Source organism: Lentzea albida (assembly GCF_900111005.1).
Classification (GTDB): Bacteria; Actinomycetota; Actinomycetes; order Mycobacteriales; family Pseudonocardiaceae; genus Lentzea; species Lentzea albida.
This window is the reverse complement of sequence record NZ_FOFV01000026.1, coordinates 1-55,048: the sequence shown is the minus strand read 5'-3', so window position 1 is coordinate 55,048 and position 55,048 is coordinate 1. Positions and strand designations below refer to the sequence as shown.

General features: G+C 69.1%; 58 protein-coding genes and 1 tRNA gene (1 of these 59 cut by a window edge). 30 read left to right on the top strand and 29 right to left on the bottom strand.

The genetic code is table 11. The features are described from left to right. The 4 genes in view from BMY74_RS40540 to BMY74_RS40525 are tightly spaced (at most 43 nt apart) and all read right to left on the bottom strand, a layout consistent with a single transcriptional unit that may run on beyond the window. On the bottom strand, positions 1-46 hold the 5' portion of the coding sequence (locus BMY74_RS40540; protein ID WP_089926623.1) for a hypothetical protein. 800 nt of this gene lie to the left of the window's left edge; 46 of the gene's 846 nt are visible here — the first part of the coding sequence; it begins with the start codon at positions 44-46; the stop codon falls past the left edge of the window. Further along, the gene (locus BMY74_RS40535; protein WP_245786662.1) at positions 40-588 is read right to left on the bottom strand and encodes a hypothetical protein; all 549 of its coding nucleotides are present in this window, start codon (positions 586-588) and stop codon (positions 40-42) included. Before BMY74_RS40535 ends, BMY74_RS40540 begins: the two co-directional genes overlap by 7 nt. After that, positions 585-773 (bottom strand): hypothetical protein, encoded by a 189-nt coding sequence (locus BMY74_RS40530; RefSeq protein WP_143091918.1) that lies wholly within the window; start codon positions 771-773, stop codon positions 585-587. The genes BMY74_RS40535 and BMY74_RS40530 overlap by 4 nt, the downstream gene beginning before the upstream one ends. A gap of 43 nt (positions 774-816) precedes the next feature. After that, the gene (locus BMY74_RS40525; protein ID WP_143091917.1) at positions 817-1,458 is read right to left on the bottom strand and encodes a prepilin peptidase; all 642 of its coding nucleotides are present in this window, start codon (positions 1,456-1,458) and stop codon (positions 817-819) included. On the opposite strand from BMY74_RS40525, the gene BMY74_RS40520 reads away from it, so the two are divergent. From BMY74_RS40520 to BMY74_RS40510, 3 genes are all read left to right on the top strand, one after another. Then, positions 1,443-3,950 (top strand): ATP-binding protein, encoded by a 2,508-nt coding sequence (locus BMY74_RS40520; protein ID WP_177230174.1) that lies wholly within the window; start codon positions 1,443-1,445, stop codon positions 3,948-3,950. The genes BMY74_RS40525 and BMY74_RS40520 overlap by 16 nt on opposite strands. Next, complete coding sequence (locus BMY74_RS40515; protein ID WP_089926610.1) at positions 3,950-5,155, top strand: FAD-binding protein; 1,206 nt, start codon at positions 3,950-3,952, stop codon at positions 5,153-5,155. The genes BMY74_RS40520 and BMY74_RS40515 overlap by 1 nt, the downstream gene beginning before the upstream one ends. A 115-nt stretch (positions 5,156-5,270) precedes the next feature. After that, a complete protein-coding gene (locus BMY74_RS40510) occupies positions 5,271-5,642 on the top strand; it encodes a DUF6355 family natural product biosynthesis protein (protein WP_089926607.1) in 372 nt (123 codons plus the stop codon). Between the two features lie 16 nt (positions 5,643-5,658). On the opposite strand, the gene BMY74_RS40505 is transcribed toward BMY74_RS40510, so the two are convergent. Both BMY74_RS40505 and BMY74_RS40500 read right to left on the bottom strand, forming a co-directional pair. Beyond that, the gene (locus BMY74_RS40505) at positions 5,659-6,381 is read right to left on the bottom strand and encodes a helix-turn-helix domain-containing protein (protein WP_177230173.1); all 723 of its coding nucleotides are present in this window, start codon (positions 6,379-6,381) and stop codon (positions 5,659-5,661) included. Further along, positions 6,378-6,731 carry an HC3 family zinc finger protein gene (locus BMY74_RS40500; protein ID WP_089926601.1) on the bottom strand — a complete coding sequence of 118 codons (354 nt, stop codon included), beginning with the start codon at positions 6,729-6,731 and terminating at the stop codon, positions 6,378-6,380. The genes BMY74_RS40505 and BMY74_RS40500 overlap by 4 nt, the downstream gene beginning before the upstream one ends. Before the next feature lie 266 nt (positions 6,732-6,997). Here BMY74_RS40500 and BMY74_RS40495 point away from each other — a divergent pair, with 266 nt between their 5' ends. The 6 genes from BMY74_RS40495 (at position 6,998) to BMY74_RS40470 (ending at position 12,613) form a co-directional block, all read left to right on the top strand. After that, a complete protein-coding gene (locus BMY74_RS40495; protein WP_089926598.1) occupies positions 6,998-8,161 on the top strand; it encodes a helix-turn-helix transcriptional regulator in 1,164 nt (387 codons plus the stop codon). A 12-nt stretch (positions 8,162-8,173) separates the two neighbouring features. Then, the gene (locus BMY74_RS40490) at positions 8,174-8,902 is read left to right on the top strand and encodes a 5-formyltetrahydrofolate cyclo-ligase (RefSeq protein WP_218159919.1); all 729 of its coding nucleotides are present in this window, start codon (positions 8,174-8,176) and stop codon (positions 8,900-8,902) included. A 108-nt stretch (positions 8,903-9,010) separates the two neighbouring features. Continuing rightward, positions 9,011-9,916: a radical SAM/SPASM domain-containing protein gene (locus BMY74_RS40485; RefSeq protein WP_089926590.1), complete on the top strand. Its 906-nt coding sequence runs from the start codon at positions 9,011-9,013 to the stop codon at positions 9,914-9,916. An 18-nt stretch (positions 9,917-9,934) separates the two neighbouring features. Continuing rightward, the gene (locus BMY74_RS40480; RefSeq protein WP_089926587.1) at positions 9,935-10,678 is read left to right on the top strand and encodes an AAA family ATPase; all 744 of its coding nucleotides are present in this window, start codon (positions 9,935-9,937) and stop codon (positions 10,676-10,678) included. A gap of 2 nt (positions 10,679-10,680) precedes the next feature. Continuing rightward, positions 10,681-11,505 carry an aminoglycoside phosphotransferase gene (locus tag BMY74_RS40475; protein WP_089926584.1) on the top strand — a complete coding sequence of 275 codons (825 nt, stop codon included), beginning with the start codon at positions 10,681-10,683 and terminating at the stop codon, positions 11,503-11,505. Between the two features lie 193 nt (positions 11,506-11,698). Beyond that, the gene (locus tag BMY74_RS40470) at positions 11,699-12,613 is read left to right on the top strand and encodes a helix-turn-helix domain-containing protein (protein ID WP_089926581.1); all 915 of its coding nucleotides are present in this window, start codon (positions 11,699-11,701) and stop codon (positions 12,611-12,613) included. A 52-nt stretch (positions 12,614-12,665) separates the two neighbouring features. On the opposite strand, the gene BMY74_RS40465 is transcribed toward BMY74_RS40470, so the two are convergent. From BMY74_RS40465 to BMY74_RS40455, 3 genes are all read right to left on the bottom strand, one after another. After that, complete coding sequence (locus tag BMY74_RS40465; protein ID WP_089926578.1) at positions 12,666-13,679, bottom strand: tyrosine-type recombinase/integrase; 1,014 nt, start codon at positions 13,677-13,679, stop codon at positions 12,666-12,668. Then, positions 13,676-14,140, bottom strand: coding sequence for a hypothetical protein (locus tag BMY74_RS40460; RefSeq protein WP_245786661.1), 465 nt, complete (start codon positions 14,138-14,140; stop codon positions 13,676-13,678). Before BMY74_RS40460 ends, BMY74_RS40465 begins: the two co-directional genes overlap by 4 nt. 96 nt (positions 14,141-14,236) lie before the next feature. Next, positions 14,237-14,319: transfer RNA gene (locus tag BMY74_RS40455), tRNA-Leu, on the bottom strand. Positions 14,320-14,441: 122 nt separating this feature from the next. On the opposite strand from BMY74_RS40455, the gene BMY74_RS40450 reads away from it, so the two are divergent. Beyond that, entirely contained in the window at positions 14,442-15,374 is a 933-nt protein-coding gene (locus tag BMY74_RS40450; RefSeq protein ID WP_089926575.1) for a squalene cyclase, read from the top strand. Here BMY74_RS40450 and BMY74_RS40445 read toward each other — a convergent pair. Genes BMY74_RS40445 through BMY74_RS40430 form a run of 4 tightly spaced genes read right to left on the bottom strand, consistent with a single transcriptional unit; the run spans position 15,371 to position 18,697 of the window. Continuing rightward, positions 15,371-15,976: a response regulator transcription factor gene (locus tag BMY74_RS40445; protein ID WP_089926571.1), complete on the bottom strand. Its 606-nt coding sequence runs from the start codon at positions 15,974-15,976 to the stop codon at positions 15,371-15,373. The genes BMY74_RS40450 and BMY74_RS40445 overlap by 4 nt on opposite strands. After that, positions 15,973-17,112, bottom strand: a complete 1,140-nt coding sequence (locus BMY74_RS46755) for a sensor histidine kinase (protein ID WP_218159918.1) — start codon at positions 17,110-17,112, stop codon at positions 15,973-15,975. The genes BMY74_RS40445 and BMY74_RS46755 overlap by 4 nt, the downstream gene beginning before the upstream one ends. Beyond that, positions 17,109-17,816 carry an ABC transporter permease gene (locus tag BMY74_RS40435; protein WP_089926569.1) on the bottom strand — a complete coding sequence of 236 codons (708 nt, stop codon included), beginning with the start codon at positions 17,814-17,816 and terminating at the stop codon, positions 17,109-17,111. The genes BMY74_RS46755 and BMY74_RS40435 overlap by 4 nt, the downstream gene beginning before the upstream one ends. Continuing rightward, positions 17,813-18,697, bottom strand: a complete 885-nt coding sequence (locus BMY74_RS40430) for an ABC transporter ATP-binding protein (RefSeq protein ID WP_089926566.1) — start codon at positions 18,695-18,697, stop codon at positions 17,813-17,815. The genes BMY74_RS40435 and BMY74_RS40430 overlap by 4 nt, the downstream gene beginning before the upstream one ends. Before the next feature lie 117 nt (positions 18,698-18,814). Between BMY74_RS40430 and BMY74_RS40425 the strand changes: the two genes are divergently transcribed. The 9 genes from BMY74_RS40425 (at position 18,815) to BMY74_RS40385 (ending at position 27,048) form a co-directional block, all read left to right on the top strand. Then, positions 18,815-19,381 (top strand): TetR/AcrR family transcriptional regulator, encoded by a 567-nt coding sequence (locus tag BMY74_RS40425; protein ID WP_089926563.1) that lies wholly within the window; start codon positions 18,815-18,817, stop codon positions 19,379-19,381. Beyond that, positions 19,378-20,040: a GAP family protein gene (locus BMY74_RS40420; RefSeq protein WP_089926818.1), complete on the top strand. Its 663-nt coding sequence runs from the start codon at positions 19,378-19,380 to the stop codon at positions 20,038-20,040. The genes BMY74_RS40425 and BMY74_RS40420 overlap by 4 nt, the downstream gene beginning before the upstream one ends. Before the next feature lie 58 nt (positions 20,041-20,098). After that, positions 20,099-21,244 (top strand): PucR family transcriptional regulator, encoded by a 1,146-nt coding sequence (locus tag BMY74_RS40415; protein ID WP_089926560.1) that lies wholly within the window; start codon positions 20,099-20,101, stop codon positions 21,242-21,244. Positions 21,245-21,388: 144 nt separating this feature from the next. Continuing rightward, on the top strand, positions 21,389-21,982 hold the full coding sequence (locus BMY74_RS40410; RefSeq protein WP_143091916.1) for a DUF6801 domain-containing protein: 594 nt from the start codon (positions 21,389-21,391) through the stop codon (positions 21,980-21,982). A gap of 27 nt (positions 21,983-22,009) precedes the next feature. Beyond that, positions 22,010-22,900 carry a glutaminase gene (locus BMY74_RS40405; RefSeq protein ID WP_089926815.1) on the top strand — a complete coding sequence of 297 codons (891 nt, stop codon included), beginning with the start codon at positions 22,010-22,012 and terminating at the stop codon, positions 22,898-22,900. A 19-nt stretch (positions 22,901-22,919) separates the two neighbouring features. Continuing rightward, a complete protein-coding gene (locus tag BMY74_RS40400) occupies positions 22,920-24,245 on the top strand; it encodes a M20/M25/M40 family metallo-hydrolase (protein ID WP_177230172.1) in 1,326 nt (441 codons plus the stop codon). A 10-nt stretch (positions 24,246-24,255) separates the two neighbouring features. Beyond that, positions 24,256-25,041 carry an SDR family oxidoreductase gene (locus BMY74_RS40395; RefSeq protein ID WP_089926555.1) on the top strand — a complete coding sequence of 262 codons (786 nt, stop codon included), beginning with the start codon at positions 24,256-24,258 and terminating at the stop codon, positions 25,039-25,041. A 64-nt stretch (positions 25,042-25,105) separates the two neighbouring features. Beyond that, a complete protein-coding gene (locus BMY74_RS40390; protein ID WP_089926552.1) occupies positions 25,106-25,939 on the top strand; it encodes an alpha/beta fold hydrolase in 834 nt (277 codons plus the stop codon). Between the two features lie 11 nt (positions 25,940-25,950). Continuing rightward, the gene (locus BMY74_RS40385; protein WP_089926549.1) at positions 25,951-27,048 is read left to right on the top strand and encodes a hypothetical protein; all 1,098 of its coding nucleotides are present in this window, start codon (positions 25,951-25,953) and stop codon (positions 27,046-27,048) included. On the opposite strand, the gene BMY74_RS40380 is transcribed toward BMY74_RS40385, so the two are convergent. From BMY74_RS40380 to BMY74_RS40370, 3 genes are all read right to left on the bottom strand, one after another. Further along, on the bottom strand, positions 27,029-27,472 hold the full coding sequence (locus tag BMY74_RS40380) for a hypothetical protein (RefSeq protein WP_089926546.1): 444 nt from the start codon (positions 27,470-27,472) through the stop codon (positions 27,029-27,031). The two genes, BMY74_RS40385 and BMY74_RS40380, sit on opposite strands and share 20 nt — an antisense overlap. Positions 27,473-27,659: 187 nt before the next feature. Further along, positions 27,660-31,295, bottom strand: coding sequence for an nSTAND1 domain-containing NTPase (locus tag BMY74_RS40375; protein ID WP_089926543.1), 3,636 nt, complete (start codon positions 31,293-31,295; stop codon positions 27,660-27,662). 46 nt (positions 31,296-31,341) lie between these two features. After that, positions 31,342-32,064: a helix-turn-helix domain-containing protein gene (locus tag BMY74_RS40370; RefSeq protein WP_089926540.1), complete on the bottom strand. Its 723-nt coding sequence runs from the start codon at positions 32,062-32,064 to the stop codon at positions 31,342-31,344. A gap of 69 nt (positions 32,065-32,133) precedes the next feature. Here BMY74_RS40370 and BMY74_RS40365 point away from each other — a divergent pair, with 69 nt between their 5' ends. After that, entirely contained in the window at positions 32,134-32,940 is an 807-nt protein-coding gene (locus tag BMY74_RS40365; RefSeq protein WP_342718420.1) for an aldo/keto reductase, read from the top strand. Positions 32,941-33,058: 118 nt separating this feature from the next. Here the strand turns inward: BMY74_RS40365 and BMY74_RS40360 are convergent, their stop codons facing one another. The 3 genes from BMY74_RS40360 to BMY74_RS40350 all read right to left on the bottom strand — a co-directional run bounded on the left by BMY74_RS40360 (position 33,059) and on the right by BMY74_RS40350 (position 35,093). Then, on the bottom strand, positions 33,059-33,271 hold the full coding sequence (locus BMY74_RS40360; RefSeq protein WP_089926537.1) for a DUF5703 family protein: 213 nt from the start codon (positions 33,269-33,271) through the stop codon (positions 33,059-33,061). Further along, on the bottom strand, positions 33,268-33,924 hold the full coding sequence (locus BMY74_RS40355) for a YncE family protein (RefSeq protein ID WP_089926809.1): 657 nt from the start codon (positions 33,922-33,924) through the stop codon (positions 33,268-33,270). Before BMY74_RS40355 ends, BMY74_RS40360 begins: the two co-directional genes overlap by 4 nt. 203 nt (positions 33,925-34,127) lie before the next feature. Further along, the gene (locus BMY74_RS40350; RefSeq protein WP_089926535.1) at positions 34,128-35,093 is read right to left on the bottom strand and encodes an aldo/keto reductase; all 966 of its coding nucleotides are present in this window, start codon (positions 35,091-35,093) and stop codon (positions 34,128-34,130) included. Positions 35,094-35,165: 72 nt separating this feature from the next. On the opposite strand from BMY74_RS40350, the gene BMY74_RS40345 reads away from it, so the two are divergent. The 3 genes from BMY74_RS40345 to BMY74_RS40335 are packed head-to-tail and all read left to right on the top strand — an operon-like array spanning position 35,166 to position 37,742. Continuing rightward, a complete protein-coding gene (locus BMY74_RS40345) occupies positions 35,166-36,215 on the top strand; it encodes an LLM class F420-dependent oxidoreductase (RefSeq protein ID WP_089926532.1) in 1,050 nt (349 codons plus the stop codon). Next, positions 36,212-37,039 (top strand): undecaprenyl-diphosphate phosphatase, encoded by an 828-nt coding sequence (locus BMY74_RS40340; RefSeq protein WP_089926529.1) that lies wholly within the window; start codon positions 36,212-36,214, stop codon positions 37,037-37,039. The genes BMY74_RS40345 and BMY74_RS40340 overlap by 4 nt, the downstream gene beginning before the upstream one ends. 10 nt (positions 37,040-37,049) lie before the next feature. Further along, the gene (locus BMY74_RS40335) at positions 37,050-37,742 is read left to right on the top strand and encodes a histidine phosphatase family protein (RefSeq protein ID WP_177230171.1); all 693 of its coding nucleotides are present in this window, start codon (positions 37,050-37,052) and stop codon (positions 37,740-37,742) included. Here BMY74_RS40335 and BMY74_RS40330 read toward each other — a convergent pair. Together BMY74_RS40330 and BMY74_RS40325 are read right to left on the bottom strand one after the other, a co-directional pair. After that, positions 37,714-38,892: an RNA polymerase sigma factor gene (locus tag BMY74_RS40330; protein ID WP_245786660.1), complete on the bottom strand. Its 1,179-nt coding sequence runs from the start codon at positions 38,890-38,892 to the stop codon at positions 37,714-37,716. The genes BMY74_RS40335 and BMY74_RS40330 overlap by 29 nt on opposite strands. Beyond that, complete coding sequence (locus tag BMY74_RS40325) at positions 38,889-39,263, bottom strand: YciI family protein (RefSeq protein ID WP_089926524.1); 375 nt, start codon at positions 39,261-39,263, stop codon at positions 38,889-38,891. Before BMY74_RS40325 ends, BMY74_RS40330 begins: the two co-directional genes overlap by 4 nt. Positions 39,264-39,370: 107 nt before the next feature. Here BMY74_RS40325 and BMY74_RS40320 point away from each other — a divergent pair, with 107 nt between their 5' ends. Further along, on the top strand, positions 39,371-39,820 hold the full coding sequence (locus tag BMY74_RS40320) for a YybH family protein (RefSeq protein ID WP_089926521.1): 450 nt from the start codon (positions 39,371-39,373) through the stop codon (positions 39,818-39,820). A 552-nt stretch (positions 39,821-40,372) separates the two neighbouring features. Here the strand turns inward: BMY74_RS40320 and BMY74_RS40315 are convergent. The 3 genes from BMY74_RS40315 to BMY74_RS40305 are packed head-to-tail and all read right to left on the bottom strand — an operon-like array spanning position 40,373 to position 42,958. Continuing rightward, positions 40,373-41,491 carry a site-specific integrase gene (locus tag BMY74_RS40315; RefSeq protein ID WP_245786659.1) on the bottom strand — a complete coding sequence of 373 codons (1,119 nt, stop codon included), beginning with the start codon at positions 41,489-41,491 and terminating at the stop codon, positions 40,373-40,375. After that, the gene (locus tag BMY74_RS40310) at positions 41,488-42,534 is read right to left on the bottom strand and encodes a threonine aldolase family protein (RefSeq protein WP_089926518.1); all 1,047 of its coding nucleotides are present in this window, start codon (positions 42,532-42,534) and stop codon (positions 41,488-41,490) included. The genes BMY74_RS40315 and BMY74_RS40310 overlap by 4 nt, the downstream gene beginning before the upstream one ends. 52 nt (positions 42,535-42,586) lie before the next feature. After that, positions 42,587-42,958 carry a DUF4180 domain-containing protein gene (locus BMY74_RS40305; protein ID WP_089926515.1) on the bottom strand — a complete coding sequence of 124 codons (372 nt, stop codon included), beginning with the start codon at positions 42,956-42,958 and terminating at the stop codon, positions 42,587-42,589. A 216-nt stretch (positions 42,959-43,174) separates the two neighbouring features. On the opposite strand from BMY74_RS40305, the gene BMY74_RS40300 reads away from it, so the two are divergent. Then, positions 43,175-43,882, top strand: coding sequence for an alpha/beta hydrolase (locus BMY74_RS40300; protein WP_089926512.1), 708 nt, complete (start codon positions 43,175-43,177; stop codon positions 43,880-43,882). Positions 43,883-43,984: 102 nt separating this feature from the next. After that, positions 43,985-45,013 carry an adenosine deaminase gene (gene add / locus BMY74_RS40295; RefSeq protein WP_089926510.1) on the top strand — a complete coding sequence of 343 codons (1,029 nt, stop codon included), beginning with the start codon at positions 43,985-43,987 and terminating at the stop codon, positions 45,011-45,013. Here the strand turns inward: add and BMY74_RS40290 are convergent. Together BMY74_RS40290 and BMY74_RS40285 are read right to left on the bottom strand one after the other, a co-directional pair. Then, entirely contained in the window at positions 44,929-45,255 is a 327-nt protein-coding gene (locus tag BMY74_RS40290; RefSeq protein WP_089926507.1) for a hypothetical protein, read from the bottom strand. The two genes, add and BMY74_RS40290, sit on opposite strands and share 85 nt — an antisense overlap. Then, complete coding sequence (locus BMY74_RS40285) at positions 45,255-45,815, bottom strand: DUF4240 domain-containing protein (protein WP_177230170.1); 561 nt, start codon at positions 45,813-45,815, stop codon at positions 45,255-45,257. Before BMY74_RS40285 ends, BMY74_RS40290 begins: the two co-directional genes overlap by 1 nt. A 442-nt stretch (positions 45,816-46,257) precedes the next feature. Here BMY74_RS40285 and hrpA point away from each other — a divergent pair, with 442 nt between their 5' ends. Together hrpA and BMY74_RS40275 are read left to right on the top strand one after the other, a co-directional pair. Next, the gene (gene hrpA, locus BMY74_RS40280; protein WP_089926499.1) at positions 46,258-50,124 is read left to right on the top strand and encodes an ATP-dependent RNA helicase HrpA; all 3,867 of its coding nucleotides are present in this window, start codon (positions 46,258-46,260) and stop codon (positions 50,122-50,124) included. Positions 50,125-50,140: 16 nt separating this feature from the next. Beyond that, complete coding sequence (locus BMY74_RS40275) at positions 50,141-50,677, top strand: hypothetical protein (protein WP_143091915.1); 537 nt, start codon at positions 50,141-50,143, stop codon at positions 50,675-50,677. Positions 50,678-50,698: 21 nt separating this feature from the next. Here the strand turns inward: BMY74_RS40275 and BMY74_RS40270 are convergent, their stop codons facing one another. The 3 genes from BMY74_RS40270 to BMY74_RS40260 are packed head-to-tail and all read right to left on the bottom strand — an operon-like array spanning position 50,699 to position 53,475. Beyond that, positions 50,699-51,463, bottom strand: a complete 765-nt coding sequence (locus BMY74_RS40270) for an ATP-binding cassette domain-containing protein (RefSeq protein WP_089926494.1) — start codon at positions 51,461-51,463, stop codon at positions 50,699-50,701. Further along, on the bottom strand, positions 51,460-52,458 hold the full coding sequence (locus tag BMY74_RS40265) for an ABC transporter permease (protein ID WP_089926491.1): 999 nt from the start codon (positions 52,456-52,458) through the stop codon (positions 51,460-51,462). Before BMY74_RS40265 ends, BMY74_RS40270 begins: the two co-directional genes overlap by 4 nt. 3 nt (positions 52,459-52,461) lie before the next feature. Continuing rightward, the gene (locus BMY74_RS40260; RefSeq protein WP_089926487.1) at positions 52,462-53,475 is read right to left on the bottom strand and encodes a sugar ABC transporter substrate-binding protein; all 1,014 of its coding nucleotides are present in this window, start codon (positions 53,473-53,475) and stop codon (positions 52,462-52,464) included. A gap of 136 nt (positions 53,476-53,611) precedes the next feature. Here BMY74_RS40260 and BMY74_RS40255 point away from each other — a divergent pair, with 136 nt between their 5' ends. Together BMY74_RS40255 and BMY74_RS40250 are read left to right on the top strand one after the other, a co-directional pair. After that, the gene (locus BMY74_RS40255; protein WP_089926484.1) at positions 53,612-54,670 is read left to right on the top strand and encodes a LacI family DNA-binding transcriptional regulator; all 1,059 of its coding nucleotides are present in this window, start codon (positions 53,612-53,614) and stop codon (positions 54,668-54,670) included. 178 nt (positions 54,671-54,848) lie between these two features. After that, a partial coding sequence (locus BMY74_RS40250) for a leucine zipper domain-containing protein (RefSeq protein WP_143091927.1) occupies positions 54,849-55,048 on the top strand: 200 nt, incomplete at its 3' end.

Below are 55,048 nucleotides of genomic sequence, written 5' to 3'. Positions count from 1 at the left end.
GCCCAGCCGTCGCGATGGCCACGGCGAAAGCGAGACGAGTCAGCATGATCCGACTCCTTGCACGGCGAACCGCGTCACGCGCCAGCTGCCGTCGGGCTGGGCCTTGACCTCGGCGAAGATGGACCGTCGACCGCCGCCTTGACCGTCAGCGGGCTCGTTGGTCCCCTTGCGGTACTTCAGCCATGTGCTGTCATCACCGCAGTCCCTGATCTTCACGACTGACACAACGCCGTCGGCCCGGTCCACATTGGTCACCTGGGGATCGCTCTTCGGCGATCCCATGGTGACGAGTCCCTTTCGGTTGTCCTCGGCCAGGCTGTTCCTGATGACCACGAGCGCGTCGCCTGTTGCGTGTTCGGCCAGCCCTGGCGCCTCCGCGTTCGACGTTTCGCCCGCCTCCGCCATCTCACGCCACATTGCGAGGTAGGCGTCGATCGCTTTGCGTTCAGGTGGATCGGGCAACGGGGCGATGCTCGTGGTCGTTGACGTCGCGGTGCGCTCGGGAGGTGTCGTGCTGTTGCCTTCGGCGCTGCACGACGTGACGGCGACGACGCCGAGAATCGCGGCGACCCGTGCAGTGGTGGTCATCGTGGCCTCCAGGTCGTTGGTGGGGCCGAGGTGGGCGCCGGGGGAGCAACGACGCCCACCTCGATCGGATCGCCCGACTTCGCGCTGATGTCCGGGCGGAGGTAGGGGACAAGCGACACGAGCACGATCAGCACGAACGTCGCCGTCGCGCGGTGCAGTGCACGTTGTGCCTCGTAGACGATCACTGGGTTCTCGTCCCTGAACGGCAGGCACATCACGAACCGTCCCTCAGATCAGCAAGATGGCGCCTGCCGCGCTGGCGATCAGAAACGGCCCGAGCGGTAGCGGGTCGCCGTGGCGGATGACCCTGCAGACACGAAGGACGCGCATGCTGACGGCCGCGAGGACGAACCCGCTCAGCAGCCCTGCGAACAACTGCTGCCAGCTGAACCAGCCCAGGATCAAGGCGACCGGCGCGAGGAGGACGACGTCGCCGAAACCGAGCCCCTGGCGCGAACCTGCATAGACGGCCAAGCCGACGGTGGTCGCCACAACAGCGGCCAGGCCTGCGCGAAGCAGCGGACCGAAGTCGGACCCCAGCAGAGCCAGGAACGACAACTGGATGACGCTGCCCGCGAGCAGCATGCCGTTGATCCGGTGAGGCAGCCGCTCGACGGTCGAATCGATCATCGCGAGGAGCAGGCCGACGATCACGAACCAGGAGAGTGCGCTCGCCTCCCGCCCCAGTTCGACGGCGGCCCAGCTCAACGCGGTGCTGAGAAAGGTGCCCGCAGCCGCCAGGGGCACCCAGCCGCACCTTGTCAGGGAGGTCCACGACAACTGCTCGCCATGGGTGATCGTGCGGGCAACGGTGAGAACGACCGGTCCGGCGACGACACCGAGAAGCCCGAAAGGTGCCCAGTGGGACATCGCAGCTCCCTCCACATGGAAGTCCTCCAAGTCGACTCGATCTGATCAACGAAAGTTGTCGTTCGACCGGGTGGTCTCCCACGCCTGGCCGCCCGGAATCCGAGGCGACCTGGGGTGCGATCGACATACGCTCACCTCTCGGACCAGGGGGTTGCACTGTTAGTGGTCGGGGGACCACTTTCAGTGTTGGCAGGGTCGACGGCGGTTGGCCAGGGGAGGGGCGTCTCCAGATGAACAGCAGACGGCAGCAGACGGGGGTCGAAACGGTCGAGTTGACCTTCGGCCAGTTGCTCCACGAACTCCGCGAGGGGCGCAAGTTGTCGCTGAGCGAGCTCGCGGCCGGAGCGAATGTCAGCAAGGGCTACCTGAGCAACCTCGAGCACGACATCCGCAGCCCTTCAGCCGAGATCGCCGAGGCGATCGACCGGGCGCTCGACGCCGGCGGCGAGTTGGCCGATCTCGCCGTGCCGAGGCCACGAGCCAGAGCGACTCGCGATCGCATCCGCCCAGCTCAACTACCTGCTGCGTTGCGTTCGTTCGTGCCCCGGCAGGAGGCACTCGACCAGGCCTCGGCCGCGTTCGCCGCCCACGAGGGTCTGATCGCCTTCGACGGTCCGGCCGGCGTTGGCAAGACAGCCTTCACGGTCCACTGGGCTCACACCATCGCCTCGTACTTCCCCGACGGCGTGCTGTTCACGGACCTCCGCGGCTTCGCGGCTGATGCCCCGGAGGACCCCGCCGTCGTGCTGGGCCGGTTCCTCCGGGCGCTGGGCACCTCGCCTCAAGACATTCCGAGCGACTTGGACGGCCGGGTAGCCCTGTACCGGACGTTGTTGGAAGCGACCCGCACACTCGTCGTGCTGGACAACGCCGTGGACGCCGATCAGATCCGGCCTCTGCTGCCCAGCTCTCCGCAGTCGTTGGCGCTGGTGACCAGCCGTAACAGGCTTTCGGGTGCGGTCGTTCAGGACGGCGCGGTCCGGATCACCCTGCGCCCGATGAGCTCTGACGAGGCGCTGGACCTGATGAGGTCCGTGCTGGGCACGCGGGTCGACGGCGACCTCGCAGCGGCCAGGGTCATCGCCGACCGCGCCGGTCGCCTGCCGCTCGCACTGCGCATCGCCGGCGAGCGGGCGAACCTGCTGCCCACCGTGCCGCTCCGCAAGCTCGCCGACGAGCTGACCCGTCGTCAGCCGCTCGACGTGCTGACCGCTGACGAGACGCTGGCTGTCAGGACGGTGTTGTCGTGGTCGCACGACGCCCTTCCGGCGCCGATTGCGGCCACGTTCCGGCAGCTCGGCCTTCACCCCGGAGGCCCGATCAGGATCGAGGCCGCGGCCGCGCTCATCGGCCTCTCACCTCTGCAGGCGCAGGGCCACCTGTCCGCCCTCGCCACGGTGCACCTCGTGGAGCAGACCTCGCAGGACAAGTTCGTGATGCACGACCTCGTCCAAGCGTACGCACTCGAGCAGGTCCGGGAACTCGCCGACGAGGAGACCAACCGCGAGGCGCTGTCACGTCTGGTCGACCTGTACCTGAACACCGGAGCCGCGGCGATCCGGATGCTGTGGCCGTCTCGCCCACGACGGCCGCTCGACCGTCTTCCAGCCGACGTGGCGACGCTGACCTTCCACCGCCCCGCTGACGCGGTCCGGTGGTTCGAGGACGAGTTGCAGCTCCTGGTGCGCCTGGTCCGTCATGGCGCTCGCTGGAACGTCACGTCGGTCGCATATCTGCCGGTGGTGGTGAACGAGATGCTCTTCCACCGCCGTGCGTGGTCGTGGTGGGTGCCTGCGTTGCGGGACGCACTGGAGATGGCGAGGCAGGGTGGTCACCGCGATGCCGAGGCGTGGGTGCTGGAGACGCTCGGTGACGCGGGTATCGACGAGCTGAAGGCCGGCTCGTCGGTCGGCCTGTACCGGCAGGCCATGCGGATCAGGATCGAACTGGGCGACGTGAGTGGTGTTGCGGGATGCCACGTCGGTCTCGGCCGAGCTTGCTACCAGCTCAACGACCTCGACGCTGCGGCCACGCATCTTGAGACTGCCCGCTGGCTGAGCACGGAAGCTGGCGATCGATGGGAGTTCGCGGTGGCTTCCGCGCATCTGGCTTCTGTGCTTGCTGCTGGTGGTGACGTCGCCGCAGCACGAGCTCTGCTCACAGAAGTGCAGGCGATCTTCGACGAGGCCGAGGACCTGATGTCCTCGGGTTGCACCTCGACCTTGTTGGCAGGGCTGGCGGAGTCCGGTGGCGAGTACGAAGCAGCCCTGCACCACCTGGAGAACGCCCTGCGCACCTTCACCGAGGTCGCCGACGTCTGGAGCCAGGCGCACATCCACCGACGCGTTGGTGACCTGCACGCCGACCGCGGGAACCTCCACGAGGCCCACAAGTCGTGGTCCGCGGCCGCCGATCTACTCAGTGGGAACACCGAGCCGACCGCGGCCGGACTGCGAAAGCAGCTGATCGAAAGCCTCAAGGAGGACTTCTAGTGCACCAAGCGCTCAGCACCATGCCTGCGCTCACTGGAAATCTGGAGACCGATGAGAATGCGCTCGCATGGGCCGCGCGCGACTACGGCGGCACCGTGCACGATCGCCCAACAGCCGTCCTACGGCCCGCGGACGCCACCGACATCAGCACGCTGATCAAGCACGCCCGCGAGCACGACCTCGCCGTCGTTCCTCGCGGACAGGGCCACTCCACCGGCGGCCAATCCCAAGCACTCGGCGGGATCGTCATCGACATGACGGCCCTCTCCGCGATCCACGAAGTCGGAACGGACCGAGTCGTGGTCGACGCAGGCGCGAAGTGGAGCGATGTCCTCCGCGCGACCCTGCCGCACGGGCTCACACCGCCAGTTCTCACCGACTACCTCGAACTGACCGTGGGCGGAACCCTGTCCGTCGGCGGCCTGGGCGGGGCCAGTCACCACCACGGCGCGCAGACCGACAACGTGATCTCGCTCGACGTCGTCACCCCTACCGGCGACGTCGTGACGTGTTCACCTGACGCGAACCGTGTTGTGTTCGACGCCGTTCGTGCTGGTCGGGGTCGCAACGGCGTCATCACCCGCGCCACACTCCGCCTTGTCAAGGCGCCTGAAACCGTCGCCTGGCACAAGCTCCACTACGGCACCATCGGTCAGCTCGTGGCCGACCAGCGTCAGCTCGTGACTGCAGGCGCGTTCGACTACGTCGAGGGGCAACTCAAGATCCGCGAAGGGGAGCACGTCGCTGAGCTTGAGGCTGTCTCGTTCGCGGGGCGAGGTGATCTCGGAGGCCTTTCGTTCCGTGAGACCGAGACCCAGACCGTGACCTACTGGGAGTTCGTCGACCGGCTCGCGCATGGAGAGCCGTTCCTGCGCGAGGCCGGGCTGTGGGAGTCGCCGCACCCCTGGTGCAACCTGCTCGTGCCGAGTGCCGCGGTAGAGGACCTGCTTCACCACGCTGATCGTGAGCTCGGCGCGGATCTCTACAGCGACTTCGGCCTCGTCCTCGCCTACCCGTTGCGGACCGACAGGATCTCGACGCCGCTGCTCCGGCTTCCGGCCGACGACCTGGTCTTCCTGGTGGCAGCACTCCGGTACGCACCAACCGCGTCGCCGGAGATCGTCAGCGCAATGCAGGAGGCGAACGGCCACTTCGTCAGCAAGACCCTCGCCGTCGGAGGCACGCTGTACCTCGATCCGCTCTGAGCGGGGCGTCTTCCGTCTGCTCTACGCGGGCAGACGGAAGACGTCTTCCAAATCTGTTGTGGACACCCGAAAACTGAAGTGCAGCAACCACTTCAGGAGAAGGGCAGAAACAACGATGAACGGACGACTCGGCCGGGCCGCGACCACCGTCGGCATGGTGCTCGCGACCACCGCGATGGGACTGATCGACGCACCACCGAGCTCGGCGACGCGGATCATGCCGCAGCGGTGCGGCTTCTACGAGATATCGCCGGCGGTGGGAGAGCTCACCGGTCGGTACGTGCACTGCGCGGACAGCTTCATCCTCATCAAGTTCCACTGGTCCTCGGGCACCACCGGGACCACGTGCGTATCGCCGTGGTGGCAGGTGCCGTTCTACCGGGACGGACAACACAAGGTCGTCAACGCCTACTACGTCACCACTCCGCCGAACCTGACCGGTCCACCTCACGACCGCAGGTGTTCGCTAGGACAACCGCGCGTCTGATCGACAAGCCCTCGAATCATCGAGCGGTGGCGGAACTGGAGCGCTGAGCCCTTTCCCGCGCGAGTTCCCGGAGCCGACGTACCTCGAACTGGTGGGTGAGCACCGCGCGGAACGTCGGTTCGGCGACTCGCAAGGCCAGCACCTGCTTGTCGGGCTTCGAGTGGCAAGCAGCCTGAACGATCAGATCGGCCGCGTCGACCCCGTAGATGCGAGCCAGTTCGGCAAGCGTGATCAAGGTCGGTAGGACGTGCCCGTTCTCGAACGTCGACAGCTCTGCATGTGAGAGTGACGCCTTGGCCGCTACCTCGGCCTGACTTGGTCCAGACGCGATGCGGGCGTCGCGCAGCGCCTTGCCCAGTGCGACTGCGTACGGCTGCTGGGTCGAGAAGTCGCCCAACGCGCGATCGATGTCGAGTCCGCGCTCCGCAACGAGTTCTCGGAGGTCGGCGTCGTCGACTTGCTGGAGGAGGGCACGTGCGCGTTCGACTCGGTCGGCGGACAACCAGAAGTGGTCCTCGGCGGGCACGACGTCCAGATCGGTCCGCCGACCGAGCAGGCGTGCCTTGCTGAACCGCCGCAGTTGGCTCAGCAGGTCAGCGTGGGTAAGCCGGGCGAGCTCTCCGAGCCGGGGGACGGTGTGCTCGACGGCCACCCGCTCGAGCAAAGCCACCAGGACGATGCCACCTTTGCGGCTCCACGAGAGGCGCTTGTCCTTCGTAACCCGCTCGGTGATCTTCATCGGTGCGCTGTCTCGGGGCGTGCGCCCTGTGCTGTCAGCGTGTCGATGACCAGCGCTAGCACGTCCGTCGGGTTGTCGCCGTGGGAAGTGCTGGAGGCGTCGCCATGACGGGAGGGAGGCGTCTCGAATCCGTGGCCCCTTCGCGGCCACGGCAGGATTCCTTCGGATGCGCGCCATGCCTGGTCGCATTCCGTGCATGTCGGCCAGTAGCGGGCTTCGTCGGGCCACTTGTCCGGGCCTGCCGTGACCTCGATGCCGCACAGGGTGCGACCGGCTTCGTTGGCGGCCAGTTCCTGCGGTATCGCGTGGCGCCCCTTGTCGTGTGGCTGCCATTTGTAGCTTCGAACCATGCCCGATCACTTCCCGAGAACGTCCGCGCGACCTGCGCACCTGATGTCGGCAGTGATCCACGGAAATCGACGTGACCATGGAGAACCAGGGCTGCAATCCAGCCGCGACCCAGCAGGAATCACGCATGCGGAGCCGCTACCTGTGTAAACGCCCCGATGACCCGACCGGGTGAAAATGAAGTTCTCTTGGAGGAGCGGTTGTTCGGTGCATCTCCCGAGCTAGCCTGTCCAGGCACAATGCGCCGAATTCGCGTCAGGGGAGACCGATGGCGAAGCCGAGGAAAGGGCTAGCCGCCCACCGCAAGGCCATGGGGTATTCGCAGGAGAGCCTGGCCGAGCTCCTCGGGGTAACTCCTGGAACCGTCGGTCGGTGGGAACAGGGCACGTCCACGCCGGAGGTCTGGCTTCAGCCGCGCCTCAGGAAGGCGTTGGCGCTGTCGGTGCAGGAGCTGGTGGACCTCCTGAACCCGCGTGCCGAGGTGCCGGCTGATGCCGATCGTCTAGAACGTGCGCTCGCGAATCCGTCGAAGGTCGACCTCATCACGGTCGCTGAACTGCGGCAGCGTATCGCGCAGCTGAGCATTCGCTATGACGGTGAGCGGTCGACCGGCCTTCTCGCCGAGGCGGGACAAGCGCTCGGGCAGACCCGGTTGCTGCGTGCAAACGCAGCCGAGTATCGCGTGAAGCGTGATCTGCTCGCGGCCGAGTCGGAAGCCTCCACTTTGATGGGCCAGTTCGTCTGGGACGCATCTCAACGTCGCGATCACGATGCCGCGAAGGAGCACTTCACGACCGCGGCAGAAGCGGCTCGCAAGATCAACGACCCCGTGTTGGAGGCGATCGCGCTCCTGCGCACGTCCTACGTCGAGCTGTACGGCACGGAGGACCCGACCGCGGGCTTGATCTTCACCGAGCGTGCGGCCGACGTTGCCCGTGGGCACAGCGATGTGCTTACGGGGCTGGCCGAGCTGCACGCCGCTGAAGCGCGGGCGATGGTGGGGGAGCGCAGTGCTTGTGAGCGTTCGTTGGAACGAGCGCAGGACCACTTCGGGCGGATCTCGGACGATGAGCCCGTTGCGGAGATGTTCTCCGAGACTCAGCACGACCGTCTGGCCGGATCTTGTTACCTGCGTCTTCACGACGCCCCGAGAGCCCAGACGACATTGGAGCGGGTTGCCTCTCAAGCGCCGTCTCGCTCGAAGTCGCGCAGCATCATCCTGGCGAACCTGAGCCTGGCGCACCTCCAGCAGCGCGAACTCGACCACGCCGCAGCTGCGCTGCACGTCGCGATCGACTGCGTCGAGACGACGTGGGGTGGCGGCGGTCTCAAGGTGATCTTCGGAGTGGCTCAGGAACTGCGTCCCTGGCGCAAAGAACCTGTGGTAGATCAGGTGTACGACCGTCTGTTCACCATGATGGCGGCGTCCTAGAAAGGGTTGTCTGTGGCGAATCCCGACCAGGCCAAGAACGAGGTTCGCCACCGCGTTTGGGACTTGCTCACCGAACACCACGCTGCTCAACCGGACGTGCACGGCTCGATCCCGGACTTCGTGGGCGCCGAACTGGCTGCCCGGAAACTTGCTGAGCTTTCGGTTTGGAAGCAGGCGCGCGTGGTGAAGGCCGTACCGGACAAGCCGCAGTTGCCAGTCCGGTTGCTGGGTCTTCAGCAGAGCAAGCTGCTCTACGTGGCGGTTCCGAAGATCGCCGCGGAGAAGCCGTTCTACGAACTCGATCCCACGACGCTTCCGGTTCTGCCTGAGGAAGCGGCGGTGCCGAAGAAGGCCGCGTCGTTTGCCAGGACCGTCGACACGGACGAGATGCCCAAGATCGACCTGCTCGTGTGCGGCACCGTCGCGGTGAACCGCCGAGGCGTCCGGTTGGGCAAGGGCGCGGGATACGCCGACATCGAGGTCGCCCTGCTGCAGGAGGCAGGACTGATCAGCGAGGCGACCACCATCGTCACGACGGTCCACGACCTCCAGGTCGTCGACGGCGATCTCCCGGAGACCAGCCACGACTTCTCGGTCGATCTGATCGTCACCCCGACCCAGGTCATCGAGTGCGGTCCACCTCGACGCCCGTCGGGGATCCTGTGGTCGGAGCTGGACCCGGCGAAGATCGCCGCAATTCCGGCGCTCGCCTCGCGGGCCGCTCGGCGTGAGGCCGGCTGAACGGGCATCTGGGTTCTGTTCGAGCTGTCACTCTCCTGGTCCCTGACTTGGACTCGCTCCAAGAACTACGCAGGTAGTACGGCGGAGTGTGAGAAGCAGGGGGAATACGTGGGGGCTCAGCTCGACCCGCAATCGCGGGTGACGTTCGCATGGCTCGAGGTGACCGGAAAGTGTCAGCTGCAGTGCGACCACTGCTATGCCGATTCCGGCCCAGCAGGCTCGCACGGGGCGATGACCACCAAAGAGTGGACGAATGTGATCGATCAGCTCGCCGATCTCGGCACGAGGATGGTGCAGTTCATCGGAGGCGAGCCGACGCTGCACCGCGGGCTGCCAGGGCTCGTCGGCCACGCCCTTGGCCGCGGGTTGGAGGTCGAGGTGTTCACGAACCTCGTCCACGTGAGCCCGATCTTGTGGGAGGTCTTCTCGCAGCCGGGCGTCCGGCTCGCTACCAGTTACTACTCCGATGACGCCGAGCAGCACGAGCGGATCACACGAGGCCGGCGTAGCTATGAGCGGACGAGGTCGAACCTCGTCGAGGCGGTTCGGCGGTCGGTCCCGGTGCGGGTGGGCGTGATCGACGTTGATGAAGGCCAGCGTGTGCAGGAAGCGGTTTCGCAGTTGCGGAGCCTCGGAGTCGAGGGCGAGGTGCGGGTAGATCGCCTGCGTCAAGTCGGCCGTGGTGTCCGGGACGGTGGCCCTGAACTGGACGAACTGTGCGGCCAGTGTGGTGACGGTAGGGTCGCGATCGCACCGGATGGGTCGGTGTGGCCATGCGTTTTCTCCCGATGGTTGCCGGTGGGCAACGTGCGGGAAGAGTCGCTCGTCGACATCCTGACAGGACCGCGGATGACGCAAACCGCATCAGCACTCGCGAGGGAGTTCGCGCGGCGACCGCTGAATCCGTGCGTGCCGAACATGTGTGATCCCCAGTGCGGGCCGAGCTGCAGCCCGGCGTGTCGACCAGCTGGCAACTGCACGCCGTCGGGAGCCTGTGCTCCGGACTACCACTGACCGAAGGAACCACCGCTCATGCTCGCCCGCCGCGCCTACATCCCCGACGAGTCACTGCCACGTGGCTCACGGCGGCAATGGCCGCTCGACATCCCGTGCGTCGCCCAGCTGGCGGATGAGGGGATGACGTTCGAGCGGCCGGTCACCTTCCTCGTGGGAGAGAACGGCTCCGGGAAGTCCACCCTGGTCGAGGCGTTCGCCGAGGCGTGGGGGCTGGACGCACACGGCGGGCGGGCTGGACGGAAGTACGTCAACGACAGGCCCAAGTCAGAGCTCGGCGAGATGGTGCAGTTCGAGACCACCGCTCTCGGCTCGCGGCATCGCATCGGTCCGCGGACGAAGCGCAAGGGCTACTTCCTCCGCGCTGAGACCGCGTTCGGATTCATGAACGCGGTGAGCGGTATGAACGGGTACTGGGACGAGGACACCCGCGAGATGAGCCACGGCGAGGGCTTCCTCGCCGTGTTCGCCGCGATGTTCCGCGAGCCCGGTTTCTACCTGATGGACGAGCCCGAAGCCGCCTTGTCGTTCCAGTCCTGCCTACGCCTGATGCACCTGATGCACGAGCTCGGCAAATCGGGAGCGCAGATCATCTGCGCCACCCACTCGCCGATCTTGGCGTCCACACCGAACGCCGACATAATCGAAGTGGGCGAGCACGGTTTCCGGCGGTCGAAGTGGGAGGACCTGGCGCTGGTCGACCACTGGCGCCGGTACATGGCGACGCCCGAGGCCTACCTGCGCTACGTCACCGAGGATTAGGGATGGCCGAGGACCTCACCGACGCCGACGCCCAGTTCCGCGAGTGGATGCTCGAGAACCTTCAACGAGCCGCTACGCACTTCGGTCTTGTGCTGGTCGGCGAGCCGCGGCTCGGCTGGATGGATCGCTCAATCGGTGCGCTCGCGCGCCGTGGCGAGGAGCAGTTCTGGCTGCGCGTGGCGTCGGAGGACAAGCAGTGGATTGACGGCGACTTCTGGACTGGCAACCTCGACGCCAATGTGCTTACCGGCCTGGCCAAGTCACATGTGCTGGACGTCTACGAGTGGGAGGAGCACCGGCAGCAGCGCGCCGAGGTGCTCACCCTTCTGCCGGGCTCGCCGTGCTCGCGCTCCGACGTACTCCGCGAACCGATCGACCTGCCTGACTCGTGGTGGGCGGAACTCCGCCGCACCGTCGACGTGATCGCGTCCATCTCAACGGATCGTGTCAACGCGGATCAAGAATTGGTCAGCAGCCGGATCCGGCAGATGTTCGGGGATGCGGTCGATCCCGTTGTTGCTGTCTGGGAGACCGTGCATGGCGATCTGCACTGGGCCAACCTCATGCGGCCGGATTTCGGCCTGCTCGACTGGGAAGGATGGGGCCGCGGTCCGGCGGGTACGGACGCTGCGACCTTGCTCAGTTACAGCCTCCTCGTACCTGAGACGGTCGAACGCGTGCGTTCGGTGTTCGGTGTCGTGCTGGAGTCGGAGTCAGGCCGGGTCGCTCAGCTCTACGTCGCCTCGCGGCTCCTCCGCCGAATCGACAAGGGTGACCATCCGGACCTCGCGGCCGCGCTCGTGGCCCACGCCGAAGCGCTCCTCTGACCTGCTTGGCGAGGGTGCAACCACCCCATTGGGCTACCGCGTTGCCGGTCTGGCGTTTCTGCTGTTGAGCAGTGGTGGTTGCGGGATTCGTGCTGGGTTGCTGCGCGATTGATGAGCTGGTCCGGGCTGTGCTGGGGCAGTTGGCTGCTTGTGCCTGGCACAACAGATCCCAGCTACAGCAAGGAATCCACCCATGCCACAGAGAAGCTCCACGGCTCGTGGCCGCGAGTTCGGCGCAGGCGTACGGGCAGCGATCAAGGCCTCCGGCATGTCCGCGCGCAGGGTTGCCGAGCTTGTCGGCTGGCAGGAGGCGAAGCTGTCGGACTTCCTCAACGGCAAGATAGGCTGCACCGAGACCGAGCTGGCGCTGCTGCTGGGCCTATGCCGCACGCCCATCGAGGAACGAGACCATCTCTTGGACCTCCGGCCTGCGACGCATGTCAGGGGCTGGTGGCAGAAGCACGCCGCGTGTCCCCCCGTCCGCCTCCGGACTCTGGTCGAGAACGTTGCGGTGGCGAAGACGCTGACCACGTGGCATCCGCACGGGCTCCCGGTCTATCTGCAGACGCAGGACTACATGCGCGCGGTGATCGCGGCCTCTCCGAACCTGCAGGACGGCGAGACGGATCAGCGACTGCAGGCCGGGCAGGAGCTGCAGGAGTTTCTTTTCCGCCGTGACTTGCAATGCACGTTCTACGTCCATGAGCAGGCCCTGCATCTTCCGGTGGGTGGACATGAGGCTCATGTCGGCCAGGTGCACCACCTGTTGCTGACGGCGGTGCGCACGAACGTCGCGATCAGGATCGTGCCGACGGCGGCCGGCGCATACGCAAACCTGTCCGGTGCGTTCACCCGGTTGACCTTCCCCACCTATGAACCGCTCGTCTTCCTGGAACTCGAAGGCTCCGTTCTCATCGAAGAGCAGGGCGAGGCGGTCAAGCGCTATCAGGAGATCGTTCGTTCACTCGCCAGCGTGAGCTTGAACGAGGAAAGGTCGAAAGCGGTGCTGCTTCGGGTGTGCGAGCAGCTGGCTGTTGGTGGTTCGGAGAACGGTCACGTGCTGCCCGGAGCCCTGGCCGCAGGAGTGCTGTTCCGCGGCAGTCCATAGGTGGCGAGCTGGGGGTTCCCTGCTCAGCAGGCAACCCTCAGTCCCGGATCGGCTACGTGGCGAGTGGATGGTGCTCACCGGTGAGGACGGCTAGCGCCCTCGCGATCTCCTCCACCGTGGCACGGATATAGGTCGTGGTGCTGCCCGCGTCGGTGTTGGAGTCGTTGTGTCCGGCGTAGGCACGGGCGACGGCGTAACCAAAATGTCGTTCGACCCAGGTCAGTGTGGTGTACCGGAGCCAGTGCGTGCTCACGCCTTGTTTGCCCGCCCAGGCGAGGTTCTCGCCGACGCGGCTCCAGAGGTAGTCGTAGCGGTGGTAGGTGATCTGGGTTCCGTTCGCGTTGCGGAGCAGACGCCCGTTCGTCGGCGAGCCGCGATGCTCGACATGCTGGAGCAGGTGCCACATCAGCGTGGGAGAGACCGGTTGCCAGCGTGAGGTCTCGCCCTTCTCCCGCAGGTAGACGAGGCACTGCTCCTCATCGAGGTCTTTAGGCCTCAGGGCGAGCGCACCGCCGCGTCGAGCTGCGGTCTCGGTGTGGAACCGGACGATCAGCGAGTCGAGCTGCGGATCGTTGCCGGTCGTCGCGACAACTTCGTTGAGCTGGTCCATCTGCCTGCCCGACAGAGCCCGCCGATTGCTGGGCTGACGCCGCGGCTTGGCCACCTTGGCAGCTGGGTTGGACCGCTCGTCGATCAGCTCGTCATCGACCGCGTGCCGATAAAGGCAGCGCAACGCGGCGATGAGGTGTTCGGCGGCGGAGTTGCCGTTGCGGGTGTTGCGGCGGACGGTCAGGTTGGCCTTGACGTGCTGGACGAGCCGCTGGATGTCGGTGGGGGTGCGGTCGCTGAGCGAGATGTCCGCCCACTGGTCCAGCACCCGGTTCCAGTACGGGGTGTACGCGCGGCGGGTGCCGTCGCTCACCGCGGCTGAGACGACCGGGATGTACTCGCCGAACGTCGGCGCCGGCGGTTTGACGGAGTTGAGCAGATCCTCGGCCGTCACACCCATGCGGTCGAGGACCAGGCGTGCGGCGTCGAGTTCGGCTTGCGTCGGTGCGCTGGTCATGCGTCCTCACCACTTGGCAGGACGCGCAGCAGGAGGTCGTCCAGTGCGATGGGTGGGAACACCGTCACGGTCTGGCGGTCGAGGTGTGTCAAAAGGAGCACCCCGTCGCCGCAGCTCACGGCAGCTGCGCGGCGGGCGTCTGCTGGTAGGCGGAGGTAGCCCTGCTTGGTGGGCTGGAAGACGCCGTGCGGGTCGGCGGTGATGACCAGCAGGCCATCGTGCTCGCGGATGTTCAGCCTCGTGCCCGCGTTCCAGTCCAGTGCGGCCGTGGTGTGCCGGTCGGCAACTCGGCCGCGCTGGTCCACGGTGGCCATCCGGTATAGGACGTTCGTCAGCCTGGGCGGCCGGGACGCGGGGACGGCGATCAGCGGAAGAGGCTGGGCAATGGCGCGGGTCAGGGCGTCGGACGCCTTTTCCGGCGTCGTGTCCGGGACGATCGGGCGGATGTAGGAAATCGTCATCGAACGCCACCCGCAGGTGGCACGGAAACGCAAAACAGGTGCTCAAGTGGACTTGAGCACCTGCCACGTAGACGTCGCAAATTTGCGACATTTTCGTGTCCGAGGGGGGACTTGAACCCCCACCCCCTTTCGGGGACTAGCACCTCAAGCTAGCGCGTCTGCCATTCCGCCACCCGGACCTGTTCAGTTGTGCCGCGGCTCGCGCCGTGGTGTGTGCATAGATTACATGATCGTCCGTGCGGGCCAAAATCGGGGGGCCGGTCAACTGTTTGTGCTGGTCAGGGCCCACTAGGGTCGGTACATGAGTGAGTTGACCGGGTGGTTGCTGGACTCCGACCCCGCGGTGCGGTGGCAGGTCGAGCGGGATCTGGTGGGGGCGCCTGAGGAGGTGTGGCGGGCCACGCGGGCGCTGGTGGTGACGGAGGGGTTCGGGGCTCGGTTGCTGGCTGCTCAGGGGGACGACGGGATGTGGGCCGGCGGGGCCTTCTTTCCCGCCGGCTTCGCGGGTGGTGAGGAGGGGCAGCCTTGGACGGCTACGACGTGGTCGTTGACGTCGTTGCGTGAGTGGGGGCTCGATCCGGCTGTGCTGGTGGAGCGGGGGACTGTCGAGTTGCTTGCTGCTGGGTGTCGGTGGGAGTACCAGGACCTGCCCTATTGGGGTGGGGAGGTCGATTGCTGCATCAACTCGTGGACCTTGGGCAACGGGGTGTGGCTTGGGGCGCCTGTGGAGGGGATTGCCGAGTGGTTCGTTGAGCACCAGCTCGCGGATGGTGGGTGGAACTGCGAGTGGGTTGAGGGGTCGGTGCGGTCTTCGTTCCACTCGACGCTCAACTCGTTGAAAGGGTTGCTGGCTCACGAGCTTGCTACTGGGGGGACGGCGGCGACTCGGGCTGCTCGGGAGCGCGGGGAGGAGTACCTGCTCGAGCGCGCGTTGATGCGGCGGCTGTCCACCGGGGAGTTTGTGGGGGAGTGGGTTACGACGTTTCGGTCGCCGGCGCGGTGGGGGTACAGCGTGTTGAACGCCATGGAGTACTTCCGAGCGGCGGGCAGGAAGGACCCCCGGATGGCCGAGGCTGTTGAGGTGATCAGGGGTGCTCGGCAGGGGGATGGAACGTGGCTTCAGGGTGGGCGGCATCCTGAGCGGGTCTGGTTCGAGATCGACGTTGCCGCGGGGGAGCCGTCCAAGTGGCTCACGTTGTACGCGGCCAGGGTGTTGCGGTGGTGGGAGAGTTAGATCCAGCCTCTCGCTCGGGCGACGCGGGCTGCTTCGTGGCGGTTGGAGGCTCCCGTTTTGCCTACCGCTGAGGAGAGGTAGTTGCGGACTGTGCCTGGGGAGAGGGACGCGCGGCGGGCTATTTCGTCGATGGGGGCGCCCTCGAGGGCCAGCTCCAGGACGTCTGCTTCTCGTGGGGTTAGAGGGCTGTCGCCTGCGCTGATGGCCTCTGCTGCCAAGGCCGGGTCTACGTAGCGGCCGCCTGTGTGGACGGTTCGGACCACGGTGGCCAGGACGTCGGACGAGACCGTTTTCGGGAGGAAGCCTCTTACGCCGGCTGCCAGTGCTCGTTTGAGGTGGCCTGGGCGGCCGTGGCTGGTGACGATCATCGTGGAGCAGGACGGCAGCTCCGCGGCCAGGGATTGGGCTACGGAGACGCCGTCCAGGTCTGGCATTTGCAGGTCGATCACGGCTACGTCCGGGCGGACCACTCGGGCTGTGGCCAGGGCTTCTGCGCCTGTGGCTGCTTGGGCCACGACCTCTAGGTCGTCCTCCAGGGAGAGGAGGGCGGCCATGGCTCCTCGGATCAGGTGCTCGTCGTCGGCCAGGAGGATGCGAATCACGGGAGCTCCACGGTCAGGACGAAGCGGTTCGGGGGTTCCGGGGTCGCCGTCACGGAGCCGCCCAAGGCCGCTATGCGTTCGTGCAGGCCCGTCAGGCCGCTGCCGAAGCGGAACGCGGAGGTGGCGACGCCGTCGTTGGTCATGGTGAGCACTTTGCCGCGCAACGTGATCGTGCACGTGCGGGCCTCGCTGTGGCGCAGGACGTTGGTGACGCCCTCGCGGACCGCCCAGCCCAGGGCGCCGGCCGGTTCGCCTTCGAAGGTGACGTCGCCGATCACTCGGCAGTCGATGCCCGCTGAGGCGAGGAGGGAGCGGGCGCCTGCCAGTTCGGCGGAGAGGTCTGCTGTGCGGTAGCCGCTGACGACGGCGCGGAGTTCGTCGAGGGATTCGTGGGCTATGCGGCGGACCTCGAGCATTTCGTCGATGGCCGTGTCTCGGCCTCGGCGGGCCAGTTGGGCTGCCAGGTCTGCCTTGAGGGCTACCACTGAGAGGTTGCGGCCTACTACGTCGTGGAGGTCTCTCGCGAAGCGCAGGCGTTCTTCGGCCACGGCCAGGTTGGCGCGGACCTCGCGGGAGCGGTCCAGTTCCCAGACGATGCGCAGCATCCAGAGTGTGGAGCGGAACGCGCCCACCAGGAACACCAGCATCAAGGTCATGAACAGCGCGTTGCCCGGCGGGGCGGTGAGGAGCATCCACGCGCCGCCTGCCAGGGCGATGACGAGCAGGGTGCGGGGCCGGAGCACCGCGGACAGGGTGGTGATCGCGAGGACCAGGAAGATCACCGAGATGCCGTCGCCGGTGCTGTCCTGCCTGCCGGGCAACGGGTCCGGGTACGCGAGCTGGCCTGCGACCAGGAGGGCGCCGGTGGTGGCCAGGTAGATCGCCACCAGGCGGCGCGGGAACGGGCCGTGGCCCAGGTGGTGCTCGATTCCCACGTGGACCAGGCGGAAGCTGAGCAGCGCGTAGGTCAGCACCGCCGCGATGATCACGATCAGGGCGGCGGTGCTGACCTCGCGGGCGAAGCTGGTGATCAGCAACGGCGGCAGGAACACGAAGCTGAGGTAGAACGTGTAGCGGACGAACAGGTCGAACCGCGCCGCGCTGCCGCGGGACCGCCACCAGCCGAGCAAGTTCACCTCCGAGGATCCCACCGGAAATACCGCTGCACAGCGTAGGTCCCGAGGCCGATCCACACCGCCAGGACGATCAACGGCTTCAGCACGGGGCCGTCGGCCCAGCCGGCGCGCAGGAGGTCGAGCACCGGGGTCAGCGGCAGGTACTGCAGCACCTTGGCGAGGGTGTCGGGCAGGACGGAGAGCGGGAACACCATGCCGGAGCCGAACAGGCACGCCATCAGGACCGGCAAGGACGTCACCTGCGCCATCTCGACGGTCCTCGTGAACGCCGAGGAGGCCGCGGCCAGCAGCACGAAGACCGCCACGCCGCCGAGCACGCCCAGGAGCAGGAACCACGGCCGGGCCGGCAGCTCGACGCCGGTGATCACCGCGACGACCACGCAGTAGAGCACGATCTGGCCGAGCGCCACGACGACGGACGGCAGGGCCGCGCCGGCCAGGATCTCCGGGTCCGTCAGCTCGCCGACGCGCAGCCGCTTCAGCACGAGCTCCTCGCGCCGGGCGACGAAGGTGGTGACGAGGTTGTAGTACACCGCCATCAGCAGCGCGAACCCGATCAGCCCGACCACCAGCGGCACGCCGTCGGCGTCCACCGAGTACAGCACCGGCGCCAGCAACAACGGCAGCAGCAGCGAGTTGAACAGCGCGGTCCGGTTGCGCCAGAACAACTTCAGCTCGGCCTGCCCCACAGCCACGGCCCTCATGCCGCCTCCTCCGCGATCGCCAGGAACGCCTCTTCGAGCGACGCCGACCGGGCGTCCAAACCGGACAGTTCCACGCCGTTGTGGTGAGCCCACACGAGCAGTTCGTGCAGCGTCGACTGCAGGTCGTTCGTCCGCACGGTCACGCGTCCGGACGGCTCCGCGTCGGCCACGACCGGCAACGACACCCCCGCCGGCGGCACGAACGAGATGCGCGACGGGTACGCGTCGACCACCTCGGACACCGTTCCCTGCGCTACGATCCGGCCGCGGTGCATGATCGCGAGCCGGTCGGCCAGCGCCTGCGCCTCCTCGAGGTAGTGCGTGGTCAGCAGCACGGTCACGCCGTCGCGCAGCAACGACCGGATCAGCTCCCACGTGTTGCGCCGGCTCTCCGGGTCGAGCCCGGTGGTCGGCTCGTCGAGGAACAGCACCTCCGGCTTGCCCAGCAACGCCAGGGCGAGGTCCAGCCGCCGCCGCTCGCCGCCGGAGAGCTGCTTCACCCGCACGGACGCCCGATGCACCAGGTCGACGAGGGTCAGCGCCTCCTCGACGGGCCGGGGCGACGTCAGCGTCCCCGCCCACATCCTCGCCGCCTCGGACACCGTGAGGTCCGGCGGGAAACCGCCTTCCTGCAACATCACGCCCATTCGCGGCCGCACGGACGAACGCTCCGCGAACGGGTCGTGGCCGAGCACGCGCACGGTCCCCTCCGCCGGACGCGACAGCCCCTCCACCACCTCCACGGTCGAGGTCTTCCCCGCACCGTTCGTGCCGAGCAACGCGAACATCTCGCCCCGCTCGACCTCAAAGGACACGCCCCGCACAGCTTCGAAACCTCCGCTGTACCGGCGCGTCAGCCCCCGCACCTCGATCGCCGTCATGCAAGAACGATCTCGGGGAACGGCCGCGGGTGGCAGTGCCGTCCCACACCAGTTCCTCATGACAGATGTCATGAGGGCGGGTTGCGCTCGTTAGATTAAGACCGTAATCTCACGGTCGTGCCAAAAAACGCGGATCCCGCCGAACGGCGTCAGCAGGTGGTGACCGCCCTCTACCGGGTGGTCGACGCCGAGGGGCTGGACGCGGCGAGCCTGCCCAGGATCGCCAGGGAGCTCAACGCCACGACGGGCTTGCTGCAGAAGTACTTCCGCAGCAAGGACGAGCTGTTGCTGTTCGCGCAGGACCAGCTCGTGGAGGAGCTGACGGCGAGCGTGCAGGAGGTCCTGAACCAGGAGGGCGGCCTCCAGGACCAGCTGCGCGAGGCGTTGTGTGCCATCGCGCTCGTGGGCGACGCGGCGCGCGCACGGGTGTGGCTCGCGTTCGCGGCGCGGGCCGCGGCGAATCCCGTGCTGCTCGAGCGCCACAAGCAGGGCGCACAGGTGGTCAGGGACCTGTGCCGGCACGTGCTGGAGGCCGCGGGCGTGGACGGCGAGGAGGCCGTCGGCCTCGCGGCACTGGTGGACGGCGTCACGGCGCAACGCGCCCTGGAGCCGGAGGAGATGACCGAGGAGGTGGCGGAGCGGGTGATCGCACGCCACCTCGAACGACTGTGGGGGAGCACGTGACACTGGGACTGGTGGCGGCGCTGGCGGGACTGGCGCTGCTCGACTCGACGAGCATCGGGACGCTGTTCGTCCCGATCTGGCTGATGCTCACCCCGGGCAGGCTGAAGCTGAGCAGGTTCGCCGTCTACCTCGGCACGATCACGATCTTCTACTTCGTCGTGGGCGTTCTCATCGTCCTCGGCGCCTCGCAGGTGATCGACCGACTCGACGGCCAGGTGGCGCTCTGGGGTCAGCTCGTGCTCGGTGTGCTGCTGTTCGCGGTGAGCTTCCGCTTCGACAGCAAGAAGAAGCTCGACACGACCAAGTGGCAGAACCGGGCCAACGGGTCGACCGCGGCGCTGGCCGGGGTCGCGGTGCTGGCGGGCGTGGTCGAGCTCGCGACGATGCTGCCGTACCTCGGCGCGATCGGCATGATGAGCGCCGCCGACCTGAGCACGGGCCAGATCGGGCTGCTGCTCGCCGGGTACTGCCTGGTCATGATCCTGCCGGCGCTGCTGCTGCTCGGCGGCCGCATCGCCCTGCGCTCGAGGATCGAGCCCTTCCTCACCAAGATCAGCACCTGGTTCGCCGAGAAGGGCGCGAGCACGACGGGGTGGATCCTCGGCATCGCCGGGTTCCTGGTCGCACGAGATGCCTTCGTGAGGCTGTTCTTCGTGTGAACCGGTTGGCCCGGTTGGCTGAACGACCCGGTTTCGTTTCGCTTCTACACTCGCCAGGGTGACCGGGCTGGACGATCCGCGCAGATCGGTCCCGCGCGCACTGGCGCCGTTGCTCCGAATGGAAGTCGCACCCGTTTCGGTGAGCATTTTCGACGCCATCGAGAAAGCCATTCCGGAATACAGCGGATTTCGCGACAACGTGGTCGACGGCATCCGGCAGGCACTGGTCAAGTTCGTCGACCGCATCGCCTCGCCGGATTCCGAGCCCGACCCGCACGACGACATCCACCGCAAGCTCGGCGCGTGGGAGTTCAAGTCCGGTCGCAGCCTCGACAGCCTCCAGGCCGCCTACCGCATCGGCGCGCGGGTGGCGTGGCGGCACGTCTGCGCGTTCGCCGAGCAACGGGCGTTGTCGCTGCGCGAGATGTCCGTGCTCGGCGAAGCGATGATCGCCCACGTCGACGAGCTGGTGAGCCTGTCGGTCGAGGGCTACGCGGCCGCGCAGGCCAGTGCCGCGGGCACGCTGGAACGCAAGCGGCGCAAGCTGATGGAACTGCTCGCCGGTGATCCCGCGGGCAACTGGCAGGCGGTCCTCGACGCGGCGCGGGCGGCGGCGTGGCCGATGCCCGAACGGCTGGTGGCCGTGGCGCTGGAGCCGTCCGACGCGCCCGCGGACGGCCTGCCCGCCGACGTCCTGGTCGACTTCGAGGACGCGCACCCGTACCTGCTGGTGCCGAACCCGCCCGCCGGCGCGCGCTGGCTCCGCAGAGCCCTGCCCGGCTGGCGGGCGGCCGTCGGCGTGCCCGTTGATCCGCAGGAGGCGCCCCGGTCGCTGGCCTCGGCACGGCGGGTGCTCGCCCTCGCCGGGGAGCGCGGGCCGGTCGTGCACGCCGCCGACCACCTCGTCGAACTGACCGTGCTCGCCGACGAGTTCCTGGCCCGGCAGCTGGCGCGACGGGCGCTGGAGCCCCTGGCCCCGCTCACCGAACGGCAGCGCACCAAGCTCGCCGAGACGCTGCTGGTGTGGCTGTCGGCGCGCGGCGGGGCCCCCGAGGTCGCCGCCCGGCTGCAGGTGCACCCGCAGACCGTGCGGTACCGGGTGAACCAGTTGGAGGAACTGTTCGGCGACCGGATGCACGACGCCGAGGAACGCTTCACCCTCGAACTCGCCCTCCGTGCGCACTATTTCTTGCGGCGCGACTGACAAACTGCGGAAAGCGATTTCGCATCCGGATGACAAAAGCGTGTTTTCGCTTGCCTCCGGTATTGGCCGATGGTTACTTTACTGACGAGTAAAGCAACACCGCCTTCTTGCAGTTCAATGTCGTACTCCTGGAGGTCCCTGCAGATGAAGACCGGACTTTTCGCGCGCGCCGCCGCAGTTCTGGCGGTCGCCGGGGCGCTGAGCGTGGCGACCGCCGGCACGGGTTCCGCCGCGACCGCCGAGCTGAGCATCACCTACTCCTGCCAGTTCTCGATCGCGGGCACGCACGACGTTCCGTCCGTGGTCAGCTCGCCGAACCTGCCGGACTCGGCGGCCGTGGGCGTGCCGACCGCACCGGCCTCGGCGACGGTGACGTCCACCGTGTCCGACGACGTCCGCAACACGCTGTGGTGGATCGGCGGCCGCTCCGTCGACGGCACGCTCACCACGACCATCGCGGTCGACAACGCCGGCACCACCCAGAACCTCACGTCGACGCTCACCATCCCGAACACGCCGGTGCCCTCCTCCGGCACGTTCCAGGTGGTCGCCTCCGGTTCGTTCCCGGCGCTGACGCTGCCCAACGCGGGCACGACGTCGATCAACCTCGGCAACGCGGACCTCGCCCTGACACCGCGCTACCAGAACGGCGAGCCGACCTGGATCGGCGTCGTCCACGTCCCGTGCACCGTCAAGGCGGGCCAGCCCACCAAGTTCTACGAGTTCCAGGTGGCGTGACACCCGTCCCGTGATGGGATGGCGGCCATGGAGCTCCAGCAGCTGGTGGACCGCATCGCCGCCGAGGTGAAGCCCGGCGGCGCCGTGGCCGACTACATCCCGGCGCTGGCCAGGACCGATCCGCACGCCTTCGGCCTCGCCGTCGCGACACTCGACGGCGAGGTCTTCCGCGCGGGGCAGCACGACAGGCCGTTCTCGATCCAGAGCATCTCCAAGGTGTTCACGCTCGCTCTGGCCCTCGCCGAGAACGACGACGTGTGGACCCGCGTCGGCCGCGAGCCGTCCGGGTCCCCGTTCAACTCGCTGGTGCAGCTCGAGACCGAGCAGGGCGTCCCGCGCAACCCGTTCATCAACGCGGGCGCCGTCGTCGTCACCGACCACCTCGGTCTCGGCGCCTCCGACCGCCTCCTCGGCTTCCTCAGGCAGGAGAGCGGCAACCCCGCGATCACGATCGACCCCGAGGTCGTGAAGTCCGAGCTCGACCACAGCGACCGCAACCGCGCGCTCGCGCACTTCATGGCCTCCTACGGCAACATGCGCAACCCGGTCGACGTCGTGGTGCACGAGTACGTGCGGCAGTGCTCGATCGCGATGAGCTGCGCCGACCTCGCCAAGGCCACCCTGTTCCTCGCCCGCCACGGAGTCCGCAACGACGGCACGCGGCTGCTGGACGTCAGCGGGGCCAAGCGCGTCAACGCGGTCATGCTCACGTGCGGCACCTACGACGCCGCCGGGCAGTTCGCCTACCGCGTCGGACTGCCCGGCAAGAGCGGCGTCGGCGGCGGCATCATCGCCGTCGTGCCGGGGAGGTGCGCGATCTGCGTGTGGAGTCCAGGATTGGACGCGCGCGGCAACTCCGTCGCGGGAGTCGACGCGCTGGACCGTTTCACCACTCTCACGGGCTGGTCCGTGTTCTGACGGATGGTAGGAAGACGGGGTGAGCACAACGGGGAACGCACTGGCACTGGCCGAAGACGAGGCCGTCACGCTGGTCAGCGAGCTGATCAGGATCGACACGACCAACACGGGTGACCCCGCGACGGTGGTGGGGGAGCGCGCGGCCGCCGAGTGGGTGGCCGAGAAGCTGTCCGAGGTCGGCTACGAGACCACGTACGTCGAGTCCGGGGCGAAGGGCCGTGGCAACGTCGTCGCCCGCCTGCAGGGCGCCGACCCGAGCCGCGGGGCGCTCCTGGTCCACGGCCACCTCGACGTCGTGCCCGCCGACGCCTCCGAGTGGTCGGTGCACCCATTCTCCGGTGCCGTGCAGGACGGGTACGTCTGGGGCCGCGGCGCGGTCGACATGAAGGACATGGTCGGCATGACGCTGGCCCTGGCGCGGCACTTCAAGCGCGAGAACGTCGTGCCGCCGCGCGACATCGTGTTCGCCTTCCTCGCCGACGAGGAGGCGGGCGGCCTCTACGGCGCCAAGTGGCTGGTGGAGAACCGGCCCGAGCTGTTCGAGGGCGTCACCGAGGCGATCAGCGAGGTGGGCGGCTTCTCGATCACCCTCAAGGATGACGTCCGCGCGTACCTCGTCGAGACCGCGGAGAAGGGCATCCGCTGGCTCAAGCTGCGGGTCAAGGGCACCGCGGGCCACGGCAGCATGATCCACCGAGACAACGCCGTGGCGAAGCTCGCCGCCGCCGTCACGAAGCTCGACCAGCACCAGTGGCCGCTGATCATCCGGCCGTCGGTGCGCGAGTTCCTCGACGGCGTCACCGAGATCACCGGCCTCGAGTTCCCCGACGACGACGTCGAGGGCTCGATCGGCAAGCTCGGCGCGCTGTCGCGGATGATCGGCGCGACGCTGCGCGACACGGCCAACCCGACGATGCTCTCCGCCGGCTACAAGGCGAACGTCATCCCGTCCACGGCCGAGGCCACTGTGGACTGCCGCATCCTGCCGGGCCGCGAGGAGGCGTTCGACCGCGAGCTCGCCGAGCTGCTCGGACCGGACGTGGAACGCGAGTGGGTCGGCCTGCCGCCGGTCGAGACGACGTTCGACGGCGCCCTGGTGGACGCGATGACGGCCTCGATCACCGCCGAGGACCCCGGCGCCCGCGTGCTGCCGTACATGCTCTCCGGCGGCACGGACGCCAAGTCGTTCCAGCAGCTCGGCATCCGCAACTTCGGCTTCGCGCCGCTGAGGCTGCCCGCCGACCTGGACTTCTCCGGGCTCTTCCACGGTGTGGACGAGCGGGTGCCCGTCGACGCCCTTAAGTTCGGTGTTCGCGTGCTGGACCGTTTCCTGCGCAACAGCTGAGGAGGCCGTCGTGTCCACAGTGGATCTGACCGGTCAGGTCGCCCTGGTCACCGGCGGGGCGGGCGGGATCGGCGCCGCGGTGGTGCGACGGCTCGCGAAACTCGGTGCGCGCGTGGCGGTCGTCGACCTCGACGCCGCCGGCGCGCACCGGATCGCCTCCGCCGTGGACGGCATCGCCATCGCGGGAGACGTCACCGATCCCGCGACCATGCCCGCGGTCGTGGAGCAGGTCGAGAAGGAGCTCGGACGCCTCGACGTCGTGCACCTCAACGCCGGGATCGGAGGTGGCCAGCCCGGGGTGGCCGCCCTGGACCTCGCCCGCTACCGCAAGCTGGTCGGCGTCAACGTCGACCACGTCGTGTACGGCGTCTGCGCGGCCGTCCCGGCGTTGCGGCGCCGCGGCGGCGGGAAGATCGTGATCACCGCGTCGCTGGCCGGTCTCACCGCGATGTCCTCCGACCCGCTCTACACGCTGACCAAGCACGCGGTGGTCGGGTACGCGCGGGCGGCGGGCCAGGCCGTGGCGGGGGAGGGCATCACGGTCTCCGCCCTGTGCCCGGGTTTCGTCGACACGTTGCTGCTGGGCGCGGCGAAGGAGGAGTTCGACGCGGTCGCGTTCCCGCTGCTGACGCCGTCGGACGTCGCCGAGGCGTTCCAGTCCGTGCTGGCCGACGGGAAGCCGGGGGAGGCCTGGGTCATCCAGCCGGGAGGGAAGGCGTCGCCGTACCACTTCCGCGGTGTGCCGGGGGTCGGTGGCGGGCAGATACCGCCGCAGGTGGTGCTCGGCAGCGGATAGGGCGTGTCCGGAACCGGGTTGTCTCGTTAGGACGAACAAGACGACCACGGCGAAAGGACTGCGCATGGTGCTGCTGGAGGACGGGACCGAGCTCAACGTGGTGCGCGCGGGTGACCCGGAGGCACCGGTGACGATCGTGCTCGCGCACGGCTACGCGCTCGACCACCGCAGCTGGCACAAGGTCGTCGAGCACCTGAGCGGGGAGTTCCAGGTCATCGCCTACGACCACCGCGGCCACGGCGGCTCGGCGGCGGCGTCGAAGGAGACGGCGACGATCGAGCAGCTGGGGGAGGACCTCGGCGAGCTCGTCGAACGGGCCGTGCCGCAGGGCCACGTGGTGATCGCCGGGCACTCGATGGGCGCGATGGCGGCGCTTGCGATGGCCGAACGGCGGCCGCGGCTGTTCCGGCAGCGGGTGCTCGGCACCGTGTTCGTGTCGATGGCGGCGAGCGGCGTGTCCGAGACGACGCTGGCGTGGCCCAAGGCCGTCGGCAAGCTCGTGCGGGAGCTGGAACGGGCCTTCGGGCCGATCGTGCGGGCCGTGCGGGAGAAGATCGAGCCCGCCAAGACCGCGGGGCTGCGGTGGTGGCTCTTCGGCGACGAGCCCTCCGACGAGGACGTGGAGCTCACCGCGGACATGGTCTGGGGACACTGGCCGGAGACGGTCGCGCTGTTCCGGCCCGCCGTGGACCGCTACGACCGCGAGGCCGGGCTGATGGTCGCCCAGGAGAAGGCCGTCGTCGCGGTGGTGGGGGACGAGGACCGGCTGGTGCCCGAGGCCGACGCCGTGAAGTTCGGCGGAACGTCGGTCGTCCTGGCCGACGCCGGACATATGCTCCCGTTGGAACGACCGGCGGAGCTCGCGAACCTGATCCGCGAGGTGGCCGCGAAGGCATAGCTGGGGGACCGGTGCAGTACCTGGAGCCGCGGACCGACGTGCCCGCGAAGGACGACTGGTCCACCGGCCTCATCCTGCAGGACCTGCGCTGGGGCGCGAAGGCGCTCGGCGGCATCGCGGTCGTGGCGGGAGCGGGCGCGGTGACGTGCTGGCTGCTGCCTCCGGCGCCGGGCAACATCGGCGCGCTCGTCGTCCTGGCGCTGGTCGCCGTCCTGTGCGGGCTGGGGCCGCTGATGTACCGCGCGGAGACCAGGGCCGAGCGGCGTGGCCTGCTGGAACAGCCGTGGCGGCGGGTCGCGGTGCGGGTGGCGGAGAAGCACGACGACGGGACCGACCGGCTGCTGCTCGACGACGGGGTGGTGCTCCGGGGCTGGTTCGAGGACTTCCCGGACATGGCGCTCGAACGGCAGGAGGTGTTCGTCTGCGGCCCGGACGCCGGTGGCAGGGCCGTCGTGCGCGTCGCCGGGTTCGCGAAGATGGAGAACGCCAAGGTCGACAGGGGCGGGGACGAGCACCCGGTGCGCGAACGGGTCGAGCGGCCCCTCGGCCGACCGCTCGACGACCCGGCGACCGCGAAGGCCTACCGGGGCATGCGGTGGGGAGTGCGGGCGTGGCTGTGGTCGGCCGTTCCTGCGGCCTTCGGCGCGGCGGTGGTGCTGCTGAGCCTGGTCCCGTCCGCACCGGCCGGGCTCGTCGTCGGCGCGCTCGTGCTGGTGGTGGGACTGCTCGGCGTCCATACGTCGGTCGAGATCAGCGGCTGGTACCGCGACGCCGTCACGGCCGTGGACAACTCGGCGCAGTGGACACCGGTGACGGTCACGCTGTTCCCGTGGCAACCCAACCAGCACGTCGCCGGCCTGGCGGAGATGCCGGGCGGGCTCGCGCTGGTGCAGTTCGTGCTGCCGGACCTGAACGTGATCGCGAACATCGCGGACACGGGTGTCATGTGGATCGCCGGCACGCACGACGACGTGATCGCGGTCGGTGTGCCGCGCGTGCCGGTGCTGACGTTCGCCGCCGTCCAGCCGGACCGGGACGTCCCGGAGGAGGACCCGATCCCCTGGATCCAGCGCTTCACCCAACCGGACTTCAGCGGCCTGCCGCGCTAGAGCGGCGCCTGCCCGGCGGCCGGCCGAACAACCGGACGTGCTCGTCGACCAGCCAGTCCTTGAGCGGCGCCCACTCCGGGTGGTGGTTGAGGACGAGCAGGCGGTGCATCCACCAGTTCGGGTCGTCGTGGCGGGGGAACGCGGCGAGCCACGCGGCCCTGCCCTCCTCCGGCAACGCCCACAGGTGCGCCAGCTGGCCCTCGGCGTCCGTGTCCAGTTGGGCGGTGACCTTGCCGTCCTCCGTGTGCCATTCCGCGCGCAGTTCGCGCAACACGGTGAGAGCGCGTTCGTCACCCTCCTCGGCGGTGACGACAACGGTGTGCAGGCCCTGCGCCGCCGCATCGGCGAGCAGGGCACGGGCGGACGTTTCGTCGTGCGGCAGTGCGCTGTGAGCGACCCCGACTTCGTGCGGCACGAGCTCCATGACCCAGAATCTGATCACATCGACAACCAGTTCGGTGAATTTTATTACTTCAGTGTTGACTGAAGAGTCACCTTCCTGCGCTCGGCCCGCCGCGTTGCGTGAAAGTTGTTGTACGGCGCCCGGACATCGACACCGCACAACGTTTTCCCAGTACAAATGCGGTGGAGAGGAAAGGTGGGGGGTTTGTTCAGCAGAGAGGCCTCGGTTCGACGCCGGGGAAGTATTGCTCCCAATGACGAGTGGACAGGTGCGCCGTCGTAGTCGCACACACGCGGGCCGCTGTGGCTTCCACGTCGATGTCCCAGACTCGGACGGTGCGGTCGGCGCCGGTGGTCGCCAGAGTGCGGTTGTCCGGTGCGAAGGCCACACCCCACACCCGCTCGGTGTGACCGTGCAGCACTGCCCGGAGCTGGGGGTTCCGGGGATCGCTCACGGTCCACACGCGGATCACGTCGTCGGTCGTGCCGGCTGCGAGAAGGGTGCCGTCAGGGGAGAAGGCGAGGCGCTGCAGCGGCCCGCCGTCGTTGGGAAGCGTTCCCAGCTCACGTGGGTGGGCGGGATCGCTGATGTCGTACAGGGCACCGCTGCTGTCCTTGTTCGCGAACGCCATGACCGTGCCGTGGATGACCACCGACATGACCTCCTGCCGCCCGGCCTGCCCGCCGCGGCGGATCGGGTCGGGGTTGTCGTCGGTGCGCAGCGGCGGGTGCGCGCGGGGAGAGCCGTGGTCGCTCACGTCCCACAGTTGGAGTTCGCGGGTGCCGTTCGCGACCACGAGCGTCCGGTCGTCCTGGGAGAACTCGATCTGCCACACGGTGTCCGCCGTGGGCACCGCGAAGCTGCCCGTCTTCACCGGGTTCGCGGGATCGGTGATCTTCCAGAGCCCCACGACGCCGTTCTTCTCGGCGACCGCGAGCGTGGTGCCGTCGTGGCTGAACGTCGCGGACTCGATGGCCTGGGCGCCGGTGATCGCCCTGCTGAGCTCTCGCGGCCGCGAGGGGTCGCTGACGTCCCACAGGACGCCTGCGGTGTAGGTCGAGCCGAACAGCAGCTTGCCGCCGGGGTGGACGTCCACGGTGGCCGACTGCTCGGTCGCGGGGAGCTGCGGCAGGTCGGACGCGAGCTCGACGTGGCGGTCCTGCTGGGTCCACAGCTTGATGTCGCCGTCGGAGGACACGGTGGTCAGGAACTTCCCGGCCAGGTCGTAGTCGAGCTTCCAGACCGTCTCGCGGTGACGCGCGGCGTTGAGGTTCGCGACGTCGAGCACGCGGACCTCGGCGTCGGTCGTGGCGGTGACCATCTGCCGGGAGTCGGCGCTGAAGGCGATCGACCAGACCATGTCCGTGTGGCCCGAGATGGTGCTCACGAGGCGGACGTCGCGCGGCTCGGTGACGTCCCACAGGCGGGTGGTCTTGTCGCCGCCGCCGGTGGCGAGGAACCTGCCGTCGGGGGAGAACGCCATCGTGTGCACGGAGAAGATGTGTCCGGGCGCGACGCTGAGCAGCACGGGGTTGCGCGGGTCGCTGGCGTCCCAGATCCGCACGCCGTCGTTCTCGCCGCCGGTGGCGAGCAGGCCGGTGGGGGAGAAGGCGATGCCGTCGGAGGAGACGTCGCCCAGCACCGACGAGATCGTGGAGAGCCTCTCCCCGGTCGCGAGGTCCCAGAGCCGGGCGGAGCCGTCCCAGGAGACCGACGCGACGGTGGTGCCCGCGGCGTTCAGCGCGATGGCGTGCACCGTGTCCTCGTGGGCCTGGATGGTGCGCACGGGGGTCGCCGGGCCGGAGATGTCCCAGACCCGGACGGTCCCGTCCGAACCGGCGCTGACGAGCGTGCGGCCGTCCGGGGTGAACTCGACCTCCTGCACCTGGCCCTTGTGCCCCGTGATGCGGGCCTTCTCGACGGGCTTGCGGGGGTTGGAGACGTCGAACAGGCGGATGAAGCCGTCCCAGCCCGCGGTGGCGACCGTGCGGCTGTCCGGGCTGAACGCCATGCCGTGCGTGGCGTCGTCACCGACGTGCGTGCGGCCGACCTCGACGGGGTGGTAGCGGTCGGTGGCGTCCCAGATGATCAGCGCCTTGTCGTCGGCGGCCGAGGCCATGAGCCTGCCGTCCGGGCTGAACAGGGCGAACGCCACGGACTCCGCGTGGCCCCTGGCGATCGTGACCTGGGGGCCGGCGAACGTGCTCAGCAGGCTGTCGCGTGCGGCGGGCAGCCCCGTCAGGCGGTAGGCCGCGAGGCGGAGCTGGCTCGCCAGCCCGGGATCGCGCGCCTGCACGCCGTTGGCCTCGGCGATGGCCTTCTGGGCGAGCGCGATGGTGCGTTGCTCGGTCGTCTGCCGTTGGGCGCGCACGGCGAACACGGACGCTGAGGTCGCCACGAGCAGCAGTACCGCGAGGAGGGCGACGACCCGGCGCAGGTTCGTGGTGCGGCGCTTCTCGACGGCCTGCTTGTGCTCGACGGCGGCTTTGCTGGCGTCGAGGAACGCCTTCTCGGCGGCGTTGAGCGCCGCCGGCTCGCGCTGGGCCCAGTCGCTCGCCTGGGTCAGCGGCACGCCGCGGTAGAGCGAACCGGGGTCGCGGTCGTGGGCCTCCCAGTCGGCCGCGGCGGCGGTGAGCCTGCGGTGCACGCGCAGGTCGTCGCGTGCCTCGGCGAGCCAGTCCTTGAGGCGTGGCCAGCTGCGGATGACGGCTTCGTGGCTGATCTCGACGCTGTCGTCGTCGACGGTGAGGATGCGTGCGCCGGCGAGGTGCTCGACGACGTCGTCCGCCGCGAGCTCGGAGCGCTTGACGCGCCGCTTGGTGTCCTCGGTGCCCTCGCCGGGGTTCACGAGCCGCAGGAACACCTGGCGTGCCTGGACCTGCTGCTGCTCGTCGAGGCCGGTGAACGCGTGTTCGGCGGTGTTCGCGATGGCGCGGGCGATGCCGCCGCTCTCGTGGTAGCTGGTGAGCGTGAGGGTGTTGCCGCGCTTGCGTTGCCACGTCTCGAGGAGCGCGTGGCTGACGTGGGGGAGCACACCCGGTTCGCCGGTGGCGTCGGCGATGAGGCGGGCGACGAGTCCGGTCTCGAGCGCGCAGCCGACCTCGACGGCGGGCTGGGTGATGGCCTTGCGCAGCTCGTCGGTGGTCATGGGGCCGACGAGCACCTGGGCGTCCTCGACGGCCTTCGCGAGGGCGGGGTAGCGGGCGCAGTGGCCGTAGAAGTCGGCGCGCATGCCGATGACGGTCTTGCCGGTGCGTGCCGTGACGGCGGCGATGAACTCGTCGCGGTGCGGGAGGGCGAAGACCTCCTCGAACTGGTCGACGACCAGCAGGCCCTCGGTCCGGGGGAGCGAGTGCGTGGCGGGGGTGATCAGCTCGCCGGGGGTGCGGGCCAGCAGACCGGCCCTGAGCAGCGACGACTTGCCGGAGCCGGAGGCGCCGACGACGAGCACGGTGTCTTCGTGCTCCAGCTTGCCGAGCAGCTTGCCGACGAGCCGTTCCCGTCCGAAGAAGCGGTCGGCGTCGTGCTCGGTGAACGCCTTGAGGCCTACGTAGGGGGAGACGCCGTTCTCGGGCTGTGCGTCGCTTTCGCCGATCTCGCGCCAGCGCTGTTCCCACAGGTCCTCGTCGCCTCCGCAGGCGCGGACGAACGCGAGCGCCACGGCGAGGGAGGGGAGGCGCTGACCGCGGGCGGCGTCGGCGAGGGTGCTGGCGGAGTAGTGGCTGAGCTTGCCGAGCTCGCGGTAGCCGGGGGAGCCGGCTTTCTCGCGGAGCTTGCGCAGGTCGAACGCGAACTGTTCAACAGGCCCGGCGAACGGGTCGAGCGGTTTTTCCGGGCGAGGCATATCGCAGAGTCTGTCATCCGTTCGTGTATCGTCAAACTCTATAGCTTCAGTGTTGACTAAAAACAACCATCAGTCGGAGCTCGCCCTCACCCGACAAGTAGAGCGTCTCGAACGCCACGAGGTGGGAGCCCCAGTGTTCGGTGCCGGTGGTGGGCGGAAGTGAGGCCGCGGCGTCGTAGCGGTCGGTGAAGGCGGCGCCGGCGGTGATCGAGAGTTCGAACGCGAGCGCGGCGGCGGTGGGATCGCCCAGGTCAGCGGCTGCACGCAGCGCGGCGGCGCGGTCACGGGCGACCTGGTCCCAGTCTGGGTGGTGGGCCTGGGCTCGCGGACCGAACGCGAACCGGACGAGGTTCGGCTCGTCGTCCAGGCCGGAGATCTCGCGGAACCTCGGGGTGCACGCGAGCACGTCGCCCGCGGGGGACAGGACGGCGGCCGCGGTGGGTTCGAGTGCGGCCAAGGTCGCACGCACAGTTGGCCGCAGCGCCGGTGGCGGGGGAGGGGCGCAGGTCGTGCCGGCCTTGATCAACCGGTAGAGGTGGACGCGTTCGTCGGCGGTCATCGCCAGCGCGTCGGCGAGGGCGGACAGGACCTGGCCGGAGGGGGAGCGGTCGGTGCCGCGTTCGAGGCGGGTGAGGTACTCGACGCTGATGCCGGCGCGGTCGGCCAGTTCGCCGCGGCGCAGGCCCGGGGTGCGGCGTCGTCCGGTCGTCGGGGGAGTGGTGGCTTCGCGGCGGGCGCGCAGGAACCGGCCCAGGGCGTTGTCGGCCATGAGCGGCGAGCTTAGAGGGGCCCTGGGCGGGACTCCCTCGGTCCGGCGGACGCGGCGATGCTGTGGATCATGCGATACCGACTGTTCGGACGGACCGGCCTGCGGGTCTCGGAGTTGTTGCTGGGCACCATGACCCTGCGTTCGAAGGACGTGGCGCGGCCCGTCGTCGAGGCGTACGCGGACGCCGGTGGGAACTTCCTCGACACCGCCTCGGCCTACGGCGAGAGCGAGGAGGTGCTCGGCGCGGTGCTGAGCCGGCGGGACCGGTTCGTGCTGGCGACGAAGTACGCGTTGACGCGGGATCCGGCGGATCCGAACGCGGGTGGGAACCACCGCAAGAACCTGGTGTCGTCGCTGGAGCGGTCGTTGCGGCGGTTGCGCACGGACTACCTGGACGTGCTGTGGGTGCACCTGTGGGACCGGCACACGCCGGTCGAGGAGACGATGCGGGCGCTGGACGACGTGGTGCGGGCGGGGAAGGTGCTCTACGTCGGGGTGTCCGACGCGCCGGCGTGGTTCGTGGCACGGGCGAACACGCTGGCGGAGTGGCGTGACTGGACGCCGTTCGCGGGGTTGCAGGTGCCGTACAACCTGCTCCAGCGCGACGTGGAGCGGGAGTTGCTGCCGATGGCGGATGTGCTGGGGCTGACCGTGGCGGCGTGGGCGCCGTTGGCGGCGGGGAAGCTCTCGGGTGGCACGCGACGTTCCGGGCGGCTGTCCGAACGGGAGGAACGGGCGGCGCGGGCCGTGCGGGAGGTCGCGGACTCGGTGGGGGCGACGCCGGCTCGGGTGGCGTTGGCGTGGGTGCGTTCGTCCGGTGCGCTGCCGCTGGTGGGCGCGCGGACGCCGGAGCAGGTGCTGGACTGCCTGGGCTAGGTGGTGCTGCCGCCGGAAGCGGTCGCGCGCCTGGAGGCGGCGGCCCCGTTCGAGCGGGGCTTTCCGACGGACTTCATCGCCGAGTGTGATCCCGGCGCGTTCGGACCTGCCGTCGTCGTCAGGTGATGAGACCCGGCAGCAACGAGGGCTGGACCTTGCGGCGGAGCCACATCTTGCGGGAGCCGTCGCTGTAGAGCAGCGTGCGGGACAGTTCCCAGCCCGCGAACTCGGCCTGGATGGCCAGCTGCGTGGTCGCGGTGCGGCGGGAGATGCCGGGCGGCAGACGCAGCGGCCGGTACTCCCAGTCTCCGTCGATCACCCCTTCGGTCATGGCGAGATCACCTGTACCCCTCCGTTGTCGCCGGACGTGACGGTGACGCGTCCGGACTCCTGGTCGACGCTGACGGTGTTCGGTTGGCGCACGGTGGGGAACCGGTACTTCTCGGCCGGTTCTCCCGCGGCGACGTCGAGGCCGACGACCTCGTTGCGGTCGGTGAGCGTGATCCACGCGATGTCGCGCTTGCCGTCGTAGGCGATGCCGTAGGGCGTACCGGGCACGGGGTAGCGCTGGCGCATGATCAGCGGGTTGATCGAGAACGCGATGAACTCACCGCCGCGGGTGTCGACGACGAGCAGGCGCCCGAAGCGGTCGGGGACGCCGTTGGTGGCGCCGTCGCCGGCGCGCAGGCCGGTGCCCCTGGTTTCGGCGCCCTTGTCGTCGGTGGTCATCTCGAAGACGGCGCTGCGCAGCCGGTCGAGCTCGACGTTGCGGCCGTTGACCTGGAACTTCTGCGTGGAGTCGCCCTCGGTGAACGTGCCGCCGGGGGTGATGTCACCGGGCGGGGTGGCGTTCTGGGCGGGGGAGCGGGCGGGTTTGGCCGCTTCGAGGACTTCCGCGACCTGCAGCGGATCCTGTGACCCCTCGCTCTGGCCGCACGCTGCGAGCGTGGCGGTGGTCAGGATCAGAGCAGCGAGCCGGCGCAAGATCGGTTCCTCCTGGCATACGTCGTGGTCTTCCAGGATCCACGACGTTCGGCCGGAGGTCACGCAAGGGGTGGGGTGAAACTCATCCGGACGCCTGCGCATTTATCTCTATAGTTTCAGTGTAGACCAAAATTAATATCCATCTGGTCGTAACGAACCAGCCGACACAAAGACCAACGACCGCACAGACGGGAGGAGCTCGTTCAGGGCATCGGACGTTCGGGGTAGCCGAGCTCGATGGCGCTGACGTCGTCCAGCGCGGCGCGGATGGCCGGGGGCAGGGTGAGCTGCTCGGCTTCGAGGGACGCGATGAGCTGGTTGGTGTCGCGGGCGCCGACGACGGGCGCGACGACGCCGGGGCGGTCGCGGACCCAGGCGAGGGCGACGCACAGGGCGGAGGTGCCGAGGCCTTCGGCGGCGGTGGCGACGGCCTGGACGATGCGGGCGGCGCGGTCGTTGCGGTGTTGTTCGACGTAGCCGGCGAAGTGGGTGGAGGCGCCGCGGGAGTCGGGTGGGGTGCCGTTCCGGTACTTGCCGGTGAGAACGCCGCGGCCGAGAGGGGCCCACGGGAGGAGTCCGAGGCCGTGGTGCAGGGCGGCGGGGGCGACTTCGCGTTCGATGCCGCGTTCGAGCAGTGAGTACTCGACCTGGGTGGAGATGAGCGGGTAGGTCGTGGGGGTCATGGCGGCGGTGGCGAGTTGCCAGCCGCTGTAGTTGGAGATGCCGGCGTAGCGGACCTTGCCGGAGGTGATGGCGTGGTCGAGGGCGGAGAGTGATTCCTCGACGGGGACGCCCGCGTCCCAGGCGTGGAGTTGCCAGAGGTCGATGTGGTCGACGGCGAGGCGGCGCAGGGAGCCGTCGAGGGCGTGCAGGAGGGCGCCGCGGGAGGCGCCTCCGCCGAAGGGGCCTTCGGTGCGGCGGGCGACGGCTTTGGTGGCGAGGACGAGTTCGTCGCGGGGGACGATCTCGCCGAGGAGGCCGCCGAGGATGCGTTCGGCTTCGCCGTCGGTGTAGACGTCGGCGGTGTCGACGAGGGTGCCGCCGGCGTCGGCGAACGCCATGAGCTGGGTGGCGGCCTCGTCCGGGTCGGTGTCGCGGCCCCACGTCATCGTGCCCAGCGCGGTCCTGGAGACGCGGAGGCCGCTGCGGCCGAGGTATCGCTGTTCCACGTGCGCGATGCTAAGGGGTGATCATCGTGTCAGCCTGGCAATCGGTGTTACTGACCGGTAGGGTCTCGCTGCGTGAAGCTCGGACTGAACCTCGGATACTGGGGCGCCGGCAACGACGCCGCGAACCTTGAGCTGGCCAAAGAGGCCGACCGGCTCGGCTTTTCGGTGGTGTGGGCCGCGGAGGCCTACGGCTCCGACGCGCCGACGGTGCTCGCGTGGGTGGCCGCGCAGACCGAACGCATCGACGTCGGTAGCGCGATCTTCCAGATCCCGGCGCGGACGCCCGCGATGGCGGCGATGACGGCGGCCACTTTGGACACGTTGTCGGGTGGCCGGTTCCGGATGGGGCTGGGTGTGTCGGGGCCGCAGGTGTCGGAGGGCTGGCACGGTGTGCGGTTCGACAAGCCGCTGGCGCGGACGCGTGAGTACGTGGAGATCGTGAAGAAGGCGCTGACGCGGGAGAAGCTGCGGTTCGAGGGTGAGCACTACACCCTGCCGTTGCCGGATGGTCCCGGTAAGGCGTTGCAGCTGACGGTGCACCCGGTGCGGGAGCAGATCCCGATCTACCTGGCGGCGGTGGGGCCGAAGAACCTGGAGCTGACGGGGGAGATCGCGGACGGGTGGCTGGCGATCTTCTTCTCCCCGGAGTTCTCGGGGGAGTCGCTGGCGTCGGTGAGGGCGGGCCGGGAGAAGGCCGGCAAGACGATGGAGGGCTTCGACGTCGTTCCGACGGTGCCGCTGGTGGTTGGTGAGGACTGGAAGGCGTGTGCTGATCCGGTTCGCGCGTACACGGCTCTGTACGTGGGCGGGATGGGCAGCCGGAAGCAGAACTTCTACAACAACCTGATGGTGCGGATGGGTTTTCCGGCGCAGGCCGAGGAGATCCAGGAGAAGTACCTGTCGCGGGACTACGCGGGTGCGATGGCGGCGATCCCGCTGGAGTTCCTGGACGCGACGGCGTTGCTGGGGTCGAAGGAGCGCATAGCAGACAGGATGAAGGCGCTCGCCGCGGCGGGGGTCACCACGCTGTCCGTTTCGCCGATGCTGCAAGATCTGGAGCAGGGGATCGCGGGCCTTCGCACCGCGGCCGAGGCTCTGGATCTGGCAGGAGTGGGTAGTTGAGCTGGTTGCAGGCTCTTGTCCTCGGACTCGTCCAAGGACTGACGGAATTCCTGCCGATTTCCAGCAGTGCGCACCTGCGCATCACGTCGACGCTGTTCTTCGGCAACGACGCGGGCGCTTCGTTCACCGCGGTGATCCAGTTGGGTACCGAGGTGGCGGTGCTGATCTACTTCGCCAAGGACATCGGGCGCTTCATCAGCGCCTGGTTCCGCGGCCTCTTCAGCGCGGAAGCGCGCAAGGAGAAGGACTACAAGCTCGCCTGGTACGTGATCATCGGTTCCGTGCCGATCTCGGTGCTCGGGTACTTGTTCAAGGACGAGATCCGGACGTCGGCGCGGAACCTGTGGATCACGGCGACGATGCTGGTGGTGTTCGGTCTGCTGCTGGGTCTGGCGGATCATCTGGCGAAGCAGCAGCGTGATGAGCTGCGGATGAAGGACGCGATCGGGATGGGGTTGGCGCAGGCGCTGGCGTTGATCCCGGGTGTGTCGCGTTCGGGTGGCACGTTGACGGCCGGGTTGTTCCTGGGTCTGACGCGTGAGGCGGCGGCGCGGTATTCGTTCCTGCTGGCGATTCCGGCGGTGTTCGGGGCGGGGTTGTTCTCGATTCCGGACGTGCTGGAGCGGACCGGTGGGGCTGGGGAGGCGTCGATTCCGCAGATGATCGTGGCGACGATCATCTCGTTCGTGGTGGGTTACGCGACGATCGCGTGGTTGTTGAAGTACGTGTCGAAGCATTCGTACTCGGTGTTCGTCTGGTATCGGTTGATGCTGGGCCTGGTGCTGATGGGGCTGCTGTCGATGGGGTTGTTGCAGCCGATCTAAGGTGGGTGCCGTGGCCACGGTGATCCTGCTCCGACATGCTCGTTCGACTGCCAACGGTTCCGGTGTGCTCGCCGGGAGATCGTTGGGTGTGGGGTTGGACGAGCGGGGGCGGGCGCAGGCGGCGGCTCTCGTGGGCAGGTTGAAGGACGTTCCGGTCAGCGCGGTGGTGTCGTCTCCTTTGCAGCGGTGTGAGGAGACGTTGGCGCCGTTGCTGGCCGATCGGTCGTTGGAGGCCGTGGCGGAGCCGGATCTGTCCGAAGTGGATTACGGGGCGTGGACCGGTAAGGCGTTGAAGGACCTGTACGACGAGCCTTTGTGGAAGGTCGTGCAGCAGCATCCGTCCGCCGCGGTGTTCCCCGAGGGTGAGGGTTTGGCGCACGTTCAGGCTCGTGCGGTGGCGGCGGTGCGGGCGCATGACGCGCGGATTTCGGAGGAGCACGGTCCTGGTGCTGTGTGGGTGTTGTGCTCGCACGGTGATGTGATCAAGGCGGTGCTGGCGGACGCGTTGGGTGTGCATCTGGACGGGTTCCAGCGGATCGTGGTGGATCCGTGTTCGATCTCGGTGGTGCAGTACACGCAGACGCGGCCTTTTGTGTTGCGGACCAACGACAACGGCGGGGACCTGTCGGGTGTGGTGCCGGTGGCGCCGCCGCAGGAGGCGCCGTCGTCGGACGCTACCGTGGGCGGCGCGACCGGGACCTGAGGTAGCGCTGTTCGGGGACGCTGAGGGTGAGCCTGGCGGCTTTCTCGTACTCGTGGCGTGCTTGGTCGTGGTCGCCTCGCAGGTCGAGCAGGTGTGCTTTCACGGCGTGGACGCGGTGGTGGTCGAGTTCCAGTGTGGACAGTGCGTCGAGTGCCTGCTGGGGGCCGTGGACCATGGCGACGGCGACGATGCGGTTGAGTGAGACCATCGGGCCGGGTGCGGTGACGGTGAGCAGGTCGTAGAGGCCGAGGATCTCGGTCCAGTCGGTGTCCTCGGCGGTCTTGGCCTCGGAGTGGACGGCGGCGATGGCGGCTTGGAGCTGGTAGGGGCCGATCTGGGCGGTCTGCAGCGCGGTCCTGATGAGTTGTGTGCCTTCGTCGATGGCGTGCGGGTCCCACCGGGTGCGGTCCTGGTCGGCGAGTGGGATGAGGGCGCCGTGGGGGTCGGTGCGGGCGGGGCGGCGTGCGTCGGTGAGCAGCATGAGCGCGAGCAGGCCGGTGAGTTCGCCGTCGTGGGGTCTGCGGTGGTGCAGCTGGCGGGTGAGGCGGAGGGCTTCGGCGGTGAGGTCGACGCGGAGCAGGTCGTCGCCGGAGCTGGCGGTGGAGCCTTCGGTGAAGATCAGGTAGAGCACGTGCAGGACGGCGGTGAGGTCGCGGGGTGGCCGGAACCTCGCGCCGGACTGCTTGATCTTCTGCTTGGCGCGGCTGATGCGTTGCGCGACGGTGGCTTCGGGGACGAGGAACGCGCGGGCGATCTCGGCGGTGGTGAGGCCGCCGACGGCGCGGAGCGTGAGGGCGATCTGGGAGGCCGTGGTGAGGGTCTCGTGGCAGCACAGGGCGAGGAGGGTGAGCGTGTCGTCCTGGGCGGGTACGGGGTCGGGTGGCGGGGGTGTGAGGGTGACGACCTTGTCCTCGCGCTGGCGGCGTGCGGTGTCGGCGCGGTACTGCTCGATCCAGCGGCGTGAGGCGGCGGTGATGAGCCAGCCCTTGGGATTGTCCGGGACGCCCTGAGCGGGCCACTGCTGGGTGGCGGCGAGCAGCGCTTCCTGCACGGCGTCCTCGCAGACGTCGAACTGGCCGTGGCGGCGGACGAGCACGCCGAGGACCTGCGGCGCGAGGGTGCGCAGCAGGCCCTCCACCTCTTGTGTCACGCGCCGTCCAGCATCGACATGTCCCAGACGGGGCGGACCTCGATGCCGTCGTTGTGGGCGTCGGGCAGGGTGGCGGCGTGGGCGATGACCTGGTCGATCGTGTCGGCTTCGACGAGGTAGAAGCCGGCGAGGTACTCCTTGGCCTCGGCGAAGGGCCCGTCGGTGACGACGACCTCGCCGTTTCGGATGCTGACGCCCTTGCCGGTCTCGGGGCCGGGCAGGCCTTCGCTGACGACGAGTTCCCCGGAGGCGCGGAGCTTGTCGGTGAGGTCGTAGTGGTCCTGGCCGAACTTGCGCTGCTGTTCTTCGGTGAGCTTGTCCCACGCGGCCCGCGACTTGGGGTTGCTGTAGATGAGGATCAGGTACTTCACTTCCGGCCTCCTCGTGGCTGGTCGCCCGAAAAATCTTCTCACCGCCGTGTCGAGACCGCGGGCCGTGTCTCGACATCGGAGTGTCACTTCGAGACGGAGGTTGTGAGATGACTCGGACGTTGGTGCGGGACGAGGCCGAGATCCTGGCGTTGTTCACCGAGCAGGAGGAGGGCATGCGGCTGCGGGATCCGGGACGGGTGGTGGCGCGGTTCGCGGGGGACGCGGTGACGTGCACGCTGGCGCCGCCGTTGCGGAACACGGGGCTGGACGCGCGGGACCCGGAGGCGGTGGCGGGGTGGATGGCCGGGTTCGACGGGCCGATCACGCTGGAGCACCGCGATCTCGAGGTGGTGGTGTCCGGGGACGTGGCGTTCGCGCACGGGCTGGCGCGGCTGGCGGCGGTGCCGGTCGGGTATCCGCAGGGGTTCTCGATGTGGATGCGCGTGACGGTGGGGCTGCGGCGGCGTGAGGGGCGGTGGCTGGTGACGCACTCGCACGAGTCGGTGCCGTTCCACATGGACGGGTCGTTCCTGGCGGCGACCGACCTGGAGCCCTGAGCCGCCGCTGTGCCGAGGCCCGGACCGTGCAGGGGGTCGGTCCGGACCTCGGCGTTCCTGCGGCGGATCCCGCGTGGTTCTAGGAGGCGAGCGGTGCTCGGCGGGACGGGCCGGGGGCGGGAGAGGTCGTCTCCGCCTGCCCGGCTGTCGCGTGCAGAGCTCCGAGTCGCGTGGTGACGCTCTTCATGAACGCTCCTTGTTCCGCTGCAGGGGGTGTTCGCTCCGGCGTTACAGGGGGCCGGGGTGATCACCGGTGGAACGACCCGACCATCGTCGATGACCGGGTGTGGTGATCGTATTGCTGTCGGTGCACGTGTTCGTGCCACTCCCAGAGTGCGAGACCGATTCACGAATTGCGCTCGTGCGCTGGTCAGACAGGCGGGATTCGGACGGATCGGACGGCAAAAGAGCAGCTCACGGGGTGTGGAAACAAAGCGGAAACTTTCCACTTCGATCCTGCTTGTGGCCTAGCGGGCTGCTCTGTCCGGTCCAGTCCTGCCGGAGGGATCTTGTTTACAGTTAACTACGCTGCGTGAGATGTGGCTCACAGAATCAGAGGCCCAGACGGGTGACGGCGTTGTCTTCCAGGGGGTTCGCGGTGCGGATGTAGCGGTGCACCGTGCGCGGGTTGGTCCAGCGGCCCTGGCGCATGATCTCCCGGTCGCTCGCCCCGCCCAGCGCCGCCTGCGTCGCGAACCCGGCCCGCAGCGAGTGCCCGCCGAACAGGTCCGGGTCCAGGCCCGCCCGCACCGCGTACCGCTTGACAAGCTCCGCCACCGCGCGGCCCGACATGGCCTTGCCGCTGATGCCGCCGTGCCGGTTGATGATCGGGAACACCGCGCCGCGGCGCCCGGTCTGCTGGTAGCCGTGGCAGCGGTGCAGGCCGGTCTCGGAGATCTCGCGGCCGTCGAGGACGTCGGCCCAGTCCGCGAACGCGCACACCGGGCAGGTCGGGCGTCTGCTGCCGCGCGGCAGGACCACCGACTGCTGGTGCTTGCCCGTCTGGTCGGTCTTGGTCGTGCCCAGCCGGATCAGCAGCAGCGGTTCGTGGGTGCGCGGGTCGAGGTCGACCGTGACGTCGTCGAACTCGATCGCGGCCAGTTCGCTGCGCCGCAGCGCGCCCGCGAAGCCGACCAGCAGCAGCAGGGCGTCCCTCGCGCGCGCCGGGCCGTGCTGCGGGCGTTCGTGCAGCAGTGCTTCGAGGGTGTCGAGCAGCACGGGCCGTTTGCGGCGTGGCTGTGTTTTGCGCGTGCGGCGGATACCGCGCAATGTCAGCCGCACGACGTCGCTGCGGGTCGGGCTCGGCAGGCCGTTCGCCGCGTGCACGGCGGAGATCGCCGCGGACTTGCGTTCCAGGGTCGAGGCGCCGAACGCGGGCGTGCCGTCGGGCTTGAGCGTGTCCGCGGCGACCGCCAGGTACACCGCGACGTCGAGCGGGTCGGCCGGCAACGCCTGACGGCCCTCGGCCTGGCACCAGCCCGCCCACGCAATCCAGTCCGACCGGTAGGCCCGCACGGTGTTGGGGGACTGGGCGCTGCGCAGGTAGCCGCTCAGCGACGCGGCCTGCTCGTCGTCGAACCTCTCGCGCACGCTCGCGAGCGCGTCGACGTCGATCAGCACCGAGTGCGAGACCCTGACCAGGGCGTGCTGGACGGGTTCGGGCAGGCTCACACCCGAGATGGTAGTCCCTTGATCAACTCCACGACCTCGTGCGGCGTGAACTCCAGGCCGCTGACACCGATGCTCACCTCGAAGCTGCAGCGGCGCGGGTCCGGGTTCGACCGCGCGTAGAGGAACAGCCTGATCCCGGTCTCCCCGGTGAGGTGCTGGGCGGCCTTCTGCGCGTCGTGGCGCGACATCGGCAGGTGGACGTGGAACAGGGGAGTGGCGGGCACGTCCGGGGTCGTGTGCGCGAACCCGTCGGCGTTGATCGCCTCGGCGATCGCCCGCGCGTGCCGCCGGAACTCGGCCATGCGCGGCAGGTTCGTGTCCATGCCGATCAGGGCGATCGCCGCGAGCGGCCAGGCGTCCGCGATCGCGCCGCCCATCCGGCGCCGCCACACCGCGGCCTGCCCGATCGTCTCGGCGTCCCCGGCGAGCACCGCGCCCCGCACGCCTTCGAGTCCTTTGTAGAGCGACACGTAGACCGTGTCGAACAGGGCGGCGATCTCGGCGAACGTGGCGTCGTAGCCGGTCTGCGCCTCCCACAGCCTCGCGCCGTCGCAGTGCGCGGCCGCCCCGGACTCCCTGGTCCACCTCACCTGCGCCGCCAGGTCCCCGAACGCGGGCAGGACACCGCCGATGTCGCGTTGCGGCAGCTCGAACACCACGGCCGCGAGAGGCTCGTGCACCGCCTTGAGGTCGTCGAGGCCGAACAGTTCGTTGCGGTCGCCGACCGGGTGGAACCGCAGACCGTGCAGGGCGGTGTAGCCCTGGTTCTCCCACACGTGCAGGTGCGTCTGCGGATGCCCGGCGAACGCGCGCCGGCCCGTGCGTTCGGCGTGCACCCGCAGCGCCACCTGCTGCGCCATCGTTCCCGACGGGAAGAACAACGCCGCCGGCTTGCCGAGCAGGTCCGCGACCCGCAGTTCCAGCTCCCGCACCGGATCCTCCGGACGGGTCTCGGGCGTGACGTACGCGGCGAGCCGGCGGGCGAGCTCGTGGGGCGACTTGCGCGGGCCGCTGTGCTGCGACAGGGAACGGCGGATGTCCATGCCACCCAGCCTAGCTATTGCCAGTGAGTTGCAATAGGTCCGTTCGCTGTGGTCAGGCCGCGTCGTGCAGGCGTGCGTCCAGCTCCGTCTCGTCCCGCACGAACCACAGCTGCCGGCCCCGGTTCGACTCGTAGACGAAGTCCCGCAGCGCCGTGCTCGCCTCCACGTGACCGGAGATGTCCCCGACCACCGCGACCCGGTACCCGTACTGCTGCATCTTCTGCACCACCGCGCCCGCCACCCGCGTGCGCAACACGAAGAAGTCCTGCGGCAACCGCTGCACCGGCAGCACCAGCCACTGCACGTCCTGGCCCCACAACGTGCCGATCAGGTCCACGGCGGACTGCTCGTCGGCGATCTTCGGGCCGTCCGGGGCGCACATCAGCATCGTCGCGCCGTGGCGCGTCTGCACAACATCAGGCATGGCACCGCAACCTAATCGCCGCCCACACCCGCTGTCGCGCCGAATTCCGCTGCGGCCGGTGATCACCGCTTGGTAGGGTCCGGCCCACGCGAACGGCCCGAGGAGGTGAGTCCCATCAACGCGGTCAACCCGGATGGGCGCTCCTCCCTCGTAGTGGCCTGACACCTTCAGCGCGTCGCCACGGGAGCGCTCCAGCAGCCCCGAAAGGCTCCTCCCATGCGCTTCAGCTCCACCACGACGTCCCCCGACGGCACCATCGAACGCGACTTCACCCACGACGGCGTCCCCGGCGTGCTGTGGACCCCACCCGGCGACCCCGCGGGCCTCGTGCTCAGCGCCCACGGTGGTGGCCAGCACAAACGAGCCGCCCGCACCGTGGACCGCGCCCACCGGTGCACCGCCGCCGGACTCGCCGTCATCACCCTCGACTCACCCGCCCACGGCGACCGCCCCCGCACCACCGAGGACGACCGGTACATCACCGAGATCCGCGCCGCCCTCGCCCGCGGGCGCGACGCCTCCGCGATCCTCGCCGAGTACAACGCCCTGCAGGCCACCCGTGCGATCCCGGAGTGGCGGTCGCTGCTCGACGCCCTGCCCGATCTCGGCGACCACGTGGGGTTCTGGGGCACGTCGATGGGCAGCGCCATCGGCATCCCGCTCGTCGCCCGCGAACCCCGCGTCGACACCGCCGTGTTCGGGTTGATCGGCGCCACCGACGCACTCGTGACCGCCGCCAGGGCGATCACCGTGCCCGTCCGGTTCCTGCTGCAGTGGGACGACCGGCTCGTCGGCCGCGACGCCGGACTGGCGCTGTTCGACGCCTTCGCCGCGCCCGGGAAGTCGTTGCACGCCAACCCTGGAGGACACGGCGACGTGCCCGAGCACGAACTCGACGCCGCCGTGGCATTCCTCGCCCGGTAACGCGACCGTGCCGCACCAGGACATGCTGTGTCACCCCTCGGCGGGTGACACGGCGAAAATCCCCAGGCGTGCGGCCCGTCGGCCTGGGTAGCGTCGCGTCCCATGCGTGATCTCGCGACGTTGCCCAAGGCCCACCTGCACGTGCACCTCGAAAGCACCGTCCGCCCGGACACCCTCGCGGAACTCGCCGAGGACCACGGCATCGACGTGCCGGCCGTGCAGGCCGGCACGTTCGACGGGTTCGCGCAGTTCGCCGCGCACAACGGCGCAGTGCGGGACTGCCTGCGGCGAGCCGGGGACTTCCACCGGATCGCGTACGAGTTCTGCGCCGAGGAAGCAGCGCAGGGGACCCGGTACGCCGAGGTCACGTTCACCGCGGCAGCGCACGGAGAACGGCTCGGTGATCCGGACATGCCGCTCGAGGCGGTGTTGTCCGGGCTCGCCGCAGGACAGGCCGCCCACGGCATCGAATGCCGTGTGATCGTGGACCACCCCAGGAAACGCTCGGTCACGCGGTTTCAGGACTCCCTGCGGCTCGCCCGCGCACACCCGCGGGTCGTCGCGATCGGGATGGCCGGAGCGGAGGACCACCCGCTCACCCCGTTCACCGACGTGTTCCGCGCCGCGCGAGACGCCGGAGTCGGACTCGTGCACCACGCCGGAGAGATCTGCGGGGCGCACAGCGTCGCCGAAGCCGTGACCGTCGGGCTCGCCGACCGCATCGGCCACGGGTTCCGCGCACTCGACGACCCGGAAGTCGTCGCCCTGCTGCGGGACCGCGCCGTGCCGCTCGAGGCCTGCCCGTCGTCCAACGTCGCACTGGGACTGGTCGAATCCCTCTCCTCTCATCCACTGCCGCTACTCCTCGACGCCGGGCTGACCGTCACGCTCAGCACCGACATCCCCGCCTCCACCGGCACCACGCTCACCGACGAGTACCGGCTGCTGCGCGACCACCTCGGCTTCGACGACGACACCCTCGCGGACCTCGCCACCAACGCCGTCGACGCCTCCTTCGCACCCGAGAGCACGAAGACCGCGCTGCGTCAGGACATCGCCGCCTGGCGGGCGGGCTCGAAGCACACCAGCCCGTGCCGCGACGCCAGCAACGCCACCAGCTCCAGCACCTGACGCCGCCCCGGCCACACCACGTGCACGATCACCGCGTCCACCCCCACCGTCAGCGCCTCGTCCCACGACACGGGCGAGGCGGGATCCGGCGACGTCTGCCGCAACTCCCTCACGAACGCCGCCACCGACGGCTCGAACGCGCCCAGCGGCGAGGACCGCAACTCCGCGTACCGGGCCGCCGCCTCCGGGAACGACGCCGGACCGGGAGCCCGCCACACCACCACATCGACCGGCACGTCCATCACGCCACCTTCCCGAACAACGCACCCAACCGCGGCACCCGCGCGGCGATCTCCGCCGGATCAGCGAAATCCCACGACTCACCCACCGGATCCGGCCACGCGAGCAGCTCGAGCCCCCGCGAGGCCAGCTCCGCCTCCAGATCCCCGTCGAACGCCTCGGCCGCCACGTAGTCGAGACCCTCCCAGTCCGGCCAGTCCCCGTCCGCCCACGCGTGCACACCACCGCGCGACGCCAGCACCCGCACGTGAGGCAGCTCCGCCAGCGCGTCCGGCGACGAGGCCACCGCCTCGAACACCGCCCGCCCCTGACCCACCAGCCACGCCTGGAAGTAGAAGAACCCGTCGTCCGAGCACAACCCGCCGCAGATCAGATCCGCCGCGTGCCAGTGCGCCCACGTGTCGACCCGGTGCCGCACCTCGTCGAGCCGCACCGCGAACTCCACCACCTCACCCGCAGGCAGCGCGGCCAGCGCGGCCGTCAGCCGCTCCAGCCGGTCGTCCTGGCTGGACGCCCCCGCAGCGGAGGACTCCACCAGGCCCCAGAACGCGTTCAGGTCCATGCCGCAGACGCTAGCGAGGGGGTCTGACAATTTTGGACGGCCGCGCATCGCCGCAGTTCAGGGGTGTGCGGGAGGCGAATCGGGGGTGTGGCAGAGGTGAGGTGGGCTGCGGACCGGGGATGGAGGGGGAAGCGGAAGGAAGGCGTGCGGTAGGGGAGGACTCGGGTGGCGGGAAGCGGAGGGGGCCGGGCACCGGGGGCTGGGCGGTGAGGAGCTTCGGTGGAGCCGGAGGGAGGGCGGTGGGAAAGCGGAGGGGCGGTCCGTCCCGCCGCTCACCGGGCCGCACCCGGAGTCGGCGATCTCACCCACCGCCGACAGGTGGGCTGTCACCACCGTCGTCCCAGGTCAGCCCACCGGCCACCCCGGCACCGAGCGCCCGCCGGCACGCTCCGGCCGTTATTGGCGCGAACGATTCGCATGGCCTGACTATCCTTGAACCCAAATGGACACCCCGCACGCTGAACTGCACAAACGCCTGCCCGAGCTCATGCCGCGTGATCAACGCAGGCTCGCCAGGCGCCTCGACGGCGCACGCAAGGTCAAGGACCCGCTCGCGCGCAAGAAGATCACCGAGGAGATCGCCGCCCAGATCGACGAGGCCGCGCTCAAGGTCGCGCTGCGCAGGGAGTCCGTCCCGAAGATCAGCTATCCCGAAGAGCTGCCCGTCAGCCAGCGCAAGGACGACATCAAAGACCTGATCGCGCGGCACCAGGTCGTGATCGTCGCCGGCGAGACCGGCTCGGGCAAGACCACGCAGCTGCCGAAGATCTGCCTCGAGCTGGGGCGCGGGATCACCGGGCAGATCGGGCACACCCAGCCGCGTCGCATCGCCGCGCGCACGGTCGCGGAGCGCGTCGCCGAGGAGCTGGGCACCAAGCTCGGTGACACGATCGGGTACAAGGTCCGGTTCACCGACCAGTCCGGGGACGAGACGCTGGTCAAGCTCATGACCGACGGCATCCTGCTCGCCGAGATCCAGACCGACCGCGAGCTGTCCCGCTACGACACGATCATCATCGACGAGGCCCACGAACGCAGCCTCAACGTCGACTTCCTGCTCGGCTACCTCAAGCAGCTCCTGCCGCGCCGCCCGGACCTCAAGGTCGTCATCACCTCGGCGACGATCGACCCGCAGCGGTTCAGCCAGCACTTCGAGAACGCCCCGGTCATCGAGGTCTCCGGCCGCACGTACCCCGTCGAGACCCGCTACCGGCCGCTGGAGGAGGACGACGACCAGACCCAGGGCATCATCAACGCCGTCCACGAGCTGCAGGCCGAAGGGCCCGGCGACGTCCTCGTCTTCCTGTCCGGCGAACGCGAGATCCGCGACACCGCCGACGCGCTCAAGGCCGAGGACCTGAAGAACACCGAGATCCTCCCGCTCTACGCGCGGTTGTCCGTGGGCGAGCAGCACCGCGTGTTCCAGCGGCACACCGGCCGGCGGATCGTGCTGTCCACCAACGTCGCCGAGACCAGCCTCACCGTGCCCGGCATCAAGTACGTCATCGACCCCGGCAACGCGCGCATCTCCCGCTACAGCCACCGCCTCAAGGTCCAGCGCCTGCCCATCGAACCGATCAGCCAGGCGTCGGCGAACCAGCGCAAGGGCCGCTGCGGCCGCGTCAGCGAAGGCATCTGCATCCGCCTGTACTCCGAGGAGGACTTCGAGGCGCGCCCGGAGTTCACCGACGCGGAGATCCTGCGCACCAACCTCGCCAGCGTCATCCTGCAGATGACCAACATCGGCCTCGGCGACGTCGCGAAGTTCCCGTTCATCGACCCGCCCGACAGCCGCAACATCAACGACGGCATCGGCCTGCTGCAGGAGCTCGGCGCCATCAACGCCGCCGAGAAGAAGCTCACCCCCACCGGCCGCAAGCTCGCCGCCCTGCCGGTCGACCCGCGGCTGGGCCGCATGGTGCTGGAGGCCGACACCACCGGCTGCCTCAAAGAGGTCATGATCATCGCCGCGGCGCTGTCCATCCAGGACCCGCGCGAGCGTCCCGCCGACCAGCAGGAGGCGGCGACCCAGCAGCACGCGCGGTTCGTCGACAAGGAATCGGACTTCGTCACGTTCCTCAACCTCTGGCAGTACCTCAAGGAACAGCAGAAGGAACTGTCCGGCAACCAGTTCCGCAAGCGCTGCAAGGCCGAGTTCCTCAACTACCTGCGGGTGCGCGAGTGGCAGGACATCTACCTGCAGCTGCGGCAGGTCGCCAAGCAGATCGGCATGCACCTCAACGACCAGCCCGGCGACCCGCGCAACATCCACATCGCGCTGCTGTCGGGGCTGCTCAGCCACATCGGCGTCAAGGACGTCCTCAAGAAGCAGGCCCCCAACGAGAAACGCCGTCCCATGACGGAGTTCCTCGGCGCCCGCAACGCCAAGTTCGCGATCTTCCCCGGCTCGGCCCTGGCCAAGAAGCCGCCGCAGTGGGTGATGGCCGCCGAACTCGTCGAGACCAGCCGCCTGTGGGGGCGCATCGTCGCCAAGATCGAACCCGAGTGGGCCGAACGCCTCGGCGAGCACGTCGTCAAACGCCAGTACTCCGAACCGCACTGGGAGACCAAACGCGGCAGCGTCGTCGCGCTGGAGAAGGTGACGCTGTACGGGGTGCCGATCGTCGCCGGCCGCAAGGTCAACTACGGCCGCATCGACCCCGAGCTGTCGCGGGAGCTGTTCATCCGCCACGCCCTGGTGCAGGGGGAGTGGACCACCCATCACCGGTTCTTCCACACCAACCGGGCGATGCTCGAGGAAGTCGGCGAGCTGGAGAACCGGGCCCGGCGCCGTGACATCGTCGTCGACGAGGAGACCCTGTTCGACTTCTACGACAAGCGCGTCGCCCCCGAGGTCGTCTCGGCGCGGCACTTCGACTCGTGGTGGAAGAAGCAGAAGGACAAGAACCAGCTCACCTTCACCAGGGAGATGCTGGTCAACGACCGCGCCGACGTCACCCCCGACGCCTACCCCGACCAGTGGCGCCAGGGCGAGCTCACGCTGCCGCTGAGCTACCACTTCGAGCCCGGCACGAAGAACGACGGCGTCACCGTCCAGCTCCCGCTGCCCGCGCTCACCACCCTGGACGACGACGCGTTCTCCTGGCAGATCCCCGGCCTGCGCCACGACCTCGTCGTCGCGCTGATCCGGTCGCTGCCCAAGCAGATCCGCCGCAACTTCGTGCCCGTCCCCGACGTCGCCACCGCCGTGCTGGCCCGCATCAAGCCCGGTGAGACCAGCCTGCTCGGCGGCGTCGAACGCGAGCTCAAAGCCCTCACCGGTGTCACCGTGCACCGCGAGGACTGGCAGTTCGACGCCGTCCCCGACCACCTCAAGCTCACCTTCCAGGTCGTCGACGAGCACAACCGCACCCTCGCCGAGGGCAAGGACATCGCCGCGCTGAAGGAGAAGCTGCGCGACGAGGTCCGCGAATCGCTCAGCCAGGCCGCCGGCCACCTCGAACGCACCGGCATCACCACCTGGGACTTCGACGCCCTGCCCAAGACGATCGAGCAACGGCAGTCCGGCATCACCGTCACCGCCTACCCGTCCCTGGTCGACCGGGGTGAGAACGTCGCGATCAAGGTCCTCGACACCCCCGGCAGACAGGCCTACGCCCACCGCCGCGGCGTGCGCAGACTCCTGCTGCTCGGCGTCAACTCACCCGTCAAGCACCTGCAGCGCCACCTCGACAACGCCGCCAAGCTCGCCCTGACCCGCAACCCGCACGGCAGCGTCGCCGCGCTGCTCGCGGACTGCATCATGGCCGCCGTCGACCGGCTCATGGGCGACCCGGCCTGGGACGCGAAGGCCTACGCCGCCCAGCTCAGGAAGGTCCAGGCCGCGCTCAACGACACCACCTGGGTCGTCGTGCAGGAGGTCCGCAAGGTCCTCGAAGCCGCCCACCAGGCCGAACTGGCGCTCTCCGGCCTCAAGGGCGCACCGGACTCCGCCAACGACATCCGCGCGCACCTCAACTCGCTGGTGTACAAGGGTTTCGTGACGCACACCGGCTACGACCGGCTCCCGGACCTCGTGCGCTACCTCAAAGGCATCGCCCGGCGCATCGAGAAGCTGCCCGAGAACCCGCGCCGCGACCTCGACTGGACGAACCAGGTCCACCAGGTCCACGCCGAGTACCGGGAACTGCGCGCCCAGACCCCGGCCGACGAGCCCGCGCCCGAGCTCGACGAGATCCGCTGGATGATCGAGGAACTGCGCCTGTCCTACTTCGCCCAGACCATCAAGACCCGCTACACCATCAGCGACAAGCGCATCTACAAAGCGCTCGACGCCGTGCCCCTGTGAGCCGCTACCGTGGAACATGCGCTTCCCCGGGGATTCCACGTGGCAGGTGTCGAGCGGCGACGGGGACACGTTCGCGCTCTACGTCCGTGACGCGCTCGGCATCAGCACCCCCACCGCCGACTCGATCCCGCGCCTGACCCCGCCGGTGCCGCGCGTGCACGACGTGTACGTGCCGGAGACCTTCGGGTCGGCGTGGGACCGGTGGTGGAGCCAGTCGTTCCTCGCCCGCGGCGCGCAGCACGTGCCCAGCCGCTGGCCGGTCGGGCTGCCCGGTGAGCTCCGGGCCGCCTACGAGGACTGGCGGCCCCACGTCCCCGGCGTCGCCCCGAAGGCCAGGGAGAACTTCTCCGCGGTGCTCCGCGAGGTCGTCGCGCAGCTTACCGGGGAACTCGGCCGCGAACCGGTGTTCTCGCTGAGCCTCGTCGAGATCCCCGTCGAGGGCGAGTTCTGGCGGCGCGTCGGCGCGGACACGGTGCTGCTCTCGGAAGAGCTCATGGCCTCACCCCACCTCATCGCGCCGCTGGAGTCGGTGGTCCGCGACCTGCTCCGGTAGGCCGCGGACCACCGCGGCACCTCAGGCGGGCGGCTCCAGGGCACCGGTCATGATCGCCACCGCGTCCGACATCGACACCGACTTCGGGTCCACCACCGCCTTGCGGCGGCCCAGGCGCTGGATGTGGATGCGGTCGGCGACCTCGAACACGTGCGGCATGTTGTGGCTGATCAGGATCACCGGCAGACCCCGGTCGCGGACCTGCAGGATCAGGTCCAGCACCGCGCGGGACTCCCGCACGCCCAGCGCGGCGGTCGGCTCGTCCATGATCACCACCCGGCTGCCGAACGCCGCCGCGCGCGCCACCGCGACCGCCTGGCGCTGACCGCCCGACAGGGTCTCCACGGCCTGGCCGGGGTTCTGGATCGTCATGATCCCCAGCGCGTCGAGCTGGCGGCGCGCCTCCTCCCGCATGCCCGTGCGGTCGAGCATGCGGAACACCGAGCCCAGGACGCCGGGACGGCGTCGTTCGCGGCCCAGGAACAGGTTCGCGGCGATGTCGAGCGACGGCGCGACCGCCAGTGACTGGTGCACCGTCTCGATGCCCGCCCGGCGCGCGTCCAGCGGGCTCGGGAACGACACCGGTCGCCCGTCGAGGAGGATCTCGCCCTCGTCCGGGATCACCGCCCCGGACAGGGCCTTGATCAGCGACGACTTGCCGGCGCCGTTGTCGCCGATGACCGCGAGGACCTCGCCCGGCAACAGCTCCAGGTCCGACCCGGCCAGCGCCGTCACCTTGCCGTACCGCTTGACCAGGCCTGTGGCCTGCAGGATCGGGGTGGTCATGCCTTCACCTTCCTGATCCACTGGTCCAGCGACACCGCGACGATGATCAGCACGCCGACCGCCATGGTCTGCCACAGCACGTCCACGCCGGCCAGCGCGAGGCCGTTGCGGAACACGCCGACGATCAACGCGCCGATCAGCGACCCCACCACCGCGCCGCGGCCGCCGAACAGCGACGTCCCGCCGATCACGACGGCCGTGATCGAGTCCAGGTTGTCGGTCTGCCCGGCCTGCGGGCTCGCCGAGGCGATCCGGCCGATCAACGTCCACGCCGCCACCGCGTAGATCAACCCCGCCGTCGCGTACACGCTCAGCAGCACCCGCGCGGTGCGGATCCCGGACAGGCGCGAGGCCTCCAGGTCGTCGCCGGTCGAGTACACGTGCCGGCCCCACGCGGTGTTCTTCAGCACGAACGCCATCACCGCCACCAGCAGCACCAGCAGGATCGAGCCGTAGGTGATCCGGGTGCCGCCGACCGTGAACGTCTGCCCCGTCCACAGCAGCAACGGCGGCATGTCCGTGCCGCGGATCGTCGCGCTGCCCGAGTACCAGAGGTTCAGCGCGAAGAACACGTTGAGCGTGCCCAGCGTGACGATGAACGGAGGCAGCTTCAGCCGCGTCACCAGCAGGCCGTTGAGCAGCCCGCACAGCGTGCCGACCAGGAACCCGAGCAGCAGTGCCGGCAGCCCGGGCAGGCCCGTCTCCGCCGCGACCTTCGCCATCACGATCGACGTCAGCACCATGATCGCCCCGCACGACAGGTCGATGCCCGCCGTCAGGATCACGATCGTCTGCCCCACCGCGAGCGTGCCGACCACCGCGACCTGCTGCAGCACCAGCGAGATGTTGCCCGGCGTCAGGAACCTGTCCGACAACAGGGCGAACACCACCACCGACACCAGCAGCACCACCGCCGGGCCGATCGTGGCCTGCGCGTGCAGCAGGTGCTGCACGCGCGTGAGCACGGATCGGTCCCGTTCCTCCACCACGGTCATGGCTCAGCCCCAGCAGTTCTGCAGGCCGAACGCCGAGTCCTTGGACTCCACGCCGTCGGCGGGCTGGTCGGTGATGAGCGTGACGCCGGTGTCGGTGTTCTGCGGCTTCGAGCCGTCCTTCGCGAACTTCGCCACCGCTTCCACGCCGAGTTGCGCCATCTTCAGCGGGTACTGCTGCGACGTCGCCCCGATGACCCCGGCCTTGACGTTGTTCACGCCCGGACAGCCGCCGTCGACCGACACGATCACGACGTCCTTCTCCTTGCCCGCCGCCTTCAGCGCCTCGTACGCGCCCGCCGCGGCCGGCTCGTTGATCGTGTACACGAGGTTGATCGCCGGGTCCTTCTGCAGCAGGTTCTCCATCGCCGTGCGCCCGCCCGCGGGGTCACCGTCGGTCACGTCGTGTCCCACGATCCTCGGATCGGACTCGTCACCGATGCGGTTCTTGTCCTTCACGTCGACGCCGAAGCCCTCCAGGAACCCCTGGTCGCGCTGCACGTCCACCGACACCTGGTTCGGGTTGAGGTCCAGCAGCGCGATCTTGGCCTGCTTGCCCTCCTTCGCGAACTTCGCCTTCGCCCACTGCCCGATCAGCAGCCCGGCCTTGTAGTTGTCGGTCGCGAACGTCGCGTCGGCGGCGTCCGCGGGTTCCAGCTGCGTGTCCAGGGCGATCACCAGCAGGCCCGCCGCCCGCGCCTTGTCCACCGACGGCACGATCGCCTTCGAGTCGCTCGGCGTGATCAGGATGCCCTTCGCGCCCGAGGCGATCAGGTTCTCGATCGCGTCGACCTGCGTCTGGTTGTCACCGTCCTGCTTGCCCGCGAACGACTGCACCGTCGCGCCCGACGACGACGCCGCCTGCTGGGCGCCCTCCTTCATCTTCACGAAGAACGGGTTCGTGTCCGTCTTCGTGACCAGCCCGACCAGTGTCGACCCGCCGCCGGACGAGCCACCACCTCCGCACGCGGTGAGCACGAGCAACGCCGCTGCGCTGACAACCCCGAACGATCTGCGCATGACAACTCCTACGTCAACGTTGACGTAGCCAGCACTCCGCAGTCCCACCGTGAATAACGGAAGAGCAGCTACGCGTGGACCCAATCGGGTATACCGTTCACGTCATCGTTGACGCAAGAGTCCAAAGGACGTGGCCATGGACCCCGCAGCGGGCAGACGCGAACCCACCATGCGCGACGTCGCCGCGCTCGCGAAGGTCAGCACCAAGACCGTGTCGCGGGTGATCAACGGCCTGCCCGGCGCCGGCACCGAGGTCACCGAACGCGTCCGCGACGCCGCCCGCACCCTGGGCTACCGGCCCAACCTCACCGCCAGCAGCCTGCGCCGCTCCGACCGCCGCAGCGCCACCATCGGCGTGCTGTTCGAAGACCTCTCCAACCCCTTCGACGCCGCCCTGCTGCGCGCCGTCGAGGACCGCGCCCGCCACAGCGGCGTCCTCGTGCTCGCCGGCAGCAGCGAGGACGACCACACCCAGCAACGCGAACTGCTCGTCTCGCTGTCCGCGCGCCGCGTCGACGGCCTCGTCGTCATGGCCGCCGGCGGCCACCAGGACGCCCTGCAGCACGAACGCGAACGCGGCACCCCGATGGTGCTCGTCGACCGGCCGCCCACCTTCGGCGCCACCGACTGCGTCACCACCACCAACCGCGCCAGCTCCCGCGACGCCGTCGGGCACCTGGCCGCGCTCGGCCACCGCGACATCGCGTTCCTCGGCGACCGCCGCACCCTGTGGACCAGCCAGGAGCGCTACGCCGGCTACGTCGAAGGCCTCGCGCACGCCGGAGTGCCGCTGCGCGGCGAACTCGTGCGCACCGACCTGCACGGCGAGGACCTCGCCGCGGCCGCCACCACCACGCTGCTCGACCTCGACCGGCCGCCCACCGCGCTGTTCACCGCCCAGAACCTCGTCACCGTCGGCGCCCAGCGCGTGCTGCGCGAACGCGGCCTGCACCACCGCGTCGCCGTCATCGGCTTCGACGACTTCCCGCTCGCCGACCTGCTCGACCCCGGCATCACCGTCGTGCGCCAGGACGTCCCCGGCATCGGCCGCAAAGCCGCCGACCTCGTCCTCGCCCGCATCGACGGCGACACCTCACCACCGGTGCACGCCGTCGTCCCCGCCGCGCTCGTGCACCGCGGCTCAGGTGAGATCGCACCTAGGCCGGGTCCCGGAAGTCTCGTCGGGCGGCAGTAGCGGGCGAGGGCCCCGGAGACGGCACCGCCTCCGGGGCCCTCGCCCGCGCCTGCCACCGGACGAACCTCCGGGACACGGCCTAGCTGTATTGACCACGAGCGTTGTTGACGGGCCTTGATCATGGGGAAGGCCTCCGTGTGTGGTGTAGGTGTCGAATCTGCACCGCACGGAGGCCTTCGTGTCCCACCGTAACGCCCGCCTGACCGTTCATGGCAGGCGGCTTCTGATCACTCGCGTCCTGACAGGTCGGCCGGTCGCCCACGTGGCCGCCGAGATGGGCATCTCCCGGGCAACGGCCCACAAGTGGATACGTCGCTGGCGCTGCGAAGGCGAGGCCGGCCTGGCCGACCGCTCCAGTCGTCCGCTCACCACCCCGCA

Excerpts from the sequence above, each read along its gene's own strand:
- BMY74_RS40320 (WP_089926521.1), top strand. The coding sequence starts at position 39,371 with ATGACTCGGACGTTGGTGCGGGACGAGGCCGAGATCCTGGCGTTGTTC.
- BMY74_RS40495 (WP_089926598.1), top strand. The coding sequence starts at position 6,998 with ATGGCGAAGCCGAGGAAAGGGCTAGCCGCCCACCGCAAGGCCATGGGG.
- BMY74_RS40305 (WP_089926515.1), bottom strand. The coding sequence starts at position 42,958 with ATGCCTGATGTTGTGCAGACGCGCCACGGCGCGACGATGCTGATGTGC.
- BMY74_RS40275 (WP_143091915.1), top strand. The coding sequence starts at position 50,141 with ATGCGCTTCCCCGGGGATTCCACGTGGCAGGTGTCGAGCGGCGACGGG.
- BMY74_RS40525 (WP_143091917.1), bottom strand. The coding sequence starts at position 1,458 with ATGTCCCACTGGGCACCTTTCGGGCTTCTCGGTGTCGTCGCCGGACCG.
- BMY74_RS40480 (WP_089926587.1), top strand. The coding sequence starts at position 9,935 with ATGCTCGCCCGCCGCGCCTACATCCCCGACGAGTCACTGCCACGTGGC.
- BMY74_RS40270 (WP_089926494.1), bottom strand. The coding sequence starts at position 51,463 with ATGACCACCCCGATCCTGCAGGCCACAGGCCTGGTCAAGCGGTACGGC.
- BMY74_RS40465 (WP_089926578.1), bottom strand. The coding sequence starts at position 13,679 with ATGACCAGCGCACCGACGCAAGCCGAACTCGACGCCGCACGCCTGGTC.
- BMY74_RS40370 (WP_089926540.1), bottom strand. The coding sequence starts at position 32,064 with ATGGCCGACAACGCCCTGGGCCGGTTCCTGCGCGCCCGCCGCGAAGCC.
- BMY74_RS40410 (WP_143091916.1), top strand. The coding sequence starts at position 21,389 with ATGAAGACCGGACTTTTCGCGCGCGCCGCCGCAGTTCTGGCGGTCGCC.
- BMY74_RS40365 (WP_342718420.1), top strand. The coding sequence starts at position 32,134 with ATGCGATACCGACTGTTCGGACGGACCGGCCTGCGGGTCTCGGAGTTG.
- BMY74_RS40285 (WP_177230170.1), bottom strand. The coding sequence starts at position 45,815 with ATGGACCTGAACGCGTTCTGGGGCCTGGTGGAGTCCTCCGCTGCGGGG.
- BMY74_RS40535 (WP_245786662.1), bottom strand. The coding sequence starts at position 588 with ATGACCACCACTGCACGGGTCGCCGCGATTCTCGGCGTCGTCGCCGTC.
- BMY74_RS40505 (WP_177230173.1), bottom strand. The coding sequence starts at position 6,381 with ATGAAGATCACCGAGCGGGTTACGAAGGACAAGCGCCTCTCGTGGAGC.
- BMY74_RS40460 (WP_245786661.1), bottom strand. The coding sequence starts at position 14,140 with ATGACGATTTCCTACATCCGCCCGATCGTCCCGGACACGACGCCGGAA.
- BMY74_RS40500 (WP_089926601.1), bottom strand. The coding sequence starts at position 6,731 with ATGGTTCGAAGCTACAAATGGCAGCCACACGACAAGGGGCGCCACGCG.
- add (WP_089926510.1), top strand. The coding sequence starts at position 43,985 with ATGCGTGATCTCGCGACGTTGCCCAAGGCCCACCTGCACGTGCACCTC.
- BMY74_RS40255 (WP_089926484.1), top strand. The coding sequence starts at position 53,612 with ATGGACCCCGCAGCGGGCAGACGCGAACCCACCATGCGCGACGTCGCC.
- hrpA (WP_089926499.1), top strand. The coding sequence starts at position 46,258 with ATGGACACCCCGCACGCTGAACTGCACAAACGCCTGCCCGAGCTCATG.
- BMY74_RS40435 (WP_089926569.1), bottom strand. The coding sequence starts at position 17,816 with ATGAGGGCCGTGGCTGTGGGGCAGGCCGAGCTGAAGTTGTTCTGGCGC.
- BMY74_RS40470 (WP_089926581.1), top strand. The coding sequence starts at position 11,699 with ATGCCACAGAGAAGCTCCACGGCTCGTGGCCGCGAGTTCGGCGCAGGC.
- BMY74_RS40380 (WP_089926546.1), bottom strand. The coding sequence starts at position 27,472 with ATGGAGCTCGTGCCGCACGAAGTCGGGGTCGCTCACAGCGCACTGCCG.
- BMY74_RS40360 (WP_089926537.1), bottom strand. The coding sequence starts at position 33,271 with ATGACCGAAGGGGTGATCGACGGAGACTGGGAGTACCGGCCGCTGCGT.
- BMY74_RS40450 (WP_089926575.1), top strand. The coding sequence starts at position 14,442 with ATGAGTGAGTTGACCGGGTGGTTGCTGGACTCCGACCCCGCGGTGCGG.
- BMY74_RS40290 (WP_089926507.1), bottom strand. The coding sequence starts at position 45,255 with ATGGACGTGCCGGTCGATGTGGTGGTGTGGCGGGCTCCCGGTCCGGCG.
- BMY74_RS40300 (WP_089926512.1), top strand. The coding sequence starts at position 43,175 with ATGCGCTTCAGCTCCACCACGACGTCCCCCGACGGCACCATCGAACGC.
- BMY74_RS40310 (WP_089926518.1), bottom strand. The coding sequence starts at position 42,534 with ATGGACATCCGCCGTTCCCTGTCGCAGCACAGCGGCCCGCGCAAGTCG.
- BMY74_RS40390 (WP_089926552.1), top strand. The coding sequence starts at position 25,106 with ATGGTGCTGCTGGAGGACGGGACCGAGCTCAACGTGGTGCGCGCGGGT.
- BMY74_RS40430 (WP_089926566.1), bottom strand. The coding sequence starts at position 18,697 with ATGACGGCGATCGAGGTGCGGGGGCTGACGCGCCGGTACAGCGGAGGT.
- BMY74_RS40510 (WP_089926607.1), top strand. The coding sequence starts at position 5,271 with ATGAACGGACGACTCGGCCGGGCCGCGACCACCGTCGGCATGGTGCTC.
- BMY74_RS40260 (WP_089926487.1), bottom strand. The coding sequence starts at position 53,475 with ATGCGCAGATCGTTCGGGGTTGTCAGCGCAGCGGCGTTGCTCGTGCTC.
- BMY74_RS40375 (WP_089926543.1), bottom strand. The coding sequence starts at position 31,295 with ATGCCTCGCCCGGAAAAACCGCTCGACCCGTTCGCCGGGCCTGTTGAA.
- BMY74_RS40405 (WP_089926815.1), top strand. The coding sequence starts at position 22,010 with ATGGAGCTCCAGCAGCTGGTGGACCGCATCGCCGCCGAGGTGAAGCCC.
- BMY74_RS40475 (WP_089926584.1), top strand. The coding sequence starts at position 10,681 with ATGGCCGAGGACCTCACCGACGCCGACGCCCAGTTCCGCGAGTGGATG.
- BMY74_RS40265 (WP_089926491.1), bottom strand. The coding sequence starts at position 52,458 with ATGACCGTGGTGGAGGAACGGGACCGATCCGTGCTCACGCGCGTGCAG.